Raw genomic sequence first — 57,671 nt, 5'->3', positions numbered from 1 at the left:
GCGCTGGCAGCAGTCTCCTTTCCTGTCAGTCATACATAACTTTTTATTCAACGGGTGGAAATTTGACCAGTTATACGAGGTGGCCCTGGTAAAACCATTCGTATACATTGCCCGGATCAGCAAAGCAGATGTGTTTGACCGGGTATACAATGGCATTGCACAAGGCAACCTGAAACTGAACCGCCTCTTATCCGTATCCCAAAATGGGTCACTGCGCTGGTACATAGCAGGGGTACTCATCGGTATCTTATTCATCATCACCTTACAGCTATTGTCATGATACTGGTATGGATGATTGCCATATTGCTGATAACAGGAATATTGTGCTGGCTCATAGCACGGTGGAATCCCGTTGTTGCCAAATGGATCGCTTTGCTATCCGTTCTGGCAGATTTAGGTATTATTAGTTACCTGTGCTGGCAGTACAACATTACTACTGCCGATTCCTGGTTCATTGATTACCGGGTTGACTGGATACCTTCCTTTGGCATCAGCTTCCATGTGGCCATGGATGGACTTAGCCTGTTAATGCTGCTGCTTACTTTCTTTCTCGGGCTGCTGTCGGTACTTTGTTCATGGAATGAGATCAAAGAGAAAACCGGATTTTATTTCTTCAATCTCTTATGGACGCTGGCTGGTATCAGCGGTGTTTTTATCGCCATGGACCTTTTTCTGTTTTACTTCTTCTGGGAAGTCATGCTGGTGCCCATGTACTTTTTAATTGCCATCTGGGGCGATGCCAATCGCCGTTACGCGGCCTATAAATTTTTCATCTTTACCCAGGCGGGCGGTTTATTAATGTTGCTGGCCATACTGGCTTTGTACTTCATCCATGCGCAACAAAGCGGCACTTATTCTTTTGATTATTTCAGTTTGGTGAATACTTCCCTCGAACCTGCCACAGCAAAATGGATCATGCTGGGTTTTTTGATCGCCTTCCTGGTTAAGCTGCCCATGGTGCCTTTTCATAACTGGTTGCCCGATGCACACAGTGAAGCGCCTACAGCAGGCAGCCTGATATTAGCCGGTTTGCTGCTGAAGACAGGGGCTTATGGTATCATCCGTTTTGTACTGGTATTATTTCCACAGGCCTCCGCAGACATTGCCTGGGGAGCCATGCTGTTTGGCGTGATAGGCATTGTGTACGGGGCTGTCCTGGCTTTTTCACAAACCGATCTCAAGCGCTTGATTGCTTACACTTCCGTCAGTCACATGGGGTTTGTATTGCTGGGCATCTTTGCCTTCCAGGATATGGCGCTGCAGGGAGTGGTGATGCAGATGCTTACCCATGGTATCAGTACAGGGGCCTTGTTTGTAATAGCCGGCATCCTGAAAGAACGGTTGCATACGAGGGATATTAACCAGATGGGCGGGTTGTGGACAGCTATGCCTGCCATGGGTGGTGTCGCCATGGTATTTACCATGGCTTCGCTGGGATTGCCCATGCTGGGCAATTTTATTGCAGAGTTTCTCATCCTGCTGGGAACATTTCCCGTAAGCAATGCGCTGACGGTGATCGCCGCTGTGGGACTGGTGTTTGCAGCTTTGTATTCTTTGCGTATGGTACAGAAAGTGTTCCTGGGGCCTGTTGCTGTCAATATACCCGTGAAAGACCTTAGTGCCAGGGAACTGACCCTTATGGCCGCGTTAAGCATCAGTATTGTGGCGCTGGGATTATATCCGCAGCCGGTAATAAATATGATAAAAATAGTAACCTACCAATGACCGAATACCAACTATTAGCGCTTCTGCCTTTCATGCTGCTCGCAGCAGCCTCGATCGTGGTCATCTTACTGATCGCTTTCCGGCAACAGCATACCGTTATCCAGGTAACAGGATTCCTCATGATGTGCCTGGTGGTCGGGGCCATGTGGTATGTGCGGGATACCCTGCCACGGGAAATATTGCCCTTATTTGTAGTAGATGGTCTTGGCGCGGTTTATACGGGTCTTATTGTTTGTTCGGTGCTGGTAGTGGGGTTGTTGTCTTTCATTTACTTTGAAGAGCGGGAAGAGAATCCCAAAGAATACTACATCCTGCTTTTCCTGGGCACATTGGGCGCCGCGGTGCTTACCATCAGCCGCCATTTTATCTCCCTGTTTATCGGGCTCGAACTGCTGAGTGTGAGTTTATATGCATTGATCGCTTACCTGCGCAACCGCAACAATGCGATAGAAGCTGGTATGAAATACCTGGTGCTGGCAGCCCTCACTTCCGCATTCCTGTTATTTGGTATGGCATTAGTCTACATGGAAACGGGGAGTATGGAGTTTACTGCCATTGCACAGAAGATAGTAGGGGGTGAATCGGCTGTGCTCTTCATCCTGGGTATTGGCATCATGATGGTGGCCATAGGGTTTAAACTGGCCCTTGTACCTTTTCACCTTTGGGCCGCCGATGTGTACCAGGGAGCGCCTGCACCTGTTACAGCCTTTATTGCCACCGTTTCCAAAATCGGCGTATTTGCAGTATTACTGCGTTTTGCACAAGCCATTCAGCTTCATCAATATCCCATTGCCATGACTGTCATTGCGGTGATAGCCATCGCTTCCATGATCATCGGTAACCTGTTGGCGCTGCAGCAAAAAAACATCAAACGCCTGCTGGCCTATTCCTCCATTGCACACTTTGGGTACCTGCTCGTGGCATTTCTGCCGGGCAACAAGGCCGGTACAGAAGCGGTTAGTTTTTACCTGTTAACCTATTCCATTACCATATTGGCCGCCCTGGGGATTGTCACCGTATTATCTACCCGGCAAAAAGATGCAGAAGAACTGGCGGCTTACCAGGGATTGTTCTGGCGAAAACCCGTAATGGCGGCGGTATTGACCATAGCGCTGTTGTCACTGGCCGGCATCCCCCTTACAGCAGGCTTTTTCGCTAAATTCTTTATACTCACCACCGGTGTACAGCAACAACTATGGCTTCCGGTAATTGTGCTGGTGCTTACCAGCGTGGTGGGCCTGTACTATTACCTGCGTATCATCAGTACCTTGTTTGCAGGGTCTTTGTCAGCATCCACTAACGAAAAAACACTCCATCCCTTCTTTTACTTTGCTACCTATGCCACATTAACAGTCTTGATGTGCCTCTTGCTTTGGTTAGGGGTCTTCCCCCGGATAGCTGTTAAAAGCATACAGGACTTCCTGCTTATTCGCTAAACAACCTATTGCTGTTATCAGGTAACGAAGCTAAAAAATCCGCCTCTTCAAAAGCCATCAACGCTATACACTGCTTTCTTCTTTTCGTATTGAACCAGCAAGCCTTCTCCTTTAGGACAATTTCTGTAGTCTATTTCTGTCTTAATTACAAACTTTAAAAAGTAAAGTGTATGAAACGCTACATTCTAATCATGCTTTTAGGCTGCTGTGCATGTCAGGACCGTATTGATCAGGATGCTGAAAAAGCATCTATAACGAAACTGCTGAACGATGAAACTCATTTTGCCGCCAAAGGCGATTCGGCCAACTGGGCATCCTGTTGGGTGCACACTGATGATGCCTCCCTCACCTTTACTACGCCGGAAGGGACAGAAACTTACAGTGGCTTTAACCACCTGGCACACGAAATAGGTCAGGTAAAGCCCTTTGACCTGAAGCTTACGAGGAACAATTATCATTACGTGATAGGTAGTGATGTGGCATTCGTTAGTTTTGATCAGCAGGATAATTGGGGAGGTGAGCCGCGTAATACCAAAGAAACAAGGACACTCAGGAGAATCAAAGGGGATTGGAAAATAGTTAATGTCAACGTAGTGTACGTAACACCACCCGGAGGCCAGCAAACCGGATCCTTTCACATGGACGTTAATAAAATTCCCAAAAATCCGAAAACAGGATTTACCAATCTTTCCGGGATTGATGGCATGTCTGTCGCATACCTTGACATCCCTGCTGGTACAGACTTTACACCTCTGTTTGAAGGATTGCCAGACAACATGTGTATCGCGCCGCACTGGGGTTATATTATTGATGGATCTATACGGCTCAGGTACCCCGGGGGTAAAGAAGAAACCATTAACGCCGGAGAGGTATTTTACTGGCCTGCTCCCCATACCGGGGTAGTGGATAAGCCGGTGAAATTTGTTGAATTCAGTCCTGATAGCAAATTTGTTCCGTTGATGGACCATATTGCTAAAAAGATGGCAGCGCAAAAAACGAAATAACCTGCGGTGTTATAAGTGCCGTGTAGCTGTCTTTATATAAAACTTTAACAGCATTTTTCTACGCCTTAGTGCTGGTTTACTACCTTTTGCCGTCTCTTATTATGTGCATTGTAGCATCCTTAACATATTTGCGTCATCAATAACATTCAACACGCAAATCACTGTTATCATGCAAGCAAGTGCCAATATGCAAACACAATCAGTTTCCCTCAACCTGTTAAGCGATCTGTTGGAAGAAGGACCACAGGTACAGGATTATAACTTTCTGAATGAATTTTTTAATAGCGGGTATGCTAAAGACCCGACTGGATTTTTGGCGCAATTCGCGGATGTCAGGAAAAGGATAGACGCGTTTAGCTCCCCGAAATCTATTGCAGGATTCTGTTACCTGCAGCCTTACGGATATGCGGGCGATTTTCAGTTAATCGACAGGTTGTATACCAACTATAAGGGGCCCGGAAAAGCCATCCAAAGATGGGATGATTTTGCACAGTCTCAACCTGCTGCTCAGGCCGTACGGAACAGGAAGGCTTACTTTATCAACTTACTGGAGACGGGTAAGCCGGATAAAGTATTGAACATTGCCAGCGGGCCTTGCAGGGATATCAAGGAATACTATGATCATAACCAGGATGCCGCAATGGTTATTGATTGTGTGGAACTGGACGGGCGGGCTATTCAATATGCACAGCACCTGTTAAACAATGATACCCGGGTTACATTCATTCAGCAGAATATACTCACGTACAGGGCTACCAGGCAATACAAGCTGGTATGGTCTGCAGGATTATTTGATTATTTTTCTGACAATCTTTTTGTAAGGATATTAAGGAAGTTACTTGCATGTGTGGAACCGGGAGGGAAACTGGTGATTGGTAACTTTTCTGATGAAAACCCCAACAGGGCGTTTATGGAAGGCGGGATGAACTGGTTCCTGCACCACAGGAGCCCGGAACAACTTATTGACCTGGCAAAACAAGCCGGAGCCGCCAGTTGGAACCCGTTTGTTGAGCAGGAGCCGGAAGGGGTGAACCTGTTCATGCATCTTAGCAACCCTGATAAAATGGCTACTTAATCATGCTGCAGAACATTTTATCGCTTCACAACCGCACATGTATTTCACTGTCCCTGTTTAAATGAACTTCTATCGTTTTAGATTGATCCCCGTTCCGGATGGACAGATAATACATAGCGGGTACTTTGATCTCCGGTAAAAAGAATATGCCCTGTCCATCAGATTGAGCGGAGATATCCGGATATTCATAAGTGCCTCCTGTAATAGTCACTATGACGCCTTCCAACGGTTTACCGGATGAAGAACTGTACACTATCCCTTTCACACTTTTAGTTTCTGTCATATGAAAGTTTTTTAGGTACCAAAAATGAAACCAACCTTTGTTAGTTAAACATAACCAGGTGCATTTACTTATTGCCTTTCAGAACGAAAAAAAGGAAATGATCCAAATAACTGCAAGGATCATTATTGCCTGATAGTAACTCCAGAAAACATCCAGGCCATTTTCTTTTTCATAATTCACCAGGCTTACAAATAACCCAATGATAGGTATCCAGTATATTAGTTTATTATTCATAAACCAACTATTGCCACAAAGTTACATCAATTACATGTTAACGGCCCACTTCCGGAAAAGTAACAATTTCCGGACCGGTTCCTTTATCTTATCTGCGTGATCCTCATTCTATTGCATTTTTATCATTTGTAGTCATTATGCTCATACGTGATCACCCGCATTTGGAATCGCTGCAGGATTATATTACTTTACGTTGAGCAGTTGAAGACAAACGAAAAATGGACAAAAAAGAGACCAGGAAAAATTGAAACATCGTATCGGAATAAAGGAGCAAAGGGTAGGGTTCACTATAGGTCAGCTAAAGATACTCTATAGATACTCTATACCTGGACTATGGGAACTCTATACCTAAGCTATACCAACGCTATACCAAAGCTATAGTTGACCCATTTCACGAAAATCAGCGGTTTTGACCCCAAAACAGCCTTGGTTCTTTATGCCATCCCGTTCACTCGTGAACGGTTACTGTAACAAAACTAAATTCTTTTCTATGAACTTGCTTGCGCTTCCTGCTAAATCTTTGTGCGGACTTGTGCTTCCGCTTTTTTATTGTCTCTCCATTTGGGCTCACAATGGTACGATAGGGTATGCTTATCCCCTCAGTAAGATTATCGTGGATGGCGATTTCACCGACTGGCCGAAGACCATGGTGAAGTACCCGCTTTCATACAATCTTTCAGAGACAAGACCCCGTGACGGGGCAGACTATACAGGCTTCTTCCAGATCGGTTACCGGATGGAAAACAAGTCGCTCTACCTGGCTATCACCGTGATGGATGATGATTTCATGGAAGACAGCAGTAAAAATGTGCAGTGGAATACACAGGATGGACTGGAGCTCTGCCTGGATGCCAGGCACCTGCGGGTGGGTTCGGGGGTAGCGTCTTTTATGTATTCAAAAAATCTGAGGAATACCAACCATGCTTATTTTGACGACTTTGCCCGTTCAGCATCCTGGAAGATCATGGAAGTGATGATGATGCGGCGTGGCAATACCAGGTTCTACGAATGGCGCATTGCATTGGGTGAACAATTGGTTCCGGGCAGATCTATTGGTATTGATATGAATGTGTTCGACAAGGATGCTGATGGAAGTTTATCCTTTGCCAGTTGGGGCAGGGGAGAGCTTAAGTTCCGCAATCCGAATTCCCTCGGCGATGTGGTGCTGATGCCTGCTCCAACAACAATGGCTTCAGTGCAGGGACATATTCGCTGGGACCGGAAAATGGACGAGCAATTACCTGACCGTATCCGGTTTACATCAGCTAAGAATACGGCTTGTTGGATGCAGGCAGCCGTAGACTCACTGGGCAATTATTCGGCGCAGGTGCCGGCAGGGTCATATACCATCGAATTGACCGACGCTTATTTCCAGCGTGGCAACTACATTTACCAGGCTCCACAGCAAAAGCGTATGCTGGTGCAGGTAAAAGCAGGGCAACAGGCAAAAGCAGGTGAGATCATTATTCCCGGTTCTCCCGCCCCCGACCTGTTACCTGAAAAAGGAATACTACATGATTTCGATGCCATCCGGGCAAAAGAGTTGGACAACTTTATCCAGACTTATCAAAAGTATTACCGTATCCCCGGTATTTCATTGGCTTTGATCAAAGATGGCAAGCTCGTCTATCACAAAACCTATGGAGCCAGAAACGCTATGACGGGTGAGCCGGTAACGGATACTACGCTCTTTGAGGCGGCTTCCGTTACCAAACCCGTATTTGCTTATGTGGTACAGCGGTTGGCGGAACGGGGAGTCATTGACATGGACCGGCCGCTTTATTTATACCTGCCTTATCCCGACATCGCACAGGATGAGCGGTACAAACTCATAACTGCCCGGCATGTCCTTACCCACCGGACAGGTTTTCCCAACTGGCGATACATGAATCCCGATGGTAAGCTGAACATTCTTTTCACGCCAGGTACAGATTACAACTATTCCGGTGAAGGCTTTGAATACCTTAAAATGGTAGTAGAAAAAATAACCGGCAAAAAAGTGGAACAGGTATTACAGGAGGAAGTCATTGTTCCCATAGGTCTTTATCACACCTTTTTCTCAAAGAATGATTCCCTGCAGCGAATGGTGTCGCAGGGGCATTTCGATATGCTGCCTACCTACGATCCATTACCCGAATCACCGGGCATGGCTTACAGCATGCACACAGAGGCCAGGATATTCACGCAATTCATGCTGCAGTTGCTGAATGAACAAGGATTAAGTGCTGAAACCTATGCCAACATGTTCCGGAAACAATCCGACTTCAAATTCGACCCGAAGGAGGAGAAACCCAAATACCCTTCTTACATGGGGATGAGCCTGGATATCCGGGAAACGCCTTTTGGCAAAACCTTTGGGCATGGCGGTAATAATGGTGATTTCAGGTGCCAATTTGAAGTGTACAAAGACCTCAAAATGGGCTATGTTATCTTCACGAACAGTAATACATCCATTCCTTTACTGGAATCGATGCGCAAGTTCTTGGTTGAAGGCAGGTAGTGCGTTTAGGCCCCGTCCATACAGTTTCGCATAAATGCCTATCTTGAAGTTTTTATCAGCACGAGGTCAATCTTTATGAGTATTCCCGGTTTATTGAAGGAGATCGCTGACAATATAAAAGCGCTTCCTGATCAGACACAAATAGCTATTGGTATTGCCAGCAATGGGGAGAGTAACTTCTATGGAATGACCAGGGAGAATGGCGCCATCAGGCAAATTGACAATGCCGGTTTTGCATTTGAAATTGGCTCAGTTACCAAAAGTTTTACGGGCAATGTATTGGCTCAATTGATCATTAACAAAAAAGTGCATCCGGACGATCCCATCCGGCAGTTTCTTCCCTTCACCTTACTGAATGATCCTCCCATAACATTAAAACAACTGGCGCTGCATACTGCAGGGTTGCCAAGATTACCCGGTGATTTTGAAACGCAGCCTGGCTATAATAAAAACAATCCCTATAAAAGCTATACCGAAGAAAGTTTGATCAGCTATCTTACCCAAAGCCTTCAAGTGGACTTTCCTCCCGGTAGCAGGTTTCAATATTCCAATCTTGGCGCAGGGCTGTTAGGATATACGCTTTCAAAGATTGAAAGAGCTCCCTTTGCAAAGATTGTTGCAGAGAGGATATTTACCCCGTTGGGAATGCGTAATTCCTGTTTTGATGCAAGTGAGGTAAAAACAGCGCTCGTAGCAGGGATGGATGAAAGCGGCAATCTGTGTCCGTCCTGGGATGGTGGCATGCTGGATGGTTGCCTGGGAATTATCTCTACTGCCGGAGACTTACTTAAATTTGCGATCAACGCTGCTGATAAAACAGATGCTGCGGCTGTCCTGCAGACGCAGGTAACCTTTGACGTAGACCCTCATTTCAAATCGAATCTTGGTTGGGGTGAAAGGAGAGTAGACCCCGGCAACCTGGCAATGCAGGGTATCAACGGTGGTACACAGGGGTCCGGCGCTTCCATCCTGTTGAATCGAGATAAAAATATTGCTATGGTAGTTTTATCAAACATCCATCCTGCTTATTATATGGAAATGATCTATCCCTTAAATAAAAGGATCATGATAACTCTCTCAGCCTAATAAATGAACCCAAAGCCCCCTTCAGATCCACCGGTCTGAAGGGGACTTTGTTGATATAAAGTAGGGACCAATCAAAAACGAACAGTCAATGTATTGTAAACGAACATATCTAACCTTCAGGTATGATGTAATTACCTCATTTACATTGTTCATTAAGCTGGCACAAGCTTGGTCGATAACCCTGTATGAAAACATTAACTGCCTTCTTATTTGCAGTGCTCTTCTTGATGGGCACCGGCATGGCCGCGGCGCAATCAAACCTGACCGATACTGTGGACCGCCATCTTTCCGGCTTTGATCGTATTAAAATACAGGGACCTTTCAAAGTGTACATCACCCAGGGCGACGTGGAATCTGTAAAATTGCTGGCGTCGCCGGAGGCCATTGGTCGTACCGTTTCTAGCGTAGACGGTCATACACTAAAAGTCTGTAACAAATACTACAGTTGGTCATGGGGTCCGAAGCGCTGGTTTAGAAGGAAGGACCAGTGGAATACCCCTAAAGAAGAAGTAACGGTTTATATTACCGTCCGCGATGTGAACAGTATTACTGTTTCCGGTTCCGGCAACGTTATTTTCACGGATGCTATTGCCACCAATTCCCTGGCTATAAGGCTTCGGGGTTCTGCTGACCTGTCGGGAAATGTGAGCACCAAAAAACTAACCAGCCGCATTTCCGGCTCCGGCAAGATCAAACTGGCCGGCACAGCTACCGAGGCCAGGGTCAGGTTATCGGGCTCCGCAAATTTTTCTGCGGCGCAACTGGTTACAGAAAATGCCAGGGTGCATATTTCAGGTTCTGGTCACGCTTCGGTTAATGCCAGTGATCAGGTGAATGCCACCTTGCATGGTTCAGCAGGCCTGCGTTATACCGGAACAGCCAAAATCAGCAGCACCAAAAGCGGCAGCGCGTCGGTTAACAGGTTTTAAATCGGGAATAGAATCCAGGTCAGCTACGGTTGATCATATAAACCAAATATTCATGAAAAAGTACAGCATTTTATGCCTGCTTATCCTCTCATTATTATTGGTAGCAGATCAGGCCAGTCCGTGCAGTATGTTCAAGATTACGATCAATGGAAAGACGATGGTTGGGAACAATGAAGATGCCTGGCGGACGAACTCAAAGATTTGGTTTGAAACAGGTAAAAATGGCTACCACGGCGCAATGTATATAGGACATGAAGATGGTTTCCCGCAGGGTGGACTTAATGAAGCTGGCCTTGCATTCGATGGCTTTACGGTATATCCCAGGGCCTTGAAGCCTGTGGCGGGACGAATGAAAATAGAGAATCCCGGCAACTTTCTAAAAACTATCCTGCAGCGCTGCGCCACTGTTCAGGAAGTCAGGGATCTTGTAAATCAGTATGACAGAAGCGTTTTCAATTATAGCATGTTATTGTTTGTTGACAAACAGGGAGATTACCTTGTGGTAGAAGTAGACACCACTATACTTGGTCATGAACAAAAATATGTGTTGTCCAATTTCTGCCCTTCCCTTACCCCTGATCTGGATGATGTGCAAATTGGCCGTTACAGGAAAGGGAGAGCCTTCTTGCAAAATAAAGTAGATACCAGCCTTCATTTTTGTGTATCAGTCATGGATACCATGCATGAATGCAGGTCAAAAATTGGAGATGGCACTACCTATACTTCCATTTATGATTTGAGTCAGGGACTAATACACCTGTATTTCTATCATAATTTTCAGCATCGTGTCTCATTTAATTTACAACAGGAACTTGCTAAGGGAGATCACGGGATGCTTATGGCTTCACTTTTCCCTCCAAACGCTGAATATATCCGGTTTACTCAATATAAAACACCTTTTAACAGCAGTGGTGTAAAACTATCTCTCAACCTGATAACATATATTTTTCTGCTTACATTACCCTTCTTTCTGGTTTACTATGCATGGGAATACAAATTGAAGCGCCATAAGGGCCTTTGGCCCAGGCATTTCCTTACTGGGGGAATGTTGGTTATCATTAACCTTGCATTAGCGTACTATTTGCAGCATTTATTAACTAACAAGGTTATCTTCTATTTTGATACACCTTATAAGGAGGAGGGAAACCCGCTGCTCAATCTGGCTGCTTATTTTCCCAACGCATTGCTCCTGCTGTTTATTCCTATTGTGGTTTTTGCAGTTAGGAATATCCGGCAACGACCATGGAACAGATTTTACCTGTTCTTATATTTGATCAATGTCATTAGCTATAGTATTCTGCTCGTATTATTTGGCTACTGGGAATTATATTTTATTGGCTAACCGTAGGAAGCAGCCTTTTGCCACATCACCAGCGTACCGCTTTAAACTCCCAACCCGGAACCACTTTTTGCATTTCTACCTGGTCATCGCGCTTTGTCAGGCCGCAATCCAGGTAGTTCTGGTGCAACCTGGCCAACGATGCCCTGTCCAGCTCTACGCCCAATCCAGGCTCACGGGGTACTGCAACTGCTCCTTCCTCAAACTTGAACCGTCCTCCTGCTATCACTTCATCAGATTGCCAGGGATAATGGGTGTCCAAAGCATAAGGGAGCCGGGGTAAAGCCGCGCCTAAATGCACCATAGCGGCAAGGGATATACCCAAATGACTATTGGAGTGCATGGAAAGCCCCCTTCCAAAAATGTCACAAACCCTGGAAAGTTCCAGGGACGCACGCAATCCTCCCCAAAAATGATGATCGCTCAAAATGATATCTTCTGCACCAAGGGAAATACTGGTAGGTATGTCTTCGAAAGAGGTCGTGCACATATTGGTAGCCAAAGGCGTATTCAGCGACTTCCTCACTTTTGCCATATTCTCCTGTCCTCTTACCGGGTCTTCCAGGTATTCGAGCAACCCTTCCATTTCCCGGCCATATTCAATGGCCGTTTCCACTTTCCATAAAGCATTGGGATCAATACGTAAAGGAACACCGGGCCCGAAAGCTTCGCGCAGTGCGATGATAGCGTCTACCTCTGCCCGTGGCTCGAAGACGCCGCCTTTCAGTTTAATGGATTGAAACCCGAATTCCTTACACATGGCCCTTGCCTGTTCCACAATCCCGGCAGGGTCCAGCGCTTTTGCCTGGCGGGCAGCAGACCATCCGGTGGCAGTTGGGTCCAGGCCAAATCCCCATTCCCCGCCGGCTCCCTCGTACTTATAAAAAAGGTAGGCGGAAAAAGGTACCCGGTCCCGCATCTTTCCTCCCAGGATATCTACCACCGGTAGTCCTGTCACTTTACCGATAATATCCATGCAGGCCACTTCTATGGCGCTGAAAATATGCACCAGCTTTCGCTGGTCCCAGGGAGCGTCGCCGCGCTCGGCGGCAGTTTCTTTGCCAAAAGCATTTTCCAGCGTATACCGGATAGCATTCAGTTGAAACGGGTCCTTTCCTATCAGCAACTCCCTGGCCGATTCGAGGGCTGCATCAATGGCGATATTCCCCGGGATCTCACTGATGCCGGAAATATTATCAGTTGTAATTAATTCTACGATCGTACGGAGTGCATAAGGGGCGTGCAAGCCGGCGGCATTTAATAAGGGTGGGTCAACAATAGCGATGGGGGTGATGATCATTTCTTTGATCAACGGACCTGTCTTATCCCGGAGTATAGCGTTTTTCATTGGGGTAAATTATTGTTGATTAGAAAGCTGCTCTATCAATAAAGCGATCGCACTATGGTCAAGCTCTCCTTTTCCCTGTGCCAGCAAGGCATCCATATGCGCGGCTACCTGTGCGGTGCCATACAGCGGGACCGAGAATTCCCTGCCGGCCTGCAATGCAATATTCATATCTTTTCTATGCAGCTTTATTTTAAATCCTGGTGAAAAATTCCGCTCGATGATCCTTTTCCCATGCAAGTCAAGGATCTTGCTTTGAGCAAAACCTCCCAATAAAACTTCCCGCATCTTTGCCAGGTCTACACCGGCCTTTTGAGCCAGCGTAAAGGCTTCTGCCACGGCCTGTATCGTCATGCCCACGATCATCTGGTTACAGGCTTTTGTCATTTGCCCGGCGCCGGGTTCGCCGATATGAACAATATTCTTACCCATCGCCTGAAACAAAGGCAGCGCCCGCTGAAAGGCTTGCTCAGTTCCACCTGCCATAATAGAAAGCGTTGCTGCTTCAGCGCCTGACTGTCCGCCCGATACGGGTGCGTCGAGGGCTTCTGCTCCTTTCTGTTGCATCCATTCGTATATGTTTTTCGAGGTTGCAGGAGCGATGGTCGACATATCAATAAAAAGCGCTCCCTGCCGGATCCCTTCCAATAAGCCATCTTGCCCTGAAACGATCGTTACTACTTCCGGCGAATCAGGCAGCATCGTGATGACCACATCACTGTTTTGGGCTATTGCTGCGGGAGTAGCAAATGATTGAGCGCCGGCGGCAACAAGTTCTTGCGAAGCTTTATTCTTTTCGAGTACGGATATAGTATAGCCTGCTTTCAATAAGTGCAATGCCATAGGCCTGCCCATAATCCCTAACCCGATAAATCCTATCTTTTCCATAGTTGAACAATAATTATATCATTTTAAAAATGGTGATGCTTTTCATAGCAAAGGCAAAAGCCTGGCCGCAATAAGAATAGTGATAAGTCCGGCAATACCCATGACGGTCTGCATGGGCGCAATCGTTTTCAACGCTTCCCTTTCGGTGAGGTTGCTGAGCTTACAAACGAGCCAGAAACCGGCGTCATTCATCCAGGGTACCAGCTTCGACCCGCAACCGATGGCCAGGCCCAGATACAGGGGATGATAGGCCAGGTGTCCATGAGTAGCCATGCCCGATAGTATACCTGCCGATGTAATGACTGCTACGGTAGCCGATCCCTGTGCAGTACGGACTACAGTGGCAATAAGAAATGCCAGCGGGATCAAGGCCATTTGGTAGTGTTTTGTCAGGTCCGCAATCCTTGTACTGATCCCGCTTTGCTGGAGCATGCCGCCAAAAGTACCTCCCGCCGCTGTGATCAGGATAATAGCTCCTCCGCTCATCAATGCTGTCTGCACAAAAGCAGTCATTCCTTCCTTGCTTGTTTTCTTTTGCCTGGCCAGCAGGAGCAAAGCCGCCAGGCCACCGGCCGCCAGCGCGATATACTTATCGCCGAAAAACTCCAGTAACTGGATCAATTGGCCATGCAGGAACGACGGATTATCGGGTGCATGGAAAGAGGGAAAAGAAGTCAGGGCTGTCTTGGTGCAGATGAATACCAGCGGGAGCACCACAGGCAGCAGCGAGAGCCATAAGGGAGGAAGCTGAGTATCCTCTTTTAAAGAGGCGGATTTGATGTCTTCCAGGCGTGCATCCAATGAATCCCTTAATGGTATCGGCATCTTCCTGTTGGCATAACGCGCAAAAAGATAGCCAGCAGAAATGGTGACGAGCCCCAGTAAAAAACCGCCCACCATCATCATGCCTATGGGTATATGCATTTCACTCACCAGGAACAAGGGGCCTGGAGCGGGAGGGACCAATGAGTTGGCCATGGAGGCTCCGGCCATAATGGCCAGCACAAACAGCAGGTAGTTCTTGCCTATCCGCATCGTCATTGCTTTGGCCAGGGGGATCATCAGGAAGAGCACCGTATCAAAAAAAACCGGGATGCCGATAAAAAAGCTGCCGGCCAGGAAGGCTATCGGCGCTTTGTCGATACCCGTGAGCTTTAACAAGGAACGTACGATCTTTTCTGCAGCGCCGCTTTCCAGCATACACTTCCCGATAATGGCAGCCATGGCAATAAGAATACCCAGCTTGCCGCAGGTATTACCAAACTCATGCGCTATTCTTTCCCCGATGCTTCTGCCGGCCAACTGACGGGCTGCGGCGGCTGTTGCCCCTTTGGCCAGCGCATCGCGTTCAATCACTGCGGCCGGGGTCATGATCGCTACCACCAGGGCGCCCAGCAGGAGTGCCAGAAAAGGGTGCAGTTTCAGGCCTATGATACCACCTACCACCACGATAATACCGATAGCCATTATAAAGAGAGGGTCAGTAACAAGCGAGGATAGGCTCATGGCTTGCTGGTTTTAGCGCCGCCCCTGGCGTCCTTTAATTTATTGGCCATGTTCCTGGCGCCCTCTGCCACAAAAGTTCCATCCGCACCGCTCGCGATCAGGTGCATCCCCATGTCATGATACTTTGTAAAATCATCCGGGTGGGGCAACAATATGCCTGTCGCCTTGCCGGCCTTTTGGGCGGCATGCAGGGTGGCTGTAAGCGCCTCTTTAAAAAGCGGATGATCAAACTGGCCGAAGACCCCCAATGCCATGGAAAGGTCCGAAGGGCCGATGAACAATACATCAATACCGTCTAACGACGCTATTTCATCAAGATGGTTCAATACTTCGGTGGTTTCGATTTGTACAATGCCCAGGATATTTTCTCTTTCCTGTTTATAATACTCGGAAAAGTGTTGGCCAAAACCGGTAGCGCGGACCATCTTAGCGATCCCCCTGCTTCCCTGCGGAGGGTAATGCAGGTCACTGGCGATTGCTTTGGCCTCTGCTGCATTGGTAACGCGGGGGCACATAATCCCTTCGGCTCCCATATCCAGTACCCGGTGTATCCTTTGCCGCTGGGCGCTTTCGGTCCTTACGATGGCTGCCGCAGGGGTATGTTCGAGGGCCTGCAACTGGTGCAGTACATCCTTTTCCGCTCCTGCTCCATGTTCAAGGTCGATCAGTACCCAATCGAACCCGGACAGTCCGACGATCTCTGCCGTTACGGAGCTGCCAAGATTCAACCAGCACCCATTGAGGGTTTCTCCTTGTTGGAGGCGTGTTTTTATATGTTTCATGTGGAAGTATGCTTTCCCGCTGCCAGGTAGTTCAAAGTAGATTTTTTCTCATATCTCGGAGCGGTTGACATTTGCATATTACTATCCTGAATTGTCAAAATCAAAGCCTGCTAATGTTGCCCTATAGTTGTCACCTAAGGCTTGTTGTTGTTTCAGCCGGGACAACTGGACGAATCTCTAACCTGTTCGTTAAATGAGCCGAAGTCAGCCAGCAATGACCACCACTGGCCAGAGACAAGAAAAAAGTCCGGCATTAAGAGAATAATTTTAACTTTATGAACAAATTGCCTGTTGATCATTCATGTCGCCGTACGCCGGCATATTATGAATAACTTCTTATCCATAACCCGCACCCAGGCAGCGAATAAGCACTTACCTTCCGTTATACCCAATTCTTTTGATTTTATCCTATTGACATGCCCTAAGTAGTCATCAACCCTCCGCTGTGTAAAAATTTATTCTGGCCTGAAAAATGCTTCTGTATGAAAAATATACTGTTGCTCATCGGCTTTGTTGTTGTTGTTGCTGTAACACAAGCCCAGTTTCCTAAAAAAATACTGGATAAAGCAAAAGAAAAAGTTGACAAGAAGATAGATAATGCCACAAAAGGAAAAGAGGACAAAAATAACAAGGAAGCCAAAGACACAATTGATACGCCGGTTACTAATACAAATCAACCGGCTTCATTCAAAACGTATAGTAAATACGATTTTATACCGGGAGAAAAAGTGATCGGTTTTGAAGATTTTTCCACCGGCATCATAGGTGATTTTCCAACAGGGTGGAATACCGATGCATCGGCTGAAATTGTAACTATAGAAGGCAAACCAGGGCGCTGGTTATGGCTTACAAAGCGCGGCATTTTTACACCTGAATTCCCGGGACCTTTTCCTGAAGATTTTACATTTGAATTTGATCTGCTTCATGGCATACCAATCAATGGGGCAAATTTTACCGTTGCCATTGCTGAACTGTCCAATATTGATCAGCCTCAATATTGGGCCAATGCCTCCAACCAGTTTACAGTTGAATTGAGCACGGCTAATACAGGAACCGAAGCAGGAATAACGAGGTTCCTTGGAAGAAAGAAGGCTTCATCCGATGTTCAAAACGTGTCTGATGCCCCCAATCTGAATGATAAAAACAATCCGGTGCATATCTCTATCTGGAGACAAAAGGAAAGAGTAAGGGTTTATGTAAACGAGCAAAAAATATGGGACATACCTAAAGCATCCGCTAAAGATGCCCAATTCAATTCAATTGTCTTTTCTGTTGTCTATGCTGAAGAAGTGGTAAAACATTTCATTGGCAATCTCCGCCTGGCAGTTGGAGCACCTGATACCCGAAATAAAATGCTCACTCAAAAAAAATGGGTCACCCATGGAATTTTATTTGACGTGAATAGTGATAAAATAAAGCCGGAATCTTATGGAACCCTAAAAGAAATGGCTAATGTACTGACAGAATATTCTGATCTGAAAGTAAAAATTATTGGACATACTGATGCTGATGGCAATGACGACAGCAACCTCGATTTATCCAAACGCAGAGCGGCTGCCGTGAAAGCCACATTGGCAAAAGAATTCAACGTTGATGAAAGCCGGATGGAAACCGATGGAAAGGGCGAAAGCGAACCGATAGACAAAAATGATACCCCTGCGGGTAAAGCGAATAACAGGAGAGTGGAGTTTATAAAACAATAAATCATTGCAGCCTGCAACTCCTTTTTAAATCCTGCAAAAAAATTGTTTTCCCTCAATTCCTCAACTTTTCAATAGGATCCAAAAGTAGCGTTTTGTAGCAATATTTCGAACCTAAAAGGCCCTTCAGATCCAATGACTTGAAGGGCCTCGTAAATTTCAGCCGGGATGACTGGATTCGAACCTGCGACTCTTCCGCCCCTAAAGTCGGGATGTGCTACCGGGCAAAATCGTAAAAAGTAAGTATGATGTAAAAGGATGGAGGTACAAAAACAAAAAACGACTCCTTGCGAAATCAAAGTCTCCCGGCCTGTGGCAATAAAATATGCTGGTATTTTAAACATTTAGATTATTCGCAAGTCTGAGTTTCTGATAATATTAAATTCCACCCTTATGAAAAAGGTTTTTTACACGCTTCTTTCATTAATTCCCGTTTTCCTTATTTCCTGCGACAAGACAGAAAACGATGGTGCTTCAACATCATTAACCGATTTGCAAAACATTCAATATGGCGTAGCTCCTGACAGCGGCGGCGTTCAAACACAATTGCTTTTGGATATTTATTTCCCTCCCGTGGCTACTACGGCTCATAAATACCCGCTGGTATTATTCACACATGGTGGCGGCTTTATTCAGGGCGATAAAGCCGATACGAAAACGATTTGCAGCGCTCTGGCCGATTCGGGGTTTGTGGTGGCAAGTATTAACTACCGGTTAGGATGGAGAACCGGAACCAGTAGCTGCAGTGGCGATACGCTGAATAAAAGGCTGGCTGCTTATAGAGCCATCCAGGACGCTAATGCGGCGCTACGTTTCCTGGTTTCAAAAGCCGGTGAATATGCCATTGACGAAAACTATGTGTTTATTGGCGGTGGCAGCGCCGGTGCCGGCACATCGTTAATGACCACGTATATTACCAATCCGGTGGCACAGCAAATAGCCGCACAAGAATATGTAGCGCTTGGCCCGGTAAATACCAGCGGCAACCTGCTTACTACCGCATTTGTTATTAAAGGTATTGTCAATATGTGGGGCGCCTTGCCTGATTCAACCCTGATTACTTCTTCTGCTGCCGTTCCTATGATCTCCTTTCATGGCACCAGCGACAATGTGGTTCCTTATGATTTTGGATACTCAAACAATTGTCCTAACTACCAGATGGAATATGGTTCGGCCTGCCTTAGCCGCAGACTTTATGCAGCCAACAAACCGTTCTGGTTAAGATTAAAAACCGGTGGCGGCCATGGCCCCGATTTATATGCTCCCGGTTTTACGGTGCCAAAAATTGCTGATTTTTTCAGGAAAATTATCAAAGGTGAAAATATAGAGAGTAAGGTGTGGGTGGATTAGAAATGCCTGCCATATTTCGAACCCAAAAAGAGCCTTCAAATCCAACGACTTGAAGGCTCTTTTAAATTTCAGTCGGGAAGACAGGATTCGAGATTTCTTTATAAGTTGATGATAGTCATTTGTTTATTTGAAAGGTCAAGGCCGTACTCACTGATTTACTCACGGTAAATTATCAACCCCCAAAATTGCAGAAAACATTTATTACACGTATATTTGATTTAATAAAACACGTGTAGTATGACAACTAAATTAACCTTAACAATAGAGCAAGACGTCATTCGGACTGCAAAATCTTATGCCCAAAAAAAGGGTAGAAGTCTTTCAGATCTGGTCGAGAACTATTTAAAGACATTGGCAAGCAAAGACTCCTCATCCGAAGAACTATCTCCCCGCGTCAAGAGATTAGTAGGAGCAGTCAAACTTCCAAAGGATTTTAACTATAAGCAAGCATTGCAGGAGGGTATTCAGAAAAAGCACGGCAAATGAGAAATCTATTCATTGACACAAACATTATAATAGATGTTCTGGCAAACAGGCAACCTTTTTCGGAGGCTTCTTCACGGCTTTTTGACTATGCGGAAAAGGGAAAGCTTAATCTATTCATTTCTGCATTATCCTACTCGAATATTTATTACATCATAAAGAAAACTTGTTCCCATAAAGAGATGATTTCCTTGCTTCGTGATCTTGAAGAGCTAACAGAAACATTAGATGTGACAAAGCAAATAATTTCGAAGTCTTTGAACAGCGATTTCAAAGATTTCGAAGATTCTATTCAATACTATACAGCTACATCCAATAAGAAGATTACCGGTATTGTGACAAGGAATGTGAAAGATTATAAGAACAGTGAATTAACTGTGTGGACACCAGATGAGGTGTTAAGTGCCATTGATAGCCCCGGTAGCTAAAAAACTTCCCACGATCTGAGGGTTCTAAAACATAAAAGCGACTTCTTACGAAATCGCTTTGCTCAGTCCCCTTAGCTTTTGCGCATACTATTCGCTTCGTAAAGCTGCGACCGGGTTGGCTAAAGCCGCTTTGATCGATTGATAGCTTACTGTACTGAACGCAATGAAAATAGCAATAGCACCGGCCAGTACGAATATCCACCAGTTTATAGTAATTCGAAAAGCAAAACCATTCAGCCACTGATTCATCCCATACCAGGCAATCGGCGAGGCAATTACCATAGCTATCAATAGCAGTTTAATGGTGTCCTTACTGAGTATGAAAACAATTTGTCCAATTCCTGCTCCCAGCACTTTCCGGATACCTATTTCTTTGGTGCGCCGCCGGGCAGTAAGCGCGGCCAGTCCAAACAGACCCAGGCAGGAAATACAAATGGAAACCACCATGGCGATGTTCATCAGCCTGGCAGTTTGCTTTTCCTTTTCATAAAATTTAGCAATCGTTTCATCAAAAAAAGTATAATTAAACGGATCGTCGGGATAAACTTCTTTCCAGCACTTTTCAATTGTTGAAATAGCAGCTTTAAAATGGCTCAACTGTTTTCCGCTGGTTTGTAACTTTATATTTATGAGTCTTGTAAACTCTCTGGAGGTAGTAAAAATAACCGGCTTTACAGACTCATGTAAAGATTGTGAATGAAAGTCAGCCATTACGCCAACAATGGGGCGTTTTACAAAACCAACAGGAGGACCAGGAGTACTTGGAGGAACTATTGTTTCCACCATTTTGCCCACTGCATCTTCCGGCTTTGTAAAACCTAATGCTTTTATACCACTTTCATTTACCAGGAATTCTTTTATTGAATCGCATGGCTGAATATTACGGCCAGCGATTATTTTTATATCATACAATGGCAAAAAATGCTCATCGCCCCATTCCAGTATACCAGCCGCGCCCTTTTCTTCTTTGCCTCCTTTATATATCAGGGGATTAAAAAAATGCAGCTTTGCAAGAGGGGTTCCTTCGCTTAGGCTTACCGACTCAACGGCTGGTAATTGTCTGATCTTTTCTGCCAGCACCTCTTTTTTATCAGCCGCATAATCGAGATTCGTTTGTATGCTAATGATAGCGTCTTTGGTAAAGCCAAGGTCTTTGTTCAGCATATATTTCATCTGGTTGCCGGTTACCAGGGTTCCTATAATAAACACCATGGAAATCGTAAACTGAAATACAATCAACCCTTTAATAAAATAACCACGCCGGTTCCATTGCTGCATTCCGGAACCTTTCAGGTTGATGGCAGGCTTTGAAGAAGACAAAACCTTCGCAGGGTATATACCGGCCAGCAGGGCAGTGAACAGGCCAACCGCTAATAAAAACAGCCAGGTTGATAAACGAAAAAAAGAAAAGGTAACGCCTTCCGGTATAAAAGACTTAAAAGCAGCTAAAAGGGGATATATGCCTGCAACTGCCAAGGCAATCGCTAACCCGGTCAATATAAAAGTTTCTCCCAGAAACCTTACAACAAGTCCGGTGACTGTACTTCCACAGATCTTACGGATACCGGTTTCCTTTGCCCTGTCAATAGATTGTGCAGTGGATAGCGTAATGAAATTAATAACAGCAAGGACAAGAATAAACAAAGCTATGGCCATTAAGCCATACAGGGTTGGCAAATGCACTTTCTTGCTATATGCATCGCTGTACCTTGCATCAAAATGAATCGTTGACAAAGGCTGTAACAGCCAGGTTCTTTTGTTGTCTTTTGTTTCTTTATAATGCCTGTTTACAAGGTTTGCCAGCTTGGCATTGATTTGAGCTGGTGGAACGTTGTTGGCCAGCTTAACAAATACCTGCTCGTTCGTATGAACATCATTCCAGGATTCAAAAGCAACGTCTTTTTTGAGTGTAGTAAAGGAAATAAAATCCCTGAAAAAGAAATCAGTGTTTTTGCCGGGATCTTTTACAATGCCGGCTATTCTAACATTTATTGAATCGTTATAAATAATTGTTTTATTCAGGATTTCACCTGGCGTATGTTCCCCAAAATACTGCCGGGCTTTACTTTCGGTAAGCACCACTGTATAAGGTTCTTTTAAAGCAGCCGGATTGCCGGCGAGCCAGTCATAGTGAAAAATGTCGAAGTATTGTGGTTCGGTAACTACAATATCCGAATTTTGCTCTTCTCCATGTTGGGGCTTTGCGAACTTTTTTACAGGCAGCCCATTATCGGGTATGGTTACCGTTGCAACGTAATCATGAAATACAGCTACCGTTTCAAGGCCGGCGATCTCACTCCGTATGGCAAATGGAGCAGGGGTAGGGATGCTGCTGCCATGATCTTCTCCAAACTTTGACGAATACATGTCACTAACGATCCTGAAGATTCTTTCTTTTCCGGGATGATAGTTGTCGAAACTTAATTCAAACCTGGTGATGAGGAAAATAACCAGGCAGGCGCTAATACCCAGGGAAAGCCCAAAAACATTGATAGCAGCAAACATCTTATACCTGGTAATATTGCGCCAGGCGGTAGTAATGTAGTTTTTAAACATGCCGGAGGATTAGCTTTCAAAATAGGGCTTATATTTTTTGTAAGATAAATTTGACCGCCAGGATCTGGATTTTATGGATTATTTAACTGAATCAAAGAGGATGGGTTTGATCATATTTCGAATTACAAGAGCCTTCAAATCCAACAACTTGAAGACTCTTTAGTCAACCCTTTATGGTGCAGCCGGTTTGGCAACTGCCTGCAAAAAAACGCCGGTATTTCAATAGGTGAATGATGCAATTTGTGGATATTGCGCTGATGACGAACACCGTTATTTCCTTTGTGCAATCAGCTTCCTATCCTATTCGTCCTGGGAATTTGGTACGGCCGTTAATTGACGGGGAACCGGCGTTCCGGCGCATCTGTGAGGCAATCGAGGCTGCCCGGCAGAGCGTCTGGGTGACGGTGACTTTCATGTGGGCAGATTTTGAGTGGCCGGGGGGCCGGGGGGACACATTCGATGTTCTTGATCGTGCTGCTGCCCGCGGCATCGATGTGCGGGTCATTTTTTGGCGGCCGGACGCGAATACCGAGCGGTTCAGGCGCAACGCGTTCTGGGGGTCTGCGGTCCATATTGATTTACTCAACAGGCGCCGGTCTGGCGTGAAAATCCGCTGGGACCGCGCTCATCCGGGCTTCTGCCAACATCAGAAAAGCTGGCTGATTGATGCCGGCGCCGATAATGAAACAGCCTTCATTGGGGGGATCAATCTCAATCCCCATTCCATGGTTATGCCTGGTCATAGCGGTGAAGGGCATAATCACGACGTTTACGTCGAGCTGGCAGGTCCCTCGGTGGTCGACGTTCACCACAACTTCGTGCAGCGCTGGAACGAAGCGAGTGAGCGATTGACAGAGCATGGCCGTTGGGGAATTGGGAGCGAAGCCAACCTGCAGTTTCCAGCCCAGGTTCCCGCTGAGCGAGGTAATGCAGTCGTACAGATACAACGAACCATGCATCGGGGATGCTATCTCGACGGGCAAGCAACGCCTGGAGGAATATTATACGATATAGCTTCAGGTGAGCAATCAAACTTCGATCAGTATTGTGCGGCCATCAATGCTGCGCGCCGCTCAATCTATATAGAAAACCAGTATGTTGATGTGCCTGAAATCGTAGATTGTCTGCATCGGGCGCTCAAGCGCGGCGTAGATGTGGTTTTGCTGATGCCTTCTGAGCCGGACCTCAGTTTGCAGATCCCGCCGGAGCGGCAAGCGCTTCTCAAAGCCCGGGCAGAGCTTGGGACTTTCGAGAGCTTCATGTTGGCGGGTATTGCAGGCATCGGTAGTGATGGACGTCGCAAATCAATCTATGTACACGCCAAACTCATGTTGATTGATGATGAATGGGCTACCGTCGGCTCGTGCAACCTGCACCGGTTTTCACTCTTTGGAAATGCCGAGATGAATGTCGCCTTCTCAGAACCCAACACCGTTCGCGCCTTCCGTTGCGAACTTTTGCGCGAACACCTCGATCAGGATACGTTCGACATTGATGATCGCGCCGCTCTCCATCTATTCCGAAAGATCGCCAGAGAGAACCGTAGAAAGTTCGAAGCCGGTAATCATATTTGGCAAGGGCTCGCATTCGAGCTCGATCTTGCCAAATATATAGGGTGACGTGTTTGCCGGTTTGTAACAATACTAATTGAACTTCACAGGATTCGAATCCTTAAAACAAGAAACCCGCTACCAGAGCGGGTTTCAAAAGTTGGTCGGGAAGACTGGACCAATTTCGAACCAATAATTTGGATGATTTAATGGAGATTCAGCGGCTTAAGTATGTGATAAATGCTAATAACAGGTCGTAATGCTAAACCTTAAGGAACTACAGGGGACAGTTTTCGGACAGATCCGCTATTGATTTAGATAAGATTAAAATGTTCCTGGACACAAATACAATCTATAAACTGGAGAGCTATAATACCTAATGCAATAGAAACTCATGATCACTGGTCATCAGGAAGTTCGGGTATTCCGTGCATACGCCTTTTGCTTTTCCAGTATTCGGTATTAGTCATAAAAGCTGGAACCGTATTGTCGAAACCATATCCGAATGGAAAGTCGGCAAGGATATGTCGTAAATTGGCTTTGATGTAATTACCGTAATACTTTAGGATGGTTTTGCTGACTTCGATGATGGTAAAGATTTTCGGAGACAGAAGCATGGAGTACCGCTCTTGCGAACTGGATTGCTTGGTATGAATGATCTTGTCGCGGATATCTTCCAGTAAGATAAAGTCCTGCCACCACTTTTCGGCAGATGGGTCTGGCGTCGTTAAGATTGCCCGGATGATGACTTTGAATTTGTCTCGGAGTTTAAAAAAACGTTCAATTCCCTCCTTGTCATAGATTGTAGTAACTCCCTTCTCTTTCTTAGTGTGCTCGTAGTTTTCCTCAATACAGATGTTAGCGAGTGTTTCAATTGCGGTGTATGAATAAGTAACGGCGGATATAATATTTTCGAAGTAATCATAAAATAGGCTGGTGCTTTCTTCATCCAACATCATGTTATAGAAAGGGTTCTTGTTACGTCTCTTTATTGCATCTTCCAGAAAAGGCCTGGCTTTTGCGAGGTTTCTGTCCATGAGGTTAAGGTACAGGGCAACATCGTTTGGTCTTGCCATGATTACCTGAAATTTATCAAGCGTTAAAACCCATTGCTGGTCAAAAACGAAGTGTTCGTTGAATTTATCCTCATTTATTAAAATGTCCGGCTTTGCAACACGGCCATCCTTTTTGGCCTTTTGGTACCCTGTACTGATATTGAGGGTGATATCGGAAAGGAGGTCCTGAATCATCCATCCGCTAGTTCCTGTGTCGTATAAGAAAAACCGTATTTGATCTTTATCTGACGGGGTCCCCTGAATTTCTGTATGTACTTTTTCGTCTTTGTTTTCATAGCTGTGAATATATGCGATCATCCGGTCGTAGGCTTCTTTTTCTAATGTTTCACTCCAATTGCTTTTAAATGAGAAATGCAAGGGTAGCTTGTCAGAGCATTCATATATAAACTCGTATTTATTATCCCTTAAATTGATCCAATCGGCCTTTCTGTCCGCGTCCATTCTGGCTACGAAGTCGGTGATCGGTTGTAGCCCCTTTAATATTAGGTCGTATAGGGTTTCTGCATCTCCATTGATAATGAAATCTGTGTAATACTGTGATGTTAGGCCGATGGATAGTTGTGCGCTCGTCTTGAGTCGGACAAAGTAAGGTAGGTGCTTATCCTCCACAAAAAAGTAGCGGAGGGCGGTTCCTTCCAGTACCTTTTCAAGAAGTCCTTTGAAGAAAGCAAGAGGAAAGAAGCCTTTTGTCCAGAATTCGACGTGAAAGTTTTTGTACTGCTCCATCTTCATAATTTAGGTGTATTCAAAGATAGAAAAGAACGGACGATATGGGGCGATAGCCATATGATAAGTCCCTTCCTATTGGAAAATACCCTTATGCAACGGACTCAAAACTCTATCCCCACCTTAACCATTATGTTTTACATCTACTCGAAAATCGGTCAATTACCCTTGCTTACAGCCAATGTCCTTATAAAAATTGCCAAAGCTCTCAATGTAGATAATTACATGCTTAATCCTAAAAGTATTTAATTAAGCTCTTGGTCTACTTTAAGTGACTACTTGCCGGCGGTCAAGGTGGGCAAAGTTATGATCTCGATGGCTTTTTCATCAATAACCGAAAAATCACAAATTTCCTCAATGTCTATTAAGACACCATTCATCAGCTTAATGATAGCCTCCTGTTTGGATAAATTTGACTCTAAATTCTTAGATTTATTCAATAACTCTTCCGCTTTATGTTCATCAATAGCAGACACTGACACATGAAGTCGTTTATCAATCCACTCGTCTTTTTGCCTTTGCTCCAATGATATTGCCTTTTCCAAATCCAATATGATTAGTTTATCAGGGAACTCTGGGGCCCTGAGTCGAACGATAGGAATGGAATCTTCAAAAAGTCCGAGAAACAAAAATGGCCATTGATTAGGAGTGCTGGTAGATGTGCGTGCATACTTTCCCGATTTAAGCAACTCAATTTCGTACAAATAGAATGATTTGCTGGTGGAAATTATCACAGAAGGATTGTAGCGTTTCCCTCTAAGTTTGGTTAATGCATGTGAGAGTCCGTCAACAGTACTGGTTACATCTTGACTAAAAATTCCTCTTGCCTCCAATAGGCGTTTTCCGAGCAATTGTTCTTTGTTGCGTAAAACCATTTTGCCATAATCTAAATTTGCATGATGGATTTGGTGGTCCTGGAGAAAATATGGTTTGAAATTTTGAGCGTTTGCAAATACGCCTACCCTTACCAATTCTTTAGTAGGATTGACCTTTATAGATGTATAGTGACTAAAGAGCTTTTGCAGGTTGTCCTCTTTTCGCCACTGAGCTCCCATACTTTGCCTGAAGGATTCGACTTTTTCTTCTAATAGCGGCTTGCTTGCTTGTGCTCTTTCAGTAGCTCGCTCTCTTGTTTTAGAAAAGTCGGTTATTTGTTCCAGTGTATCTGCGATTGTTTTATTAAAGGTTGCAACATCTGTAATTTTGAGTTGTGTGCCCCAACATTCATACGTCTCACCAATGCGGGTTATTATTTCCTTTGTTCGATCAAGAAGATGCCTAAAGATGGGATTATGTAAAATCTTATCAGTGGGTTGCTGCACCTGTTGATGTTTGATGAGAAGAAGGTAAGCAAATAATGCTGCAAACATATCGCTTTGGGTTGGAACTGTATAGGCAACACCATCTTTTCGCTCTTCTAAGTTCAAAAGCCAGTATCTATAATCAAAGTCCAATAATTCAGTTCCAAAGTATGTCAATAATGTTTCATACAACTCGTCGTTGCCAAAGAATTCAGTGGTTTCCAATAATTGCGTTGAAGTTGTATCTTCAATTATATCCTTTGTATTGAGGTAGTATTTTCTGAAAATGATGTACGCGAGTAAACCAATTGGAATTAAGTTCAGTTTACTGTAAAAACGCTGTTTCATTGAGATGAGCGAATCTCTCGAAATTGTGCTCTCTTGCTGCAATTCTTTTTCGTCAATTTCTGATTCAAATTGTGGGTATTGTTGAAAGAGGTTAAAAGTGTGTAACTGTTTGAGTTGATTTAGCCCGTAATCAAGGTTAATGGAATCTTTGTGATCCATGATTTCTTTTAGCAGCGCATTGAACTCTATAAACAGAAAATCTATGGAGGAAAATGCGGATTCAAGTTCGGCGCTATTGTTCGGGTTATTTACAGCAGATTTCGTAACGATCATTTCCTTTAACCTTATTGCGAAAGCTTGGGCGACATTGAATCGAATTTCTTCTTGCCTAAATTCTCGATAAATATAGGCTGTTTGATTTGAAAAGTACATTCGCCCGGGGTTCTGTTTACTGTCTGCAAGGAAGCTCATTATTCTTCTCCAGAAAACGAAAAGCTGAAGTAGCACCCTTCCATCTGGCATCTTGCTGCTTTCCTTAAACCATCGACGTAGCTCAAGTGTAATGTCTGAAACGATATTGGATGTGGAATTGAGTTCGATTACGGTGTTTAGGCATGACAAAAACTCTTGGCTTAAAATTGAATCTTCTCTTTCAATGGCTATTCTAATTTCCTGATAGATTTCCTTTCCTTTGTTGCTTAGTTTTTGCACCTGTTTTTTGCTCATTTTTTCCTGCATTTCCGCTTGTGCTAAAAACAGTACATCCTCTATATATTCTCGGGTTATGACGGAAAAATTAAGGTACATGAATACTTTATAAAATACAATACCGATCAATAAGCAAAAAAGGATGAGTAAATATGATTCGATTACTATTAGTCTTGTAAGCAAAAATGGAGAGTTATTAATGTGCCCTTGAGGTATGAAAAGATTTAGAATAGTAAGGATGCTGATGTTTATTAGACCAAAATAGAAAGCAGGAGCAAAATATGAATTTCTAAAGGCTAATTCTGTAATGTCAATTTTTCTATTGGCTATTTGTAAGATGGATAAAATAATGGCAGAAATGGCAAAGAATATCCCGCCAACGCCTGTAAACGTACCCAACGTATCGCTAAGTAAATCGTGAAGATTGTCGGTTTCTATGGTAAGAATATCAAACGAGTCTGGCGCCCAAAAGCCTATTAGAATGAAAATGAGTATGGCCAGGAAGCAGACAATAATTGAGTTTTTACCTTTTATCCAGTTGTTTAAGGCAGTTTTATAAGTATATCCTTCCATAGCTCCAATTTGATACATCTAATAGTAGCGACATTGCTAACAAAATTACAATGTTGGCGGGAGAATATTTTGCGCGTTGGGTTAGTGAGTACTTTGATTTCGTGAGGGTACCATGCACCGCCAAATGGCGACAGTAACAAACGCTTCATTCTTCTGGCATCATAGCCAATACCTTCAAGGCGCCTGCCTTTTGGCGTTTGGGAAGCGATCAGTATAGCTGTTCTGGTTGGTTTTCTCATGGCAGTGGACGATTTATTTAATGCGAAAAGTTAGAAGAATAACCGATATTTATCATTCATACTTCCTGTAATGCAGTCTGGTAAATGGTTTCATGACATAATTGCATTCTCTCGCCAACGGCGTAATCTTATGAAACGGATGAGACCAGCGCTTCAACCATAAACAGTGCAAGCTTTTTTATTAATAGGTATAGTTGTCAGTTGTTCCATCTGGGGCTGACAGGGCTGGCTATGTGCGGCTGAAAATTTGACCTGGTACCACCGGCTGGCATTGTAATTAACCTCCTTACCAGTCTTTTACGACCATAGGCCTGCGGTTAAAGGATACCGGTTATGCTGTCTTTGAAAAAAAGCGAAGTATAATGTGTAACAAATAGCCATCAGCACAGACTAATGATAAGTTTAAATGTTAAAGCTACAACTGCCTATTGTAGTTACAATTTATGTTTTCTATTTTGGTGTTATCCTTAGTATGATCCCGTCCAGACCTTCTTACCATCCTATGCAATACGTTTTCAAATTCCTATAGTCCACGATTACTAAACAATTGTATATGCAATCACTGGTCTTTAAGCTGGTGGTCGTTGCATGGCTATGCGCATCCCTAAATAAAGATGTGTACGTCTGCAAAGACCCAGGCTACAAGCACTATTATAAGGAAAAGTCGTGCCGCGGACTGGATAACTGTAGTACACGGATATACCAGGTTACGGTAAAATATGCGACCGACTGGCGTGCGGGTGGTGCTATTGATTTCGATGCCAGTCATAATTAGCTAAAATTATCATTTTTATGATTAAGACTAATAAGCTCACAGTGTACCTCGTTAAAGAGGGTTACGAGGACCCCGTCAGGATTGTGAAGCATCCTGCAGACCCAGTTGTAATTGGAGAAGTCGGTCGTTTTTATTCGGTAGATTCCAGAGTTCGCCCGCCTGCATGGATGACCAAATTTTTTGGTGACCGATTAACTGGGTTAGCACTTTTTATGGCTAACGCAAAAGGTGTTTTTGTTACCAGTATTGAATATGAGGGACGGCGGGTACATTTTGCGCTGACGTTTGGAACAGGTCGTCACATGCTCAATACAGAAGCTATTGAGGAAAATTTTGGATTGAAAGTAACATTGAATTCTGTTGATGAAAAAAGTATTAAGAGCATCGAAAAGAGTACTATTGGCGGAAACGGTAAAGTCAGTAAAGAACAGCTAAGCAAAAGTAGCGAAGCTAAAGACTTCGGCATTGATATCGAACAAGATTTAGTTAGAGCAATAACCGGTAAATCTAAAATACTTGGTTTTGGTAAGACAATTACTGGTGACGATCCATTCTCTTTATCTGCGAGGATTAATGTTGACAACCTATCCGACGCATTAACTTTGTGTTACCGACAATATTTGAGTGAAGATTATAAGGAGCATTTTGACTGGATCGATCAAATTCAACATATCAAAAATCCGGTCTTAATAGGTGAGCTGGAGGACGTTTTGATTCAACAGTTTAATGAATCGGAATTTACTAAACTATGGATGGCTGCTCCTGACCTTGTAAACTGGAATGATCTTGAGGGATTTTATTATTTACCTGGTCAGGAAGAACCGTTGGATGATTTGTACATTGAAATGTTCAGAGACCAAGTAGGAGAGGTGGCTGGAATTTCGGATATAAAGGGGTTCACAGTTTTAGCTCAGTCCGCGTCCGGGGAAAATCAGGTTGGATCATGGAACGCATATAAGTGTCTTTACGGAGAAGTAACTCATAACGAAAGAGAGTATGTTCTTAACAATGGAAACTGGTATGAAATAAACAATGATTTTGTGGAAAAGGTTAACAGGTATTACGACAATATACCGGTGTCGGAAATTGGCTTGCCAGATTACGATCATGATGATGAAGGAGCATACAATACTGCTGTTGCGGAAGCGGATGATAGCCTGTTGCTTATGGATCAAGATCCCGTTATGCATGGTGGGGGAAGTAACAAGATTGAGTTTTGCGATTTGTACTCTAAAGGTAGGAAGATAGTACACGTAAAACATGCTGCAGCTTCTTCTGTCCTCAGCCATTTGTTTATGCAGGCCATGAACTCTGGTGAATACTTTTCAATGGACAAGGATTTCAGAAGAAAATTAAACGATAAGCTTCAAGATGAATGGAAGCTAGCCAGGACAGCCACAATAAATGAGCGGAGTTATGAAATTGTAATCGCAATAATAAGCAAAAGGGGAGACGATAGACCTCATATTCCCTTTTTTAGCAAGGTCGGGTTAAAAAATACAGTAAAAAGATTAAACGGCTTTCACTATAGAGTAAGTATAAAGCGAATTCACTCGTTAAGAGATTGATCTATTATTTTTTGATAAAAATTAAGAAGCTCAAAAGTAATTGAGGCAGCTTCTTTGTTTATTATGGGGGCTTATCCAAAAGCCTGTATAAGAAGACGTGGAGAGAGGCGGTGTTTAGTACTGTTTTTGTGGTTAATGTGAGTATGGTCAGAGGTAAAACACTAACAGTAGTCTTCAAGAAAAATCACCAAAATCAGGGAATACTGCTGCCTCCTGATCTTAACGATTTAATTGGCCCCAACCATCCTGTATGGGTTGTGGATGCCGTGTTAGAGCGGTTGGATATCAGGCAGTTAGTTCAATAGTATAAGGCAGGCGGTACCGTCGGGATGCGCTACCGGCAAATTGTAAAAAGTAAAATGTGATGCAGAAAGATGGCTTATCTTCTTGTCCCGGCTCTGACCCCAAGATAATGTTAGCACTACAAAAAGTTCCTTGTTTCTGCTTCGCGGTTGGATTGCCGATCATTCCGGCTTCTATCAACCACATGAGCAGACGACCAGAACTGAAGCAACTGACCATTGCTCTCCAAAGTCTGTTTGAGCCTTTCCATGGGAGATTTGGAAAGCCAAAGCTTCAATTGAAGTTCTTTAATATGCTGTGGAGTATCTGTCATTTGTTTATCAGATCGAAGGTACGTAATTTCAATTGTTTAATCCAACTTGAGATATACTCCCAGTTCAGGCTATCGACGACAAGCAGGCTTTTAATATCTTCTATTTGTACAGCAGATTGAAAGTCTTGTATCCAGATCAGCTTCGATATTAAAAGGTCTTCCGGCGATACGACATAAATAGCTTTTCCGAAATAATCGACTTTTAACCGACGTTTAAATTCCTCTTGCCTGAATGGATCATTTTTCAAGACGACGAAATCTGCTTTATACCCCTAAAGCGATACTACCCGAGAGCATATACGGTATCTGATATTGATCAAGAATATCTGTGATCTTCTGAAAGAAAGCATAGGGCAATCAAGTTACTTTAAAGTTCGCAACCAGGAAGAGAAGATAAAAATCATCTGACCCAAACAGCAATGTTTGGCCAGAAAATAAAAAAGCGACCTCTTACGAGATCGCTTTTTTCAGTCGGGAAGACAGGATTCGAACCTGCGACCCCCTGGTCCCAAACCAGGTGCGCTACCGGCCTGCGCTACTTCCCGTTCCTGTTTCTTTGTCAGCTTGGACCAACTTAGAAACTACATTTACCGGATACTGCCGTGCTGAAAACGGCGTGTTCTTCAGCGGAGAGGGAGGGATTCGAACCCTCGATACAAGTTTAAGCTCGTATAACGGTTTAGCAAACCGGCCCTTTCGGCCACTCAGGCACCTCTCCTTTTTTTCGGGACGGCAAAAATAAGAGGAAAATCTCAAATGGCAAATTCAAATACTATTCCTCCCGGAAATAATAATCCATTGCAACGGAATGCATTATGAAAATGACAGTATTCCAACATTCACTCCAGCAAAACCATCTCCCGAAAGAACGGCATTATGTCATAATAACTCCCCACATTTTGTGTTTTCTTCCCTCCCTCGTTGCCTTGCTGCCTCTCACTGGCGCAAGTATGCAGTTCGGCCTCGTGCGGCTGGGTACTTGTGCCCATAGCTTCGCCTTCCACCCTCACCGCCTCCAGGATCCGCAAGGCGCTGCCCTTTACCAAAACCTCTTTCCCCTCCACCACCTTATAAAACTCCATGCCCAATACCTGCACCATCACCTTTCCGGCGCCCGGTTCCAGCCGGTGCTCGAAACAAATCCCTTCTGGTGCTTTCTTACGCAGTGGCAACAGCTCACTCCGCTGCACATCCTGCCTGTAATGTCCATGAATAAAATCAATCATTGCCACCCCTGATACGATACGGAAATGCGTAGCCTCAACGGGAAACCCTTTTCGCTTCCGCGCAATAAAACAAGGCACTTCCGTCCGGCAGACGCCCGTCTCCTCATCCAGTTGGTGCATCAATGGCACAGGCAACGCCTGCTCCAGCAACAATTGCTTATTAAAATCAAAACCACGCAGCAAACCGGTATCTCCCTTCGAAGCCCGGCGACTTCCCAGGTCACTCACACCATCCTGCCGGGCGGCCCTGCAAAACAAACCATTCATACGCCCGTTCAGGGAAGAACCCGTTCTTCCATTCAGCGCCGTGCCCAGTGCATGCCGCAACAAGGTTGCCTCTTGAATGGCCAGTTGAAACTCGGCCGCATTGCGCCGGGTGCGTTTGAAATTTTCATGCGTCAGCACCTTCTCCCTGCTAGGACCAGGTTTCATACCTGCAATAATACCATCCTCCGTTTTGCGGAACGTCAGGTCAGCAATCGTTCCGCGGAGCTCAATTAAACTGGTCACTTTTGCCATAAGATTGGGTTTTATCCAAACTTACAACGCCGCATACCCCCTTTCCAAATGGGCATGTCCCGTTTCGGTCCAAACCTGCACAAATGGCCGATTTGTCCGTTTTTTGCACTTTTTGTCTCAAAGCACCGGTATTTTTTGCACACCGAAAAAAGGCGTAATTCATCGGAAACCATTAGCCGGGGTTCCGCCTTAGGTCCAGGCAAGATGCACAACAGATCAGCCTACCTGGTCGCAAGCCAGAACCAAGCCAGTAGTAAGACAATAGCAAGACAGTAGCAAGAAAACAACCCTCAAATGCAGGCGGGACGCGGAAATTGCTCCAGAGGCAGTTGAACACCACCAGGTAGGAGAGAAGCAGAAAGATAATATAAGCCGCTGTTATTCATATAAATGGAAGTTACAAAAAACACCATAAAAAACCAAAAAGCAGCCTATTAATTTGCCGGGAACTTACCACCTTCCAGCCTTCCCGGCTATTCTCCAAAATGAACCAGCACTGTTAAAAACCAATTTTTAACTACCTTCAGCCCCGTAGCACGCAATCTCCAAATGGCTCTGAATAGCACATATAGCGACGAACAGTTGTTAGCAATGTTGCGTAATGATCAGGATGAGGCTTTTGTCGAAATCTATAATCGTTATTGGGACAAGCTATTAGCTATTGGTTATAACCACGCCCGCAACAAAGAAGTAGCTGAAGAGATCGTACAGGATGTATTCATGAGCCTGTGGAAACGCCGGCACGAAACAGACATTGACCGGCTGGAAGCCTACCTCGCCACCGCTGTAAAATTTACCGTCTTCAAAACCCTGGCCCGGGAAAACAGGCGCAAAGCCCTGCTCGCAGGTCAGCCCCTGGAAATACCCGCCTCCCCCGATGAAGCGGTCATTGAAGCCAAATTCCTGAAAGAATACCTCGATGGGGTAGTAGCCGGATTACCCGAAAAATGCCGCCTCGTATTCACCTACAGCCGGGAACATCAGCTCTCTACAAAAGAAATAGCCGATACCCTGCAGCTATCCCATAAAACAGTGGAATCCCACCTCACCAAAGCCCTCAAAACCATCCGGTATTACCTGGGCAACTACCGCTTTTTCAATTTCTTCCTTCAATGTACGGCGGCCTGCTATATTTTCTTAAAAAAAATATAACATACACTCAGGGTATAACGCCACTCATGGGTACATAGTTGTACGGCCTGTGCAATGGCCCCTGTAACCAATAACTGACGTATGACTTCCGAACGGCTCGCTACCTTAATTGATAAATACCTAAGCAATACTGCTTCCCCGGAGGAAGAGCAGGAACTCACGGCCTGGTACCAGGCTGCCAATGAACAGGAAGTGCAATGGCCGGTAGCCGATGAACAGGAAGCTACAGCGCTGAAGGCGAAGCTGTTGAACCGCTTGCAGCAGGCGATGCACCCTGCACAGGCTACCATACCTTCAATCCCCTTTTACCGCAAAATGAAATGGCAGGCTGCCGCAGCCATCGGGCTACTTATCAGTGCAGGCGCCTGGCTATGGTTCAGTCGTTCTCCGCAAACCGGTCCTGTTGCAATCAATAAAACAAATACCACAGTTCCCATTGTGCCCGGTGGTAATAAAGCCATACTCACCCTGGCCGATGGCAGTACCATTATATTAGACAGTGCAGCCAATGGCATGCTCAGCCAGCAAGGATCAACAAAAATTCTAAAAACAAATAGCGGCCGGTTGGCTTATTCTCCCTCTACCGGAGAAAGTCAGGGCGAGATCGCTTATAACACCGTCTCTACACCCAGGGGCGGACAATATGAGATCATCCTGCCCGATGGCAGTCATGTATGGCTCAATGCAGCTTCTTCGCTGCGTTTCCCCGCCGCCTTCAGCGGTAAAGAACGAACAGTAGAACTTACTGGCGAAGCCTATTTCGAAGTAGCCAAAAATCCCAGCCAACCTTTTAAGGTATTTCTTCCCCCCCTTCAGGGCCCCCCAGGGGGGGCCGTTGAAGTACTCGGCACCCATTTCAACATCAACGCCTATCACGATGAAGCCAATATAAAAACAACCTTATTGGAAGGAAGCGTGAAGATCGAAGCTGGAGGTCAGACCTCAGACTTCAGACCTCAGACTTCAACTATCCTGAAACCCGGTCAACAGGCACAAATAAGTGATAATTCGTCCTCCATTCGTGTAATTCCTGATATAGATACCGAAGAAGCCATTGCCTGGAAAAACGGCAAATTCCAATTCAACCAGGCCGATATCAGGACCGTCATGCGGCAGATCGCCCGCTGGTATGATGTGGAAGTAGTGTACGAAGGAACAGTGTCTGCCGAAAAATTTGAAGGAGAGATACCACGCAACAGCACCCTGGCGGAAGTATTCAAAATACTCGAGATCAGCGCTGTTCATTTTAAGACGGAAGGACGGAAGATCATTGTGATGCCATAAATACAAACCCATTAAGTTGTCTCAATAATTGCTGCCACGCCTATAAACCAAAACGAACCTGTATCCTCGGTAAAAAAGTAGAACCATTGATGCAATAGCCCCTGAATAATCAAAAACAGGTTGTCCATATAAAAAGGCCGCCAACGGTGCAACGTTGACGGCCGGCATGGGCAAACTGTGTAACAAACTTGAGGACTGTTATTGTTTAACCCAATTACTTAAAAGTATGATTTTTACCATTCTTTGCAAAGCCGTGTGCAAACGACGGCCGGCAAAGTCCAAATCCATCCGGGTAATGAGATTAACTGCTATCCTGCTTCTCCTCGGCTGTTTGCATGTAACAGCCGCAGGCAATGCTCAGAAAGTGAGCATCAACCAGGAAAACGTGCCCATCAAAAAAGTATTTGCACAGATCAAAAAGCAAACCGGGTACGTATTCTTCTACAACGCACGTCTGCTCGCCAATGCGGGGCCGGTAACCATTACGGCCCGGGATGCAGACATGAAAGCGGTGCTGGACCAATGTCTCAAAGACCTGCCGCTTACTTACAGGATCATTAATAAAACAATTGTCATCAGTGAAAAACCACGGGAAGAACCGGTCCATATCTTACCCGATTCGCTCCTGAAAATAACCGGCAACATCATAGATGATTCCACCAACCAGCCGGTCATGGGAGCCAATATCTCCGTGAAGGGCTCTAAGGTGGGGGTGATCAGCGATAAGCAGGGTGGGTTTGCTGTACAGGTAAAGCGTGGGCAAACACTCGAGGTCAGTTATGTAGGATATGAAACCCAAAGCATACGGATCAATAATGATGCACACCTGAAAATACGCTTGCGGTTAAGCGCTCATAAAGATCCCCTGGCCAATGTGGTCATCACAGGTTACCAGATGATCAACAAGGAAAGCTACACCGGTAATGCAGTAGTGGTATCGGGTGAAGAGCTTAGAAAAGTAAACCCGGTCAACATCCTGCAAAGTATCCAGGCATTTGATCCCTCTTTCCGCATAGCCGATAACAACCTCGTAGGTTCCAATCCCAACCGTTTGCCCAACATCAACCTGCGGGGATCAACCGCCCTGCCCAGCGGCTCCGGCGAAATACTAAGCAGGGCCAGTCTGCAGGGCAATGTAAACCTGCCCACCTTCATTCTCGATGGTTACGAAGTAAGTTTGGAGAAAGTATATGACCTCGATAACTCCCGCATCCAAAGCATTACCCTCCTGAAAGATGCTGCCGCTACGGCTGTATATGGTTCCCGCGCTGCCAATGGAGTAGTGGTCATTACCACCAAGGCGCCCAAAGCCGGTAAGTTGCAGGTGTATTATAATGCCGACTTCACCGTGTCTGGTCCCGATCTCACAGATTATGATCTCCTGAATGGAGAAGAAAAACTGGAATATGAACGCCTGGCCGGATTATATGAAACCGTGGGTACCCGTTCTGCCGATCAGCAGGAAGCCATATACTATCAGAAAAAGAAAAATGTAGTAGGCGGTGTCAATACCTATTGGCTTTCGCAACCGCTAAGAACAGCCATTGGTCAGAAACATTCCATCTACCTCGAAGGTGGCAATTCCTCCATACGGTATGGTATAGACCTGCGCTACCAGGCGCAGCCCGGCGTAATGAAAGGCTCCACCAGGGACCGCTATAGTATTGGTATGGACCTTTCCTACAATCCCAGCACCAAATTCCTGTTCAAAAATACTTTAACCGTAACCCAGGTAGAGGCCAAAGAATCACCTTATGGAGACTTTGGAAGTTATGTAAGAATGAATCCTTACTATCCCAAAACGGATAGCCTGGGGCGCATCCTGCAGGCGGTAGATGACTGGGTCATTGATACACGCCAGTCAGGGGCAGGCCAGTTCCAGACCAATACAGTGCTCAGCCCCTTATACAACGCTACCCTGAAGTCTTTTCACAAAGCCAACTATCTTGAGATCATAGACGCTTTTTCCGGTGAATGGAACATTGCCTATGGACTGCGGTTGCGTGGCCTCATCAGCCTCACCAAGCGTAAGCATACCGGGAATACTTTTATTTCCCCCCTGGCCAACCGGTTTTATTTTTATCCGGCCGATAAGCTCGATGAACGCGGCAGCTATACCTATGATGGTCAGGATGAACTGGCTGTTGACGGAAACCTTACACTGGGGTTCAACAGGCAACTGGGCAATCATTTCTTTAATACCACACTGGGCGCCAACATCAGGACCTATTCCAACGAATTTGCCAGTTTCACCGCCATTGGTTTCCCCAATGACCGGTTTACCGATGTAAGCTTTGCACAGGGATATGCAGAGGGTGCTTCCCCTACCAGCTTCTCCAATAAAGAAAGGTTAATCGGTCTTTTCTTAAGTGGCAACTATTCTTATAAAAATAAATACCTGCTCGATCTTTCTATCCGTGCCGACGGCTCCTCCAAATTCGGTACCGATAATAAGATCGCCCCCTTCTGGTCTGCAGGCATTGGCTGGAATGTGCACAAAGAAGAAAACTTCCGCTATCGCGCTATCAGCACGCTCAAGCTCAGGGCCAGTACGGGTATAACAGGTTCGGTGAACTTTGAACCCTTCCTGTCTGAAACATCCTTTAACTATTACCGGGACTGGTATTCAACCGGCATCGGAGCTGTTGTTAGTACCTATGGCAACTCGTCCCTGCAATGGCAGCGTACGAAGAGTTACGATGCAGGTATAGACCTGGGTCTGTTTAAAGACAGGATCCTCATCTCTCCCCGGTATTACTATAAGCTCACTACCGGTTTGCTGGCAGATATTACATTGCCGCCCTCTACCGGGTTTCCATTCTACAAAGAGAACCTGGGCGATATGAAAAATGAAGGCTTTGAGCTCAATATAAAGGCCAATGTGATCAAAGCGGGGGACTGGTTTGTAAACCTGAGCATGAACATGGCCCGGAATAAAAATACCATTGTAAAAATTTCCAATGCCCTCAAGGCCTACAATGATAAGGCTGATGAGCAGCAGCAGTCCGATACTTATAAAGGGGCTCCACTCGTTCGCTACCAGGAAGGCCAATCACTCAACACCATCTATGCGGTACCCTCATTGGGCATTGATCCGGAAAATGGCCGGGAAATATTTGTGAAAAAAGATGGTACACATACCTATGACTGGAATGTAAAAGACATCGTGGCGGTGGCCGATAATACACCCATTGCCGATGGGTTCTTTGGCGGCAGTGTTGGCTACAAAGGTTTCCTGATGCAGGTGCAGTTCTATACCCGCTTTGGTGGAAAGGAATACAACCAGACACTGGTAGACAGGGTAGAAAATGCCGACCCAAGATACAATGTAGATAAACGGGTACTGGAACAACGGTGGAAAAAGCCCGGCGACCAGGCGCTCTATAAGAACATTGCCGACCTGGGCACTTCCTGGTTATCTGATCGCTTTGTACAAAAAGAGAACATACTTGAGCTCAGCTCCGTGTACCTCTCGTATGATTTCACCAAAGCCTTTTGTAACAGGCTATCCATGAAAAACCTGCGCCTATCATTAACGGCCAATGATGTGTATCGCTGGTCGAGCATGAAAATAGAAAGAGGGTTGGATTATCCTTTCGCCCGCGCACTCACCTTCTCCCTTCAAACAAGCTTTTAAAAATGCAGCACATGCAAAAACAATACTTACTGATAATACTCACCACGCTGGTACTGGCTTCCTGCAACAAATGGCTGGATGTACAGCCGGAGTCGATAGTGGCTGATGACGAACTGTTCAAAACAGAAGCAGGTTTCCAGGAAAGTCTTAATGGTATATATACCCGCTGTACCGGGCAAGACCTGTATGGTTATGAACTCACTTCCGGCCTGCCGGAAGTATTGGCGCAGAACTACTACATCTTCCAGGACGACAAATGGGGATACAAACAAACAAGCCTGTACAACTACAAGGACCCCGTATTCGTTTCACGGAAGGACCTGGCCTGGATGGGATTGTACAATACAATAGCCAACTGTAACCTGCTGTTGCAGAAACTGGACCAAAACAGGTCGGTGCTTTCTCCACTGAACTATGCGCTTATCAAGGGAGAAGCATTAGGGCTCAGGGCCTGGCTGCATTTGGATGCCTTGCGTTTATTTGGCCCTTCTTTTGGAACAGAGCCCACTGCCAAAGCCATTCCCTATGTTGCCAGCTATAGCAACAAAACCACTCCCTTGTCTACGGTTACAGAAGCGCTCACCAAAATGACAGAAGACCTCACCAGTGCCAGGGACCTGTTGAAACCCGTTGATCCCATCGTGACGGCTGGTTACATCGTGGGTTATCCCGGCGACACTACCACAAGGGAATTAAGGAACCCCTCGCTCTTCCTGCAAAACAGGCGTCATAGAATGAACTACTACGCCGTATGTGGTATGCTGGCAAGGGTAGCGCTCTATGCCGGCAAAAAAGAGCAGGCATTGGCCAGCGCCCTTGAAGTCATCAATGCAAAAAAGTTCCCCTGGACAAAAACGGCCGATTTCATTACGGCTGATACCAAGAAAAAGGACAGGATACTATATCCTGAGCTGGTGTTTTGTCTCTTCAATAACCGAAGCACGCAGATCTATGCCGACCGGTATAGTTCAAGCCTTAGCTCCTTGTACATCGAAGCCAATGCAGGTAACAACTTATATGAATCCGGCAGCGTAGGCGCCGAAGACCACCGCTTCAAACAATGGTTCAAACTGGTCATGGATGTTTCCGGCAGCCGCCTGGAGCTACAGAAATACCTGCGCGATGGAGAAGAAAACCTTCACCCGCTCGTAGCGCCCGCTTTGCGTTTAAGCGAGCTATATTATATAGCTGCTGAATGCACCTGGGATGCAGACCAGGCAAAGGCGCTTGAGTACTTCAATACAGTTCGCTTCAACAGGGGCATTGGCACATCGCTGAATGCAACCTCCAAAGAGCAGTTCCTGAATGAGCTCATCAAAGAAGCACGTAAAGAGTTCTATGGCGAAGGGCAGGTCTTTTACATGTACAAGCGGCTCAACAAAAACATTGTCGGTGCGTCCGGATCATCCATACCGGCCAGCCAGGCAATCTTTGTGTTCCCCCTTCCCAATGATGAAATTGAATACGGTCAACGTTAAACCAGGCAGTCACTTATGAAACAAACAATCATAGCCACCCTCTTTATAATAACCGGCCTCTCCTGTAAAAAAACACAGGAAATAAGGTATCACTCCCACGACAATGTGTATTTTGATTTTAACCCCGCGTCCGACAGGGATAGTATCATTTACACCTTTGCCTATACGCCCAGCTTAATGAAAGATACCGTCTTCCTGCCCGTGCGCATCTCCGGTATCCGGGTTGATCACGACAGGAAATTCGGTATCATGGTAATAAATGAAGGTACCACGGCAACTGCCAATACACACTTCGAGCCGCTGAAGGGTGAATACACCATGTCGGCAGACGCTGGCACCTTCCGGCTGCCTGTTGTATTGTACAATACCGATGCGGCCCTTGCCACAAGATCGGTGGTGCTCAACCTGAAGCTGACACCCTCCGCTGACCTGGACACTACGCTCAACAAGATCATCAAAGCGAAAATTGTACTCAGCAACAAGCTGGAGAAACCAGCCTGGTGGTCTTTCTGGCCGCTTGGCAGCTATTCCCAAACAAAACACCAGCTATGGCTCATTGCCACGGGGGTAAGAGACCTTACCATGGTGGGCACCGATGCTCCGCAAAGCCTGTACTTTATCGGTAAGCTCAATGGCTTGCTCATGGATCCTTTTGGCTGGGTAACCAATAACCCTGCTAAAGGGTATGTGCTTACGGCACGCGGTGATGGCAATTATGACTTTTACAGCACCGAAAACCCGGCAAAGAAGATCCTCCTGCGTAAAAACACTTCCACTGGAAGGTTTTACTTCATTGACGAAAATGGTATCGAGATCGTTTAATACCAACCAAAAACTACTTCGATGAATAAGTTATTCGCAACTATATGGGTAGCCTGCTTACTATGCCTGGCAGGCTGTTACAAAGACAAAGGCAACTATGACTACCAATACCCGGAAGAACCGAAGGTGACCAACCTCGATACCCTATATGCGGTGTTTGTAGGTGATAGCCTCATCATTAAGCCGGTGGTAAATATGAGTAACAAGACCAACCTGCATTATGAATGGAGGATCGCAGTGCCGGAACAGCTTACACAACTCTCCTTCAAAGGCCCTGAATTACGTACCATCTTTGGCCTTAATGCTTCCCGCTATAATGGACGTTTTACCATCATAGACAGCTCCAATGGCATGAAATACTTTTATTCCTTTGTCGTGCAGGGTAAAACAGACTTCTACAAGGGTACCACTGTACTAAGCAGGGAAGGAGATAAAACACAGCTTTCATTCATCAAGCCGGATGGCACCATACAGCCCCGTATCTACCAGGCCCTGCACAATGGGGAAGAGCTGGCAGCGGATGGGCAGCAGGTGATAGCCATCGTGCACCAGTTCATTGCGCCGTCTGATGTTACATCCTATTGGATACTGGGCAAAAATGGAGAGAACACCGGTGTACAGATAGATGCCAATACCTTTAAAAGGACAAAATACCTTAAAGGTAACTTCTTCGATCAGCCGGCAGTGGCCCAGCCGGGCCAGTTTGAATGTTCCGCCAATGGTGTATTGCAGGGTGTGGTCAATGGTAAACTATACGTGGGCGCTACCCAAACATGGTCTGGCAGTCCCGTCTATGGCATGTTTGGCCTGCCTGCTGAAGGGGATTACAGTCTTTTCAAACAAGCTGCGTTCAATGGCGTAGCGCCCTACTTCCTGGGGTATGACGTGAACAGGAAACAATTCGTTGGCTTTACCAACTTCGGAAGTCCGGCCTACATTGGTACTACTTACCAGGTTGCCAGCACCACCGCTTTTGACCCGGTAAACGTAGGACTGGATATGGTTTACTTTACGCAGGTCAACAACAACAATTGCTTTGCTTTCGCCAAAGACGGTAGTGGTGTATTGCAAGAACTCAAATTCGGAGCGGCATTCATGGGCTTCGTCAAACTATCACCTGAATACAAGCGGCCATTCAGCCAGCCTGCACTCATCACAACCGATACCAAATGGGCCGTCACGCCGGCAGAGATCTTCTTCTTCTCATCAGGTTCCACCATCTACCGGTACAATCCGCTTAACCAGGAAATAAAACCCCTGGTGACTGATTTCGGTGGTAAGACCGTGTGTATGGTGAAGGTCATTGACAATGGCAATACCTTACTGGCAGGTACAGAAGGTTCCTTGTACTACCTCGACATCAGCACCGGTAAATTCGGCGATATCATCAAAAAAACAGATGGCATCCCCGGCGCCCCGATAGATGCCGCATTCAGGAAATAATGACGCTCTTAGATTGTCATTGTCTTCCCCGCAGAGTCTCCCGAAGGGGACTCTGCGGAATTAAACACTCACACAAACAACTTATAAATTAATATTATGATCAAATTCCCAAAGTCAGGCATCCTCCTCCTGGCCACAATAGCCATCATTTCCCTGAGCTGGCAGCAGCTTCGCAAAGCAGAAGAATTCACTGTTACAGGCCATGTAAAAGGTTTTACCGATGACGTCGTATTCCTCACCCATGGCACCTTCAACAATACCAAAATAGACAGTGCAGTCGTGAAAAATGGCCAGTTCGTATTCAAAGGAAAAGTAGGGGAGCCGCTGCTGGGCATGCTCTTCTCCCGCAATTACAGGTTGCGCCTCGACCTCTTTATTGACAAAGGCCCCATTACCATTACCGGCAATATGGACGACCTGGATAACCTCAAAGTAGCCGGATCATCATCAGTAGTCAATGAATATGAAGTATTCAACAAGCAGATCATGGCCAACAGGAAACGGGTCAACAACCTCTTTCAGGAAGCTTACAAGGTCAAACAAGCCGGTGATACTATTGCCGCTAAAAAGCTCGAAGCAGATGGCAACAAATGGTATGCGTATGAATACGAAATGCGCAAAAACTACATCATAGAACATCCTGCCAGCCCTGTCAGCGCCCGTGAGCTCGTCATGTATACCAACACTAAAACATTGGCGGAGTGCACCAAATACTATGCAGCACTGGACCCTAAAATAAAAGCATCCGAACAAGGAAAAGAGGTTGCTGAACGCATTGCCATCCTGAACAAAGTGGAAGTGGGCAGGCAGGCATTGGCCTTTACGCAGAATGATGTGAATGACAAGCCCATTAGCCTCGACTCCTATAAAGGAAAATACGTGTTGCTGGAGTTCTGGGCGAGCTGGTGTGGTCCCTGCCGGGCAGAGAACCCCAACCTGCTCAAACAAAAACAACTCTTTGGCGACAAGGGATTCAACATCCTGGGTGTATCGCTCGACAAAAACAAGGACCTCTGGGTAAAAGCTATTGAGAAAGACGGGCTCACCTGGACACAGGTATCAGACCTCAAAGGATGGAACAATGACATTGCTGTCCTGTATGGCATCAAAGCCGTGCCTGCCAACTTCCTCATTGATCCTTCCGGTAAGATCATTGCGCAGGACCTGCGTGGCGAGGCGCTCAATAAAAAACTACAAGAAATATTTCACCCCTAGCCGTAACATTTATCCGTACCCCCGTTTCCCTAAGCAACACCGGCAGTTTCCCGTTACTGCCGGAAAACCAAAAGCAGTCTCAACATTGGGACTGCTTTTTTTTATAACACAGATTGGCAACCGGTAATATTATATCCCGATATTCAGTACGCTGTCAGCATCCACCTGCACACTTACTGTTTTTGATCGTTCACCATACTTTATCAGCAAAGTATAAGTGCCTGGTATCTTAATGGCCGGCAGGTAAAATACGCCTTCCTCATCCGACTGGGAAGCGATGTCGGGGTGTTCATCATGGCCACCGGTGATCATCACAATGGCGCCCGCCACTGGTTTGCCCGATGTATGGTCATGCAGTACGCCTTTCACACTTTTGGTAACAATCATGTGATAATGGTTTGTTTTATTGATCCAGTACACAATAAGGAAGCAGGAAAGGAGTAGTGTTAGCCACACTAATCCCTTCCTGCTATTGTATTTTACATGCCCAGTGTTTTCCATGACTGGATATTATTAAACACCGGTGTTACAATGCGGGTGGCGGAATTGCCGGAAATCAGCCCGTTCGTATGGATGCCTACTGCATAACGTGCAGTGCCCACCTTTATCCATACCGGCGATCCGCTTTGGCCGCCCATCGTGTCTATTTCATAATAGATCACCCGGGGAGCGGTGGATTTTGCCCTGCGTGCCATAAACCATTGCTGATCGCCTCCCTTATCACCCGGGTATCCAGACAGGTTCAGGTAGGAGTTCAGCAGGTAGGCATCGTCTTTAACAGCAAATCCAAATACACCAGTCTTGTCGCCCGGCCGGCAATTGGCAGGTAAAATAATAGCGCCGTAATCGTATTCTCTCTTTTTGTCGTTAACCCAGCCGGCCACACTTCTGAAGGCGGTGCCGGTACAGGAACCATAGGGCCTGGTGGCGTCATTCATGCCGGGTATCACTTCAATGCTTTTGGGCCAGCCGCCGTGTTCATGCATGTATACGCAATGCCCGGCAGTGATCACCGTACGTGGTGACACCAGCCATCCGGTGCCGATCCATCTTGTATTGTCCTTGGCGGTGATCCGCAAGGCACAGATCGCTCTCCAGGGGAAAGTAGTCGTAGCAGTGATCCGTACCCGGTCGTCTGTGCCGATAATAACTTCCGCCATGCTTTGTTCGAACAATTCGGGGTAGCTGGCAAAAAAGGCATCCCGGCTGAATACGCCTTCTTCCGGTACTTCTGAGCCGGCTTCTTCCAGCAGTTCACCGATGCCTGTTTCGGTTTCGGTGGTATTCAACATTTCCTTATCAGCTTCACCGGGTCTCGTTAATACAAGACCTTCCACTTCTTCCACTTCTGTTTCTGTGCCAGCGTCTGCTCCTGTCAGGTTGGGCGGTAATGATTCAATAACGGTAGGACGCGCAGTCGTAATTACATTTTTTTCACCATTGCCATTTTTGGGATGCAGTGTTGCTGTGAAGGTTTTTGGCTTCATAAAATTGTTTTTTGTGTGATTGAATACAGAAGATAAAAGAGTCAAGTACGGCGCATACTTTTCTGTTTCCTGCTGCGAAAACATTCACCTTTTTGTATTGGCTACGGGCAATACAAAACCATAGAACTTATTAAAGCCATTGACAGATTAAACCATAACCCGGAACAGGCCGAAGATCTCAGGCAGGCAGCCCTGGTATATTTTTTCATTACGTGGAATGAAGTGCAGCGTGGGATGTGCAGGAGAGTAAGCGATTATTCCACATAATGCCGGAAGGTATAGGATGCCAGTTTTGAAATTTCCTTATCACTAAGGCGAACACAAAATCAGTACGATGGTTATGATTTTTGATATTCCCGATCTGTTGTAGATACTAAACCCATTCGTCTTCCGGGCCAAAGGTATATGAATTAATTATAATCTCATTATTTCTACTAAAAACCACCGGGGTAAGCAGGCTCTTAAAATTAATGGTTACACATTAAGGGGCATAAAATCAGCTAACCGCTAAAACCTAACGGCTACAGCTAACAACTCAGCGCCTCCACCAGTTCCTCTTCCTTCACCTTCAGGAGTTCTTTTTTGGGAAGAGCGGCCTTCGTCTTTTTCTTCTTCTTGCCCCACCAAACCATAAATCCGGTTATGGGGAGCGAAGCGCAGATCAGGCTGGCAAAAAAGGCGAGGATCTTGCCCGGCCATCCAAGGATAGCGCCCACATGCACATCATAATTCATGCGGTGTATTTTATCGGCCGTAGGAGCCTTGTCGTAGGGAATATTATACAGACCACCACCGTCTTTCAGTTCGGCCAGTGTATAGCGGTCAAAATAGCGGAATCCGCGGCGGTAATGCGTGCCATCGTCAGGATTATACATCAGCCCTATAGGGTCCGATTGCTTGAGGGGAAATTGTATTTGCAGTGCGCCTGCTTGTGCAGCAGTGGCATGATCCCGCTGTGCCTGTTGCCAGATGCGGTCTTCGGGCTGTGTGTACAGGGCTGTCAGGGTAGTCGTATCAGAAAAGGGCCGTTTGAACTCCGGTAAACTTTTCCCGCCCGAAGTGATCCAGTAGGATGATTTGGCCCACCACTCGAATCCCCATACCAGCCCGGTCAATGCGATCACCAGGGCTACTGCCAGCACATAAAAACCAAGCACATTGTGCAGGTCGTAATTCACCCGTTTAAAACTTGCCTTCCACTTAATCTTAAAGCTCTTGTTGGCATTGGCTTTCTTCAGGTTCTTCGGCCACCACATGATCAGCCCGGAGATCAGCAGCAATACAAAGATCAGCACGGCCGTAGAGATCACCGGCTTGCCAATCTCCTTGTCCAGCCATAAATACATATGGCCCTTTAATACAAACCGGAAAAAATCACTGTTATTATACTTCTTGTGCAGCAGCTTCCCGTCGTAGGGGTTCACATAAAAGAGGGCAGGCCCCTTTTTCGGGTCGGCATACGATACGGTCGCTGCTTTGTCCTTACTGCCATAATAAGTCACATTAGCCAGGCGCTTGCCCAATGAATCCGCCTTATTGCCAAACACCTGCGCAGCGGTCATCTGCCGCAATTGGGAGGGAGGGAGGAAGGGTTTTTCCTGGGCTTCTACAAACTGGTAGCGTTGGGTATAATGGCGTATATCCTTTTCAAACACATAAATACAACCGGTAATACTTACGATAAACACAATCAGGCCCGATGTCAGTCCCATCCATAGGTGTAGCCAGCTATTGATACGGCCAAACAGGGATTTACCTTTCTTACTCGTCTTATTTTGTTGTTGGCGGGAAAACATGGGTGCAAATATTTGAAAATTATAACCCTTCGGGTTATACCACCCGGAAAATTGGCTTACGCAATGCGGAAAATCTTCCGAAAACCAGCCTTCCCCGCAGTGCCTCTTCCTTTTCCCGCAGTGTCTCTCCCGTGCCGGGCCTTGTGTGCAGGTGGAGGACGCTGCGGCTGCGTTGAGTCCCCGTAGCGTACGGACGCTGCGGATTAATCAAATGTTAACCAGGTACACATATTAGCTTTATGTCAGACCTTTGATAATCAGGTATTAAAATTGCATTAGGCAAATATTTATTTGTTGTCCCAACGCACAATCATTGTAATATTGTTCCTTCATACCTAAAAACATCTTTACTATGGCAAACAACACCAATAATCGCCGGGAATTCCTCAAAACCACCGGCAAGGCAGGATTGGCGGCTGCGCTTTCCCTGCCTGTGCTGGATACCCTGGCCTTCGGTTGTAACCAGGCGCCCGCCGTAAAAGCGGGGGCAGGTACGCCTTACGAGCAACAACCGCTGCCGTATGCCTACAATGCCCTGGAGCCGGCTATTGACGCCCAGACCATGGAGATCCACTATACGAAGCATGCTGCTACCTATGCCAAAAACCTGGCGGATGCGGTAACCGCCGAGAAGGTGGATAAAAATGCCACCTCACTGGAAACCCTGCTGGCAGGTATATCCAAATACTCTCCCAAAATGCGCAACAATGCGGGCGGGCATTATAACCATGAACTATTCTGGAAAACCCTCAAAGCACCGGTGGATGGCGCCAGGCCAACCGGTAAGTTGCTGGCTGCGATAGAAAAAGACTTCAACTCCTTTGATGCGTTCAAAACACAGTTTACCGATGCTGCCAAAAACCGCTTTGGCAGTGGCTGGGCCTGGTTAATTGCCGGTAATGATAAAAAACTGGCCATTGTGTCTACCCCCAACCAGGACAATCCCCTCATGGATATAGCCGAAGCAAAAGGGTTTCCTGTATTGGGATTGGATGTTTGGGAACATGCCTATTACCTCAAATACCAGAACCGTCGCCCGGACTACATCACTGCCTGGTGGAATGCCATCAATTGGGACTTTGTGCAAAAACGCGCCGCCGACATCATCGGATAACATCACTACCAGGTATAATCAAATTACGCGCTGCGGGACTTAGCTCTGCGGGACTTGCAGTCCCGCAGTTCTATTTCCGGGCCTTTGGCCCGTCCCGTCTCAACAGCGAAGCAAAAGATCCGCTATCGAAGCAAACGCCCACTTGCCATTCCCCACTTACCACTCGCCCCTTTCCTTAACCCTAATCAAATTATCAACATTTTTAATAAGCATTTCTTGCTTTTGCCTGAAAAAGGTACTAACCTTGCTCTCGTTTTTTACACCTGTACGCAATTCACACCTGAATATTACTTACCAACCCAGACAAGCTCCGTACATAGCTGAAAACTCACCTGTAAACAGCTTCTGATTAAACTCATTGTTTCCGTGTCAGCCACGGAAAACGACTTATTATTATTCGTTAAACCTTGATCTATGTCCAGGCACTTTTCCTATGTCGTTATCCTTAACCTTATTGGTTTAGCCCCGTTGGCAACGGATTCGTCTGTATGGTCATCCCCGCCTGCTACCAAAGGCATCAATGCCACCTGCGCCGGTGAGTGGGCATGGCATAAAGAGCTTATCATGGATAAGCGTGATAGTTTATACAATGCCATAACAGGGAGAGAAAAAAGTCAGCGCTGTAATGACAGGTGCGGACGGGAAATAACCTTGCTCAAAGACCGGTTAGCTGGTCTGGATAAAATAATACGCATCATCCACATGCTGGAAAAGAGTGATGATGAATACATACTCCGGCCTGCACACAAGGCGGAAGGCTCTCTTTCCTATGATACTCATAAAAAATGTATAGTGCTCACCGTGGGCTCCACGGCCAACTTCATACATGAAATTACCCATGCGGCGCAATACGAAGCAGGGGAGATCATCTTTGATGCTACCCTGGATAAATCTTACCTCCAGGACCTCTATGATGAAGTAGAAGCCTACCAGGCGCAGTTTGCTTATGACCCGTCATCTGTTGCGGCGCTTATAGCCGGTTCGGTAGCCCGTTCACCGGAACAAATAACCACTCAATGGGTGGCGGGCCTTCAGTCTTCAGATGGAGAAAAAACATACCAGGAGCATAGCAGGATCAGGGTCAACATTCATTCCAAAAAAGCGACCCTGCTCCAGGCTTATCCGCAATTCGAAAACCAGTTTAAATCCTGGGCCGATGACTGGACCATGAAAGAGGCGCCGGGTATCATCTATAAAAAACAAACGCTAACATTTACAGATTATTTAGGGTATTCCCAAGTGCTCCGGTAAGCCCTTTGCAGTTATTCATTGACTTCCCAACTATGATGCGATCGGTAGACAATAGCGCTGCTGAATTAGCATAAGTCAAAATAATAATACTTTTAATCCCTTCTCTTTGCATTTCCCCTGAAATCTTACTAACGTTGTTGTCTATTCTGTTTATCCCTGCATTCGTGCCTGCCCATTGACTTTCCGGCAATCATCGTACAATCTTGAAGACTTACCTGTAATTCGTTACTGATCATTTATTGCACCGTGTACTACACGGCACCAAACCTTATTGCCATACCATTAAACCTTAACCTATGCGCCGGCAACACTCCTTTGCCCTGGCCATTGCCATGCTTGTAATTGCTGCATCAGGGTTTCGTAACAATGAAAAGAACCTGCAAATAACAGAACACCTTCTATTAATGGAAGATACCGTATATAAAGACAGAAATGGTAATGTAATAAGACAAACAGGAAATGGTATTGTTGAAAAAGTATTTGTTATCAGAACTACAATGACAACATTGGAGATATATGGACCGGTTAATCAGGATAGACAAGACTCAGATAGAGGGATGTCCGACTCCATTTCACCGCGACAGGCCAGGCTTGTAAAGAGGGCAATTAAAAAACGAAAATATAGTCAGGCGCATGCAACAGGTAATTTGGTTGAGTTATATCCTTTATCCGAAAGAAAGGCTGATTATGAATATGTAAAAAATGATAATGGTTTGGGAGATACTATAAAAGAAAATAACAGGGAGTATTGCATTGAAATTGATACCTTGGGAATACGAAATGAATTTGCAGGTCCGGTGAAAGATCCATCAAAAGGTGGAGCATACGTAGATACAAAGAATATGAGAAACCTAATAAGGCACTCTCATTCACATCCAAGCGGTACTAAAACAATCTCCGGAAAAGAATGTTCATTTGGACAGCCGCCCAGTTTATCTGATATTAAGGCAATATCTTCCGTGAAGATTGGGGTAGTCTTTGGCAGAGGTAATGATACTGTTTACATTTATGGAGTTAAAGGAGTACTTGCAGTATTGCCTGCTAATAAATATATAGAGTAAACCGGTTAAGCAGGTGCAAAAAAAATACACCGGCTCCCACCGGTGTACTCAAACACATAAACGAAAACTACAGCTGAAATTACTTAACCTTGTTCACTACTGTTTCTTCTACATAGCTACGATTCCTGTTAATCTTATACACGTCTGCTTTGTCGTTCTTCTTAGCTTTCACTTCCACGCTCAGTACATTATCACCAATCTCTTCTGTATTCAGCATAAACTTCTTTGAGATATTGCTACCCTTTACCTTTCCGGAGTACAGCACATTACCGAAATCATCACGGAAAGTAATAGAGAACTCATCTTCTTCAGTATTGTTCAGGTCCAGTTGGAAAACCGGTTGGTTCTCGTAATGACCAATAAATTTCAGTTCAATAGAAGAGCTTTTGGGAGTCTTCTCGCCATTAGCTAAAGTGGTGGTTGAAAAGGCAAAGGTTAAAGCTACTACTGCCATCAGCATCATTCCGAAATTCCTCATCTTGTTTTTCATAATTCGTATAATTTATAATTTTTTAACAGTGGTGTATCGTATGGAGCGGCAATCGGGTGGAACTACTGTCAGAGATCGTTTCCTCTGTGTTGCTGAGCCTATCGGGTTTCTTTTGGCTCATCTCGTTCGTTCATGATGCAAACTTACAGCGGGAATACCCCCTCCGCAAACCAACAAAAGCCTCATTTCAGGATGCTAAACCAGTCATAAAAATGTTAAAACCCTTGACTGGCTTGCATTACAGGGAAAATTGAACATGATGCCCAAGCCTTTTTTTGCCTCAAATAATCTTTTTCGGCGATAAAATCACCGCAAAAGCCCATTCCTTGATAATCACCCCATGTCCCGGTGGTGCTTCGTTGCCTTTCTACAGCGGAATCTCACCAAACACCCCTACACATTAAATAAGTTTAAAATCTGACAGGTAATTTCTTCATATATTAATGCTTGTGAGTAACATTTTTTTTATATTTTGTCTTGCCCTTTTAAATACCATAAACCGTTAAAATATGCCTGTCCATATCCTGTTGATCGATGTTGTGCGAAACATTACAGTCCTGCCATCGCTTGCTAAAACATCTTCCTGAGGCTTATTGGTCATATTTTATCCCGGGGTAATGGTCTTTATATAAATACCATTTTTCCTGAACGAACCGTAACATTTTCCCTGACAACTAAACTAATATCTTACCAATGGCGATCAACTTACAGAAAGGCCAGAAAATAGATATAGGCCTTTCAAACATCAGTGTAGGATTGGGCTGGAATCCCAATGAAGGAACCGGCTCATCGTTCGACCTCGATGCTTCTGCATTCATGATCAATGAATCCAGGCTAATCCCTTCCGAAGGGTTCTTTGTATTCTATGGTAATACAGATTCCCCTGATACTGCAGTGCACCATACCGGTGATGATCCTACCGGTGGCAACTCTGCCGGCGGAGATGATGAAAGCCTGGTGGTAGACCTCACAAAAATAGATCCCGCTATTGCGGAAATATTGTTTGTGGTTACTATCCATGATGCATTGCCCCGTAAACAAAACTTCGGACAGATCAGAGATTCCTACATACGGCTCGTAGACAATTCCAACGGCAGTGAGATTGCCAAATACGAACTGGGAGAAGACTTCTCCATCGAAACAGGCGTTGAATTTGGCCGCCTCTACAAGCGCGATGGCAAATGGAAATTCGAAGCTTCCGGTATTGGCTATAAAGAAGACCTTGGCTTCTTCCTGGGTAAATACTATAAAGGACAGATCATAAAATAATGGCAGGTACCGTCACCTTGATCTTGTCGAAGCAAAGGCTAATCTTATTCGTGATTAAACCCTTATAAATAAACAACAAAAAGTAACCTTATTTATGGCAATTAACTTAGTAAAAGGACAGACAATTGACCTTAGAAAAAACGATGCCGGCGGTGGCGCCGAATTTGACCTCGCAACAGTAACCATTGGATTGGGATGGGACATCCGCCAGCAAAAGAGCGGCTTCCTCGGAAAGCTGCTGGGTAGCAAACAGGAAGACTTTGACCTCGACGCTGTAGCCTTCCTCCTGGATGCCAATGGAAAAGTAGCCAACCTCGGCGACAAGCTCATTGGTGGCGATGTTATCTTCTACAACAGCCCGAAGCACCCTTCCGGCAATGCATGGTCTACCGGCGATAACAGAACAGGTGCAGGCGATGGCGATGATGAACAACTCATCTTTAAACTCAATTCACTCGATGCCCGCTTTGACAAAATTGTATTCGTAGTATCCATCTACCAGGGCAAACAGAAAAACCAGCACTTTGGCCTGATAGAAAATGCCTTCATCCGCGCCATTGATACCCGCGGTAAGGAAATTGCCCGCTTCAACCTCTCCGGTGACGCCAGTTTCAATGGCATGTGCTCCATGGTATTTGCTGAAGTATACCGCAAAGATGGAAGCTGGAAATTCCGCGCCCTCGGAACACCACATCCGGCCGACTCTTTTGTAGAGATCTTAAAACAATATGTTAACGTATAACAACACATTTTTTATATGAGAAGATTACCCGTGTATCTGGTGCTTGACACTTCCGGTTCTATGACGGGAGAGCCGATCGAATCCCTGAAAAATGGTGTTCAGGTGCTCATTTCCACCCTGCGCCAGGACCCTTATGCGCTGGAAACAGCGTACCTGAGTGTGATCACATTCAGTTCGGCGGCTCAACAGTTAGTGCCACTCACAGAATTGTCAACGTTCCAGATGCCGGATCTTCAGGCCGCAGGCACCACCTCGCTGGGAGAGGCCCTTAACCTCCTGGCGCAAAAAATAGACGTGGAAGTAGCCCGTAGCACACCTGATCAGAAAGGCGACTGGAAGCCACTTGTATTCATCATGACAGATGGCGAACCGACAGACGATTGGCAGAAGGGCCTCGACGAATACCGCAAACGCAAATTCGGTATCGTAGTGGCCTGCGCCGCCGGCCAGGGCGCCAATACCAACGTGCTCAAGCAGGTTACAGACACTGTGGTGCAGCTGGATACGGCCGACTCGTCTACCATCAAGGCTTTTTTCAAATGGGTATCGGCCTCCATCAGCACGGGCAGCCAGAAAATCGAGAGCAGTGGCCAGGAAGTAACAGGTCTTAATGAACTGCCGCCTCCTCCACCGGAAGTAAACGTAGTTGTGTAATATGATACAGGAAACAAAGCATATCTCTTTCGATCTCTGGCTCACACTCATCCGGTCGGGTAAGGATTTTAAAACAGAAAAAGCAAAACTTTTCTGTTCCTTCTTTGACCTGCCCGTGGAGGCGGACCAGGTAGTAAAAGTATTCAGGGAAACAGACCTGCTGGTAAATCGTATCAACGAAACAGTAGGGAAGAACGTGGATGCCTTTGAAATGTACATGCTTTGCCTGCACAGGCTGGGCGTGGACATGCAGGGCCTCCGGTTGGAAAGCCTCGAAGAATTCTATCAGCTCACAGAGCAACTGTTCTTCCGGCATCCACCCGAACTGCTGAATCCGGAAATACTTCCACTGCTGGCTGCTTTGAAGGCCAGGGGATATACCACCAACATCACCAGCAACACCGGTTACATCAAAGGCAGGTTGCTGCGCAAGCTCATGGAGGCAAATGGTGTGGCGCAGTACATGGACTTCCAGATCTATTCAGATGAAGTGGGGGCTTCAAAACCATCGCCCCGCATCTTTGAACACATGTACCGGCAGGCAAAGGAATTACAGGCGGGTAACTTGTCCAAACAACAGATCATTCATATTGGCGATAACAGGCTCACAGATGTGGAAGGGGCAAAAGCTTTTGGTATTCATGCTTTGTTGATCAATGAGCAAAGCATCACCTTAAAAAACATAGAAGATGAGCTCAGTATATTCGTTGCATAAAATAACAGGGGTTGATGCATTCACCTTCAATCCTGCCGACTATAGCCGCTTCAAATTTGGAGATGGCCATATCGCAGAATCTTTTGGTCATGCACTGGCCAATGGGTTCCTGGAACAGCACAGCAATGAATTAAGGGGCGGTAAACAGCTCGTCATACTGCCCAGTCCTTACTTTGCCATCCCTACCGCTTCCTATGCTATGGCGGCGGCTTTTAAGAAAACCATCAACCGTTACCTTGCCATCAACCGGCTGCCGGTAGCCGAAGAAGCAAAGGTTCACCGTTATAAAACCTATAGCCTGGACTATGGTGAACTGGATGCCGATAGCAGGCTCAACCTCATCCTGAATGATAAATACTACCTGGACAGCCATTTCCTGAAGGGGAAACTGCTCATTTTTATAGACGATATAAAAATTACCGGAAGTCATGAACTGGTGATCCGTAACCTGCTCAAACAATTTTCACTGGAAGAGGAAACCGCTTACTTTCTTTACTTTGCCCAACTGGACCATGAGCACATACATCCCAGGATTGAAAATGAACTGAACTACTACTTTGTTAAATCCATCCATGACCTCAGTGTCATCATTGCATCAGGCAACTTTAAAGTAAATACACGCATTGTAAAATACATCCTCAATGCAGAGTTTACAGCATTTGAACGCTTTATCACCAGGCAAACGGCCGCGTTCCGTGAACAACTGGCCGACCTTGCCATCAGTAATGGTTACCATGAAATGGAAGAATACAAAAACAACTTCCTGCATCTCTTAACAATCACCCATCAAAATACTCAAATATGGCTATCAACTTACAAAAAGGACAACGCGCAAACCTTGACCTCCCCAAATTTACCATAGGCCTTGGCTGGGATACCAATGAAGGACAAACAGGCGCCGGCTTCGACCTCGATGCTTCTGTTTTCATCCTCGGGGAGAACAGGAAACTGCTGGCCGATGAATACTTTGTCTTCTACAACAACCTCAAATCCCCCGATGGTTCTGTTACGCATTCCGGCGACAATACTACCGGCGCTGGTGACGGTGATGATGAGACCATAGCTATAGATTTGTCCGGCATCAACCCCGGCGCCCGGGAAATCTGTGTGGTCGTAACCATTCACGATGCCCAGGCCCGCAAACAGAACTTTGGCCAGGTAAGGAACTCCTTCATCCGGGTCTTCAATGCAGGCACCAATGAAGAGATCATGAAATATGAGCTGGGAGAAGACTTCTCCATCGAAACAGCCGTCGAGTTTGGACGTATCTACAAAAAAGATGACAACTGGAAATTTGAAGCCGTAGGCATCGGTCACAGCGGCGGCCTCGAACAATTCTTAGGCAAATACAATTAATTGTATTGCAGGTTGTATTGCCCCGGCCTTCAGGCCGGGGAAAAAAATTAAATCATGAGAAGACTGCCTGTATATTTATTACTGGATACCTCCGGCTCCATGAAAGGGGAGCCTATTGAAGCTGTAAAGAATGGACTTGAATCACTCATTGGTTTCTTACGGCAGGACCCCTTTGCATTGGAATCCGTACACCTTTCCATCATCACCTTCGACCGGGAGGTTAACAACATCCTTCCCCTCAAAGACCTGGAAAGCCTTATTCTGCCAGAGATCACCACGCCCGATTCCGGGCCTACCCACCTGGGACAGGCGCTGGAACTGCTTTGTGAACTGGTAGATAAGGAAGTGTTGAAAAGCACGTCCGACCAGAAAGGCGACTGGATGCCGCTGTTGTTCATCATGACAGATGGCAAGCCCAGCGACCTGCAGAAATACCGGGAAATGATACCCGAAGTAAAAAGCAGGCACTTTGGGGAAATAGTGGCTTGTGCCGCAGGGTCCAAAACAGATGATCAGTTGCTCAAAGAGCTTACGCACACCGTAGTACACCTGGATACGGCCGACAGCTCTACCATCAAATCATTTTTCAAATGGGTGTCAGCTTCTGTAAGCACAGGCAACAGAAGTATGGGCGCCGGCGGCGATATCATGTTACCGCCTCCGCCACCGCAGGTGAACATGGTTATTTAAAATAAAAAAATGTTGTATTTCATAATATGGATATTGCTCAATATACTCATCGTAGGTCTCTTCCTGTACTCAAAACTATTACCCTATAAAGACAGGTTGGACCAGCGATACAAGAGCACCTTTGATTTCTTTAGTAAAATATTTAATCCTGTGCTGAACTTTCTGCGGGGAGTATTCAAGCCAACAAAGGTTGGCAGTGGA

48 protein-coding genes and 2 tRNA genes (2 of these 50 cut by a window edge) are annotated in these 57,671 nt (G+C 45.7%); 34 read left to right on the top strand and 16 right to left on the bottom strand.

All coding sequences use genetic code 11. The annotated features are described in order from the left end of the window. The 5 genes from nuoL to HB364_RS31785 form a co-directional block, all read left to right on the top strand. A protein-coding gene (gene nuoL / locus HB364_RS31805; RefSeq protein ID WP_167292491.1) for an NADH-quinone oxidoreductase subunit L crosses the window boundary here: on the top strand, positions 1–280 show its 3' portion. The gene continues 1,604 nt to the left of window position 1, outside the view; only the last 280 of its 1,884 coding nucleotides appear in the window; the start codon falls outside the window, past its left edge; the stop codon is at positions 278–280. Beyond that, on the top strand, positions 277–1,725 hold the full coding sequence (locus HB364_RS31800) for a complex I subunit 4 family protein (protein WP_167292490.1): 1,449 nt from the start codon (positions 277–279) through the stop codon (positions 1,723–1,725). Before nuoL ends, HB364_RS31800 begins: the two co-directional genes overlap by 4 nt. Then, positions 1,722–3,161, top strand: a complete 1,440-nt coding sequence (locus HB364_RS31795) for an NADH-quinone oxidoreductase subunit N (RefSeq protein WP_167292489.1) — start codon at positions 1,722–1,724, stop codon at positions 3,159–3,161. The genes HB364_RS31800 and HB364_RS31795 overlap by 4 nt, the downstream gene beginning before the upstream one ends. A 170-nt stretch (positions 3,162–3,331) precedes the next feature. Continuing rightward, positions 3,332–4,165 (top strand): cupin domain-containing protein, encoded by an 834-nt coding sequence (locus tag HB364_RS31790; protein ID WP_167292488.1) that lies wholly within the window; start codon positions 3,332–3,334, stop codon positions 4,163–4,165. A gap of 169 nt (positions 4,166–4,334) precedes the next feature. After that, on the top strand, positions 4,335–5,240 hold the full coding sequence (locus HB364_RS31785) for a class I SAM-dependent methyltransferase (protein WP_167292487.1): 906 nt from the start codon (positions 4,335–4,337) through the stop codon (positions 5,238–5,240). 25 nt (positions 5,241–5,265) lie between these two features. Here HB364_RS31785 and HB364_RS31780 read toward each other — a convergent pair whose 3' ends face one another. Further along, entirely contained in the window at positions 5,266–5,523 is a 258-nt protein-coding gene (locus HB364_RS31780; RefSeq protein ID WP_167292486.1) for a carboxypeptidase regulatory-like domain-containing protein, read from the bottom strand. Positions 5,524–6,247: 724 nt separating this feature from the next. Here HB364_RS31780 and HB364_RS31775 point away from each other — a divergent pair. The 4 genes from HB364_RS31775 to HB364_RS31760 all read left to right on the top strand — a co-directional run bounded on the left by HB364_RS31775 (position 6,248) and on the right by HB364_RS31760 (position 11,614). Beyond that, positions 6,248–8,257, top strand: coding sequence for a serine hydrolase (locus HB364_RS31775; protein ID WP_167292485.1), 2,010 nt, complete (start codon positions 6,248–6,250; stop codon positions 8,255–8,257). 75 nt (positions 8,258–8,332) lie between these two features. Then, positions 8,333–9,343, top strand: coding sequence for a serine hydrolase domain-containing protein (locus HB364_RS31770; RefSeq protein WP_167292484.1), 1,011 nt, complete (start codon positions 8,333–8,335; stop codon positions 9,341–9,343). A gap of 185 nt (positions 9,344–9,528) precedes the next feature. Next, positions 9,529–10,272 carry a head GIN domain-containing protein gene (locus HB364_RS31765; protein ID WP_167292483.1) on the top strand — a complete coding sequence of 248 codons (744 nt, stop codon included), beginning with the start codon at positions 9,529–9,531 and terminating at the stop codon, positions 10,270–10,272. 52 nt (positions 10,273–10,324) lie between these two features. Beyond that, positions 10,325–11,614 (top strand): C45 family peptidase, encoded by a 1,290-nt coding sequence (locus HB364_RS31760; RefSeq protein ID WP_167292482.1) that lies wholly within the window; start codon positions 10,325–10,327, stop codon positions 11,612–11,614. 25 nt (positions 11,615–11,639) lie between these two features. On the opposite strand, the gene HB364_RS31755 is transcribed toward HB364_RS31760, so the two are convergent. Genes HB364_RS31755 through HB364_RS31740 form a run of 4 tightly spaced genes read right to left on the bottom strand, consistent with a single transcriptional unit; the run spans position 11,640 to position 16,132 of the window. Beyond that, positions 11,640–12,959, bottom strand: coding sequence for an enolase C-terminal domain-like protein (locus tag HB364_RS31755; RefSeq protein WP_167292481.1), 1,320 nt, complete (start codon positions 12,957–12,959; stop codon positions 11,640–11,642). 9 nt (positions 12,960–12,968) lie between these two features. Further along, the gene (locus HB364_RS31750; protein ID WP_167292480.1) at positions 12,969–13,844 is read right to left on the bottom strand and encodes a 2-hydroxy-3-oxopropionate reductase; all 876 of its coding nucleotides are present in this window, start codon (positions 13,842–13,844) and stop codon (positions 12,969–12,971) included. Positions 13,845–13,886: 42 nt separating this feature from the next. Beyond that, positions 13,887–15,350, bottom strand: a complete 1,464-nt coding sequence (locus tag HB364_RS31745; RefSeq protein ID WP_167292479.1) for a GntP family permease — start codon at positions 15,348–15,350, stop codon at positions 13,887–13,889. Next, positions 15,347–16,132 (bottom strand): HpcH/HpaI aldolase family protein, encoded by a 786-nt coding sequence (locus tag HB364_RS31740; RefSeq protein WP_167292478.1) that lies wholly within the window; start codon positions 16,130–16,132, stop codon positions 15,347–15,349. Before HB364_RS31740 ends, HB364_RS31745 begins: the two co-directional genes overlap by 4 nt. 482 nt (positions 16,133–16,614) lie before the next feature. Between HB364_RS31740 and HB364_RS31735 the strand changes: the two genes are divergently transcribed. The 4 genes from HB364_RS31735 to HB364_RS31720 all read left to right on the top strand — a co-directional run bounded on the left by HB364_RS31735 (position 16,615) and on the right by HB364_RS31720 (position 20,093). Beyond that, positions 16,615–17,835, top strand: a complete 1,221-nt coding sequence (locus tag HB364_RS31735; RefSeq protein WP_167292477.1) for an OmpA family protein — start codon at positions 16,615–16,617, stop codon at positions 17,833–17,835. Between the two features lie 390 nt (positions 17,836–18,225). Further along, positions 18,226–19,182, top strand: coding sequence for an alpha/beta hydrolase (locus HB364_RS31730; protein ID WP_167292476.1), 957 nt, complete (start codon positions 18,226–18,228; stop codon positions 19,180–19,182). Positions 19,183–19,419: 237 nt separating this feature from the next. Continuing rightward, the gene (locus HB364_RS31725) at positions 19,420–19,668 is read left to right on the top strand and encodes a DUF6364 family protein (RefSeq protein ID WP_167292475.1); all 249 of its coding nucleotides are present in this window, start codon (positions 19,420–19,422) and stop codon (positions 19,666–19,668) included. Continuing rightward, on the top strand, positions 19,665–20,093 hold the full coding sequence (locus HB364_RS31720; protein WP_167292474.1) for a type II toxin-antitoxin system VapC family toxin: 429 nt from the start codon (positions 19,665–19,667) through the stop codon (positions 20,091–20,093). The genes HB364_RS31725 and HB364_RS31720 overlap by 4 nt, the downstream gene beginning before the upstream one ends. 87 nt (positions 20,094–20,180) lie before the next feature. Here the strand turns inward: HB364_RS31720 and HB364_RS31715 are convergent, their stop codons facing one another. Next, positions 20,181–22,649 carry an ABC transporter permease gene (locus HB364_RS31715; RefSeq protein ID WP_167292473.1) on the bottom strand — a complete coding sequence of 823 codons (2,469 nt, stop codon included), beginning with the start codon at positions 22,647–22,649 and terminating at the stop codon, positions 20,181–20,183. 233 nt (positions 22,650–22,882) lie between these two features. On the opposite strand from HB364_RS31715, the gene HB364_RS31710 reads away from it, so the two are divergent. Then, entirely contained in the window at positions 22,883–24,268 is a 1,386-nt protein-coding gene (locus tag HB364_RS31710) for a phospholipase D-like domain-containing protein (RefSeq protein WP_167292472.1), read from the top strand. A gap of 329 nt (positions 24,269–24,597) precedes the next feature. Here HB364_RS31710 and HB364_RS31705 read toward each other — a convergent pair whose 3' ends face one another. After that, positions 24,598–26,001, bottom strand: coding sequence for a hypothetical protein (locus tag HB364_RS31705; RefSeq protein WP_167292471.1), 1,404 nt, complete (start codon positions 25,999–26,001; stop codon positions 24,598–24,600). Between the two features lie 275 nt (positions 26,002–26,276). Next, complete coding sequence (locus HB364_RS31700) at positions 26,277–28,871, bottom strand: hypothetical protein (protein ID WP_167292470.1); 2,595 nt, start codon at positions 28,869–28,871, stop codon at positions 26,277–26,279. Positions 28,872–29,663: 792 nt separating this feature from the next. Here HB364_RS31700 and HB364_RS31695 point away from each other — a divergent pair. Then, a complete protein-coding gene (locus HB364_RS31695; protein ID WP_167292469.1) occupies positions 29,664–29,885 on the top strand; it encodes a hypothetical protein in 222 nt (73 codons plus the stop codon). A 17-nt stretch (positions 29,886–29,902) separates the two neighbouring features. After that, positions 29,903–31,453, top strand: coding sequence for a DUF6119 family protein (locus tag HB364_RS31690; RefSeq protein WP_167292468.1), 1,551 nt, complete (start codon positions 29,903–29,905; stop codon positions 31,451–31,453). A 612-nt stretch (positions 31,454–32,065) separates the two neighbouring features. Here the strand turns inward: HB364_RS31690 and HB364_RS33700 are convergent. From HB364_RS33700 to HB364_RS31675, 4 genes are all read right to left on the bottom strand, one after another. Next, complete coding sequence (locus HB364_RS33700) at positions 32,066–32,317, bottom strand: DUF6036 family nucleotidyltransferase (protein ID WP_394353253.1); 252 nt, start codon at positions 32,315–32,317, stop codon at positions 32,066–32,068. A 223-nt stretch (positions 32,318–32,540) separates the two neighbouring features. Beyond that, positions 32,541–32,614: transfer RNA gene (locus HB364_RS31685), tRNA-Pro, on the bottom strand. Positions 32,615–32,696: 82 nt separating this feature from the next. Continuing rightward, positions 32,697–32,787: transfer RNA gene (locus HB364_RS31680), tRNA-Ser, on the bottom strand. A gap of 121 nt (positions 32,788–32,908) precedes the next feature. Beyond that, positions 32,909–33,814, bottom strand: coding sequence for a hypothetical protein (locus HB364_RS31675; RefSeq protein ID WP_167292467.1), 906 nt, complete (start codon positions 33,812–33,814; stop codon positions 32,909–32,911). A gap of 591 nt (positions 33,815–34,405) precedes the next feature. On the opposite strand from HB364_RS31675, the gene HB364_RS31670 reads away from it, so the two are divergent. From HB364_RS31670 to HB364_RS31640, 7 genes are all read left to right on the top strand, one after another. Continuing rightward, positions 34,406–34,966 carry an RNA polymerase sigma-70 factor gene (locus tag HB364_RS31670; protein WP_167292466.1) on the top strand — a complete coding sequence of 187 codons (561 nt, stop codon included), beginning with the start codon at positions 34,406–34,408 and terminating at the stop codon, positions 34,964–34,966. A gap of 81 nt (positions 34,967–35,047) precedes the next feature. Further along, on the top strand, positions 35,048–36,250 hold the full coding sequence (locus HB364_RS31665; protein ID WP_167292465.1) for a FecR family protein: 1,203 nt from the start codon (positions 35,048–35,050) through the stop codon (positions 36,248–36,250). Positions 36,251–36,545: 295 nt separating this feature from the next. Further along, positions 36,546–39,887, top strand: a complete 3,342-nt coding sequence (locus HB364_RS31660; protein ID WP_167292464.1) for a SusC/RagA family TonB-linked outer membrane protein — start codon at positions 36,546–36,548, stop codon at positions 39,885–39,887. 11 nt (positions 39,888–39,898) lie between these two features. Then, complete coding sequence (locus HB364_RS31655; protein ID WP_167292463.1) at positions 39,899–41,365, top strand: RagB/SusD family nutrient uptake outer membrane protein; 1,467 nt, start codon at positions 39,899–39,901, stop codon at positions 41,363–41,365. 15 nt (positions 41,366–41,380) lie between these two features. After that, positions 41,381–42,187 carry a DUF4843 domain-containing protein gene (locus tag HB364_RS31650; protein WP_167292462.1) on the top strand — a complete coding sequence of 269 codons (807 nt, stop codon included), beginning with the start codon at positions 41,381–41,383 and terminating at the stop codon, positions 42,185–42,187. A 21-nt stretch (positions 42,188–42,208) separates the two neighbouring features. After that, positions 42,209–43,630, top strand: a complete 1,422-nt coding sequence (locus HB364_RS31645; RefSeq protein WP_167292461.1) for a PKD-like family lipoprotein — start codon at positions 42,209–42,211, stop codon at positions 43,628–43,630. A 96-nt stretch (positions 43,631–43,726) separates the two neighbouring features. Next, complete coding sequence (locus tag HB364_RS31640) at positions 43,727–44,845, top strand: TlpA disulfide reductase family protein (RefSeq protein ID WP_167292460.1); 1,119 nt, start codon at positions 43,727–43,729, stop codon at positions 44,843–44,845. 129 nt (positions 44,846–44,974) lie between these two features. Here the strand turns inward: HB364_RS31640 and HB364_RS31635 are convergent, their stop codons facing one another. From HB364_RS31635 to HB364_RS31625, 3 genes are all read right to left on the bottom strand, one after another. Beyond that, positions 44,975–45,232 carry a carboxypeptidase regulatory-like domain-containing protein gene (locus HB364_RS31635; RefSeq protein WP_167292459.1) on the bottom strand — a complete coding sequence of 86 codons (258 nt, stop codon included), beginning with the start codon at positions 45,230–45,232 and terminating at the stop codon, positions 44,975–44,977. A gap of 92 nt (positions 45,233–45,324) precedes the next feature. After that, positions 45,325–46,332: a trypsin-like serine peptidase gene (locus HB364_RS31630; protein WP_208420165.1), complete on the bottom strand. Its 1,008-nt coding sequence runs from the start codon at positions 46,330–46,332 to the stop codon at positions 45,325–45,327. 527 nt (positions 46,333–46,859) lie between these two features. After that, positions 46,860–48,128, bottom strand: coding sequence for a PepSY-associated TM helix domain-containing protein (locus HB364_RS31625; RefSeq protein ID WP_167292458.1), 1,269 nt, complete (start codon positions 48,126–48,128; stop codon positions 46,860–46,862). Positions 48,129–48,480: 352 nt separating this feature from the next. On the opposite strand from HB364_RS31625, the gene HB364_RS31620 reads away from it, so the two are divergent. The 3 genes from HB364_RS31620 to HB364_RS31610 all read left to right on the top strand — a co-directional run bounded on the left by HB364_RS31620 (position 48,481) and on the right by HB364_RS31610 (position 51,554). Beyond that, positions 48,481–49,242: a superoxide dismutase gene (locus HB364_RS31620; protein WP_167292457.1), complete on the top strand. Its 762-nt coding sequence runs from the start codon at positions 48,481–48,483 to the stop codon at positions 49,240–49,242. Positions 49,243–49,656: 414 nt separating this feature from the next. Continuing rightward, positions 49,657–50,493, top strand: coding sequence for a hypothetical protein (locus HB364_RS31615; RefSeq protein ID WP_167292456.1), 837 nt, complete (start codon positions 49,657–49,659; stop codon positions 50,491–50,493). Between the two features lie 296 nt (positions 50,494–50,789). Further along, a complete protein-coding gene (locus tag HB364_RS31610; protein ID WP_167292455.1) occupies positions 50,790–51,554 on the top strand; it encodes a hypothetical protein in 765 nt (254 codons plus the stop codon). A 79-nt stretch (positions 51,555–51,633) separates the two neighbouring features. Here the strand turns inward: HB364_RS31610 and HB364_RS31605 are convergent, their stop codons facing one another. Further along, positions 51,634–52,044, bottom strand: coding sequence for a hypothetical protein (locus tag HB364_RS31605; protein ID WP_167292454.1), 411 nt, complete (start codon positions 52,042–52,044; stop codon positions 51,634–51,636). Positions 52,045–52,737: 693 nt separating this feature from the next. Here HB364_RS31605 and HB364_RS31600 point away from each other — a divergent pair. The 8 genes from HB364_RS31600 to HB364_RS31565 form a co-directional block, all read left to right on the top strand. Further along, positions 52,738–53,313: a TerD family protein gene (locus HB364_RS31600; protein WP_167292453.1), complete on the top strand. Its 576-nt coding sequence runs from the start codon at positions 52,738–52,740 to the stop codon at positions 53,311–53,313. 94 nt (positions 53,314–53,407) lie between these two features. After that, positions 53,408–54,055, top strand: a complete 648-nt coding sequence (locus tag HB364_RS31595; protein ID WP_167292452.1) for a TerD family protein — start codon at positions 53,408–53,410, stop codon at positions 54,053–54,055. A gap of 15 nt (positions 54,056–54,070) precedes the next feature. Then, positions 54,071–54,709 (top strand): vWA domain-containing protein, encoded by a 639-nt coding sequence (locus HB364_RS31590; protein ID WP_167292451.1) that lies wholly within the window; start codon positions 54,071–54,073, stop codon positions 54,707–54,709. A gap of 1 nt (position 54,710) precedes the next feature. Beyond that, on the top strand, positions 54,711–55,424 hold the full coding sequence (locus HB364_RS31585; protein WP_167292450.1) for an HAD family hydrolase: 714 nt from the start codon (positions 54,711–54,713) through the stop codon (positions 55,422–55,424). Next, on the top strand, positions 55,399–56,286 hold the full coding sequence (locus tag HB364_RS31580) for a phosphoribosyltransferase family protein (RefSeq protein WP_167292449.1): 888 nt from the start codon (positions 55,399–55,401) through the stop codon (positions 56,284–56,286). Before HB364_RS31585 ends, HB364_RS31580 begins: the two co-directional genes overlap by 26 nt. Then, on the top strand, positions 56,226–56,780 hold the full coding sequence (locus HB364_RS31575; RefSeq protein WP_167292448.1) for a TerD family protein: 555 nt from the start codon (positions 56,226–56,228) through the stop codon (positions 56,778–56,780). Before HB364_RS31580 ends, HB364_RS31575 begins: the two co-directional genes overlap by 61 nt. A 54-nt stretch (positions 56,781–56,834) precedes the next feature. After that, positions 56,835–57,470, top strand: a complete 636-nt coding sequence (locus HB364_RS31570; RefSeq protein WP_167292447.1) for a vWA domain-containing protein — start codon at positions 56,835–56,837, stop codon at positions 57,468–57,470. Positions 57,471–57,479: 9 nt separating this feature from the next. Next, positions 57,480–57,671: the 5' portion of a YggT family protein gene (locus HB364_RS31565; RefSeq protein ID WP_167292446.1), read on the top strand. The gene runs 72 nt beyond the window's last position; the window shows 192 of its 264 coding nt (coding positions 1–192); it begins with the start codon at positions 57,480–57,482; its stop codon lies beyond the right edge, outside the window.

Origin of the sequence: Paraflavitalea devenefica (assembly GCF_011759375.1) — a bacterium.
Classification (GTDB): Bacteria; Bacteroidota; Bacteroidia; order Chitinophagales; family Chitinophagaceae; genus Paraflavitalea; species Paraflavitalea devenefica.
Note: the sequence above shows the minus strand (reverse complement) of the source record. Positions and strands in the feature narration are given on the sequence as shown.

Bases quoted from the DNA above. Each gene is read 5' to 3' on its own strand.
- HB364_RS31700 (WP_167292470.1), bottom strand. From the start codon at position 28,871: ATGGAAGGATATACTTATAAAACTGCCTTAAACAACTGGATAAAAGGT.
- HB364_RS31780 (WP_167292486.1), bottom strand. From the start codon at position 5,523: ATGACAGAAACTAAAAGTGTGAAAGGGATAGTGTACAGTTCTTCATCC.
- HB364_RS31615 (WP_167292456.1), top strand. From the start codon at position 49,657: ATGTCCAGGCACTTTTCCTATGTCGTTATCCTTAACCTTATTGGTTTA.
- HB364_RS31675 (WP_167292467.1), bottom strand. From the start codon at position 33,814: ATGGCAAAAGTGACCAGTTTAATTGAGCTCCGCGGAACGATTGCTGAC.
- HB364_RS31765 (WP_167292483.1), top strand. From the start codon at position 9,529: ATGAAAACATTAACTGCCTTCTTATTTGCAGTGCTCTTCTTGATGGGC.
- HB364_RS31790 (WP_167292488.1), top strand. From the start codon at position 3,332: ATGAAACGCTACATTCTAATCATGCTTTTAGGCTGCTGTGCATGTCAG.
- HB364_RS31745 (WP_167292479.1), bottom strand. From the start codon at position 15,350: ATGAGCCTATCCTCGCTTGTTACTGACCCTCTCTTTATAATGGCTATC.
- HB364_RS31715 (WP_167292473.1), bottom strand. From the start codon at position 22,649: ATGTTTAAAAACTACATTACTACCGCCTGGCGCAATATTACCAGGTAT.
- HB364_RS31580 (WP_167292449.1), top strand. From the start codon at position 55,399: ATGAGCTCAGTATATTCGTTGCATAAAATAACAGGGGTTGATGCATTC.
- HB364_RS31595 (WP_167292452.1), top strand. From the start codon at position 53,408: ATGGCAATTAACTTAGTAAAAGGACAGACAATTGACCTTAGAAAAAAC.
- HB364_RS31620 (WP_167292457.1), top strand. From the start codon at position 48,481: ATGGCAAACAACACCAATAATCGCCGGGAATTCCTCAAAACCACCGGC.
- HB364_RS31600 (WP_167292453.1), top strand. From the start codon at position 52,738: ATGGCGATCAACTTACAGAAAGGCCAGAAAATAGATATAGGCCTTTCA.
- HB364_RS31750 (WP_167292480.1), bottom strand. From the start codon at position 13,844: ATGGAAAAGATAGGATTTATCGGGTTAGGGATTATGGGCAGGCCTATG.
- HB364_RS31610 (WP_167292455.1), top strand. From the start codon at position 50,790: ATGCGCCGGCAACACTCCTTTGCCCTGGCCATTGCCATGCTTGTAATT.
- HB364_RS31690 (WP_167292468.1), top strand. From the start codon at position 29,903: ATGATTAAGACTAATAAGCTCACAGTGTACCTCGTTAAAGAGGGTTAC.
- HB364_RS31635 (WP_167292459.1), bottom strand. From the start codon at position 45,232: ATGATTGTTACCAAAAGTGTGAAAGGCGTACTGCATGACCATACATCG.
- HB364_RS31730 (WP_167292476.1), top strand. From the start codon at position 18,226: ATGAAAAAGGTTTTTTACACGCTTCTTTCATTAATTCCCGTTTTCCTT.
- HB364_RS31760 (WP_167292482.1), top strand. From the start codon at position 10,325: ATGAAAAAGTACAGCATTTTATGCCTGCTTATCCTCTCATTATTATTG.
- HB364_RS31605 (WP_167292454.1), bottom strand. From the start codon at position 52,044: ATGAAAAACAAGATGAGGAATTTCGGAATGATGCTGATGGCAGTAGTA.
- HB364_RS31800 (WP_167292490.1), top strand. From the start codon at position 277: ATGATACTGGTATGGATGATTGCCATATTGCTGATAACAGGAATATTG.
- HB364_RS31630 (WP_208420165.1), bottom strand. From the start codon at position 46,332: ATGAAGCCAAAAACCTTCACAGCAACACTGCATCCCAAAAATGGCAAT.
- HB364_RS31590 (WP_167292451.1), top strand. From the start codon at position 54,071: ATGAGAAGATTACCCGTGTATCTGGTGCTTGACACTTCCGGTTCTATG.
- HB364_RS31625 (WP_167292458.1), bottom strand. From the start codon at position 48,128: ATGTTTTCCCGCCAACAACAAAATAAGACGAGTAAGAAAGGTAAATCC.
- HB364_RS31695 (WP_167292469.1), top strand. From the start codon at position 29,664: ATGCAATCACTGGTCTTTAAGCTGGTGGTCGTTGCATGGCTATGCGCA.
- HB364_RS31670 (WP_167292466.1), top strand. From the start codon at position 34,406: ATGTTGCGTAATGATCAGGATGAGGCTTTTGTCGAAATCTATAATCGT.
- HB364_RS31720 (WP_167292474.1), top strand. From the start codon at position 19,665: ATGAGAAATCTATTCATTGACACAAACATTATAATAGATGTTCTGGCA.
- HB364_RS31585 (WP_167292450.1), top strand. From the start codon at position 54,711: ATGATACAGGAAACAAAGCATATCTCTTTCGATCTCTGGCTCACACTC.
- HB364_RS31770 (WP_167292484.1), top strand. From the start codon at position 8,333: ATGAGTATTCCCGGTTTATTGAAGGAGATCGCTGACAATATAAAAGCG.
- HB364_RS31740 (WP_167292478.1), bottom strand. From the start codon at position 16,132: ATGAAACATATAAAAACACGCCTCCAACAAGGAGAAACCCTCAATGGG.
- HB364_RS31655 (WP_167292463.1), top strand. From the start codon at position 39,899: ATGCAAAAACAATACTTACTGATAATACTCACCACGCTGGTACTGGCT.
- HB364_RS31645 (WP_167292461.1), top strand. From the start codon at position 42,209: ATGAATAAGTTATTCGCAACTATATGGGTAGCCTGCTTACTATGCCTG.
- HB364_RS31660 (WP_167292464.1), top strand. From the start codon at position 36,546: ATGAGATTAACTGCTATCCTGCTTCTCCTCGGCTGTTTGCATGTAACA.
- HB364_RS31725 (WP_167292475.1), top strand. From the start codon at position 19,420: ATGACAACTAAATTAACCTTAACAATAGAGCAAGACGTCATTCGGACT.
- HB364_RS31755 (WP_167292481.1), bottom strand. From the start codon at position 12,959: ATGAAAAACGCTATACTCCGGGATAAGACAGGTCCGTTGATCAAAGAA.
- HB364_RS31710 (WP_167292472.1), top strand. From the start codon at position 22,883: ATGCAATTTGTGGATATTGCGCTGATGACGAACACCGTTATTTCCTTT.
- HB364_RS31735 (WP_167292477.1), top strand. From the start codon at position 16,615: ATGAAAAATATACTGTTGCTCATCGGCTTTGTTGTTGTTGTTGCTGTA.
- HB364_RS31570 (WP_167292447.1), top strand. From the start codon at position 56,835: ATGAGAAGACTGCCTGTATATTTATTACTGGATACCTCCGGCTCCATG.
- HB364_RS31705 (WP_167292471.1), bottom strand. From the start codon at position 26,001: ATGGAGCAGTACAAAAACTTTCACGTCGAATTCTGGACAAAAGGCTTC.
- HB364_RS31650 (WP_167292462.1), top strand. From the start codon at position 41,381: ATGAAACAAACAATCATAGCCACCCTCTTTATAATAACCGGCCTCTCC.
- HB364_RS31665 (WP_167292465.1), top strand. From the start codon at position 35,048: ATGACTTCCGAACGGCTCGCTACCTTAATTGATAAATACCTAAGCAAT.
- HB364_RS31640 (WP_167292460.1), top strand. From the start codon at position 43,727: ATGATCAAATTCCCAAAGTCAGGCATCCTCCTCCTGGCCACAATAGCC.
- HB364_RS31785 (WP_167292487.1), top strand. From the start codon at position 4,335: ATGCAAGCAAGTGCCAATATGCAAACACAATCAGTTTCCCTCAACCTG.
- HB364_RS31795 (WP_167292489.1), top strand. From the start codon at position 1,722: ATGACCGAATACCAACTATTAGCGCTTCTGCCTTTCATGCTGCTCGCA.
- HB364_RS31775 (WP_167292485.1), top strand. From the start codon at position 6,248: ATGAACTTGCTTGCGCTTCCTGCTAAATCTTTGTGCGGACTTGTGCTT.
- HB364_RS31575 (WP_167292448.1), top strand. From the start codon at position 56,226: ATGGCTATCAACTTACAAAAAGGACAACGCGCAAACCTTGACCTCCCC.